This is a genomic window from Amycolatopsis sp. NPDC051071, assembly GCF_040682875.1.
GTDB lineage: Bacteria > Actinomycetota > Actinomycetes > Mycobacteriales > Pseudonocardiaceae > Amycolatopsis.
Genome location: NZ_JBFBBY010000017.1, coordinates 1 through 57,671, shown reverse-complemented (window position 1 = coordinate 57,671; position 57,671 = coordinate 1). Strand labels below are relative to the sequence as shown.

General features: G+C 64.3%; 48 protein-coding genes and 2 pseudogenes (1 of these 50 running past the window's edge). 23 read left to right on the top strand and 27 right to left on the bottom strand.

The annotated features are described in order from the left end of the window. A protein-coding gene (locus AB0M65_RS08825; protein WP_364023782.1) for an inorganic phosphate transporter crosses the window boundary here: on the top strand, nucleotides 1-176 show its 3' portion. 859 nt of this gene lie to the left of the window's left edge; only the last 176 of its 1,035 coding nucleotides appear in the window; the start codon falls outside the window, past its left edge; the stop codon is at nucleotides 174-176. A 27-nt stretch (nucleotides 177-203) separates the two neighbouring features. Here AB0M65_RS08825 and AB0M65_RS08820 read toward each other — a convergent pair whose 3' ends face one another. After that, a complete protein-coding gene (locus tag AB0M65_RS08820) occupies nucleotides 204-548 on the bottom strand; it encodes a metalloregulator ArsR/SmtB family transcription factor (protein WP_364023687.1) in 345 nt (114 codons plus the stop codon). A gap of 263 nt (nucleotides 549-811) precedes the next feature. Here AB0M65_RS08820 and AB0M65_RS08815 point away from each other — a divergent pair, with 263 nt between their 5' ends. Together AB0M65_RS08815 and AB0M65_RS08810 are read left to right on the top strand one after the other, a co-directional pair. Further along, entirely contained in the window at nucleotides 812-1,492 is a 681-nt protein-coding gene (locus AB0M65_RS08815) for a hypothetical protein (RefSeq protein ID WP_364023684.1), read from the top strand. Nucleotides 1,493-1,556: 64 nt separating this feature from the next. After that, entirely contained in the window at nucleotides 1,557-2,312 is a 756-nt protein-coding gene (locus AB0M65_RS08810; protein WP_364023681.1) for a PIG-L deacetylase family protein, read from the top strand. A 67-nt stretch (nucleotides 2,313-2,379) separates the two neighbouring features. On the opposite strand, the gene AB0M65_RS08805 is transcribed toward AB0M65_RS08810, so the two are convergent. The 14 genes from AB0M65_RS08805 to AB0M65_RS08740 all read right to left on the bottom strand — a co-directional run bounded on the left by AB0M65_RS08805 (nucleotide 2,380) and on the right by AB0M65_RS08740 (nucleotide 19,618). Further along, nucleotides 2,380-3,714, bottom strand: a complete 1,335-nt coding sequence (locus tag AB0M65_RS08805; protein ID WP_364023779.1) for an FAD-dependent oxidoreductase — start codon at nucleotides 3,712-3,714, stop codon at nucleotides 2,380-2,382. 138 nt (nucleotides 3,715-3,852) lie between these two features. Then, a complete protein-coding gene (locus AB0M65_RS08800; RefSeq protein ID WP_364023678.1) occupies nucleotides 3,853-4,260 on the bottom strand; it encodes a metalloregulator ArsR/SmtB family transcription factor in 408 nt (135 codons plus the stop codon). A 142-nt stretch (nucleotides 4,261-4,402) separates the two neighbouring features. After that, complete coding sequence (locus tag AB0M65_RS08795) at nucleotides 4,403-5,497, bottom strand: LLM class flavin-dependent oxidoreductase (protein WP_364023675.1); 1,095 nt, start codon at nucleotides 5,495-5,497, stop codon at nucleotides 4,403-4,405. A gap of 78 nt (nucleotides 5,498-5,575) precedes the next feature. Next, nucleotides 5,576-6,847 (bottom strand): cysteine desulfurase, encoded by a 1,272-nt coding sequence (locus AB0M65_RS08790; protein ID WP_364023672.1) that lies wholly within the window; start codon nucleotides 6,845-6,847, stop codon nucleotides 5,576-5,578. Between the two features lie 51 nt (nucleotides 6,848-6,898). Beyond that, nucleotides 6,899-7,927 carry a hypothetical protein gene (locus tag AB0M65_RS08785; protein WP_364023670.1) on the bottom strand — a complete coding sequence of 343 codons (1,029 nt, stop codon included), beginning with the start codon at nucleotides 7,925-7,927 and terminating at the stop codon, nucleotides 6,899-6,901. A gap of 160 nt (nucleotides 7,928-8,087) precedes the next feature. Next, a complete protein-coding gene (gene arsM, locus AB0M65_RS08780) occupies nucleotides 8,088-8,948 on the bottom strand; it encodes an arsenite methyltransferase (protein WP_364023667.1) in 861 nt (286 codons plus the stop codon). A 17-nt stretch (nucleotides 8,949-8,965) separates the two neighbouring features. Further along, entirely contained in the window at nucleotides 8,966-9,757 is a 792-nt protein-coding gene (locus AB0M65_RS08775) for an ArsI/CadI family heavy metal resistance metalloenzyme (protein WP_364023664.1), read from the bottom strand. A 103-nt stretch (nucleotides 9,758-9,860) separates the two neighbouring features. Beyond that, complete coding sequence (locus tag AB0M65_RS08770) at nucleotides 9,861-10,964, bottom strand: methyltransferase domain-containing protein (RefSeq protein ID WP_364023661.1); 1,104 nt, start codon at nucleotides 10,962-10,964, stop codon at nucleotides 9,861-9,863. 61 nt (nucleotides 10,965-11,025) lie between these two features. Further along, the gene (locus AB0M65_RS08765; protein WP_364023658.1) at nucleotides 11,026-12,135 is read right to left on the bottom strand and encodes a GTP-binding protein; all 1,110 of its coding nucleotides are present in this window, start codon (nucleotides 12,133-12,135) and stop codon (nucleotides 11,026-11,028) included. A gap of 76 nt (nucleotides 12,136-12,211) precedes the next feature. After that, the gene (locus AB0M65_RS08760; protein WP_364023655.1) at nucleotides 12,212-12,607 is read right to left on the bottom strand and encodes a metalloregulator ArsR/SmtB family transcription factor; all 396 of its coding nucleotides are present in this window, start codon (nucleotides 12,605-12,607) and stop codon (nucleotides 12,212-12,214) included. Between the two features lie 940 nt (nucleotides 12,608-13,547). Then, nucleotides 13,548-16,652: an AAA family ATPase gene (locus AB0M65_RS08755; protein ID WP_364023652.1), complete on the bottom strand. Its 3,105-nt coding sequence runs from the start codon at nucleotides 16,650-16,652 to the stop codon at nucleotides 13,548-13,550. 6 nt (nucleotides 16,653-16,658) lie between these two features. Beyond that, on the bottom strand, nucleotides 16,659-17,225 hold the full coding sequence (locus AB0M65_RS08750) for a hypothetical protein (RefSeq protein WP_364023649.1): 567 nt from the start codon (nucleotides 17,223-17,225) through the stop codon (nucleotides 16,659-16,661). Nucleotides 17,226-18,047: 822 nt separating this feature from the next. After that, nucleotides 18,048-18,836, bottom strand: coding sequence for a PIG-L family deacetylase (locus AB0M65_RS08745; RefSeq protein WP_364023646.1), 789 nt, complete (start codon nucleotides 18,834-18,836; stop codon nucleotides 18,048-18,050). Between the two features lie 125 nt (nucleotides 18,837-18,961). Then, entirely contained in the window at nucleotides 18,962-19,618 is a 657-nt protein-coding gene (locus AB0M65_RS08740; RefSeq protein ID WP_364023643.1) for a hypothetical protein, read from the bottom strand. Between the two features lie 143 nt (nucleotides 19,619-19,761). Between AB0M65_RS08740 and AB0M65_RS08735 the strand changes: the two genes are divergently transcribed. From AB0M65_RS08735 to AB0M65_RS08700, 8 genes and pseudogenes are all read left to right on the top strand, one after another. Beyond that, nucleotides 19,762-19,965, top strand: coding sequence for a hypothetical protein (locus AB0M65_RS08735; protein WP_364023640.1), 204 nt, complete (start codon nucleotides 19,762-19,764; stop codon nucleotides 19,963-19,965). Then, a complete protein-coding gene (locus tag AB0M65_RS08730) occupies nucleotides 19,962-20,453 on the top strand; it encodes a hypothetical protein (RefSeq protein ID WP_364023638.1) in 492 nt (163 codons plus the stop codon). The genes AB0M65_RS08735 and AB0M65_RS08730 overlap by 4 nt, the downstream gene beginning before the upstream one ends. Next, a complete protein-coding gene (locus AB0M65_RS08725) occupies nucleotides 20,422-21,054 on the top strand; it encodes an MAB_1171c family putative transporter (RefSeq protein WP_364023776.1) in 633 nt (210 codons plus the stop codon). The genes AB0M65_RS08730 and AB0M65_RS08725 overlap by 32 nt, the downstream gene beginning before the upstream one ends. A gap of 296 nt (nucleotides 21,055-21,350) precedes the next feature. Then, nucleotides 21,351-21,791, top strand: coding sequence for a hypothetical protein (locus AB0M65_RS08720; RefSeq protein ID WP_364023635.1), 441 nt, complete (start codon nucleotides 21,351-21,353; stop codon nucleotides 21,789-21,791). Next, nucleotides 21,788-22,774, top strand: coding sequence for an LLM class flavin-dependent oxidoreductase (locus tag AB0M65_RS08715; protein ID WP_364023632.1), 987 nt, complete (start codon nucleotides 21,788-21,790; stop codon nucleotides 22,772-22,774). Before AB0M65_RS08720 ends, AB0M65_RS08715 begins: the two co-directional genes overlap by 4 nt. Before the next feature lie 904 nt (nucleotides 22,775-23,678). Continuing rightward, entirely contained in the window at nucleotides 23,679-24,221 is a 543-nt protein-coding gene (locus tag AB0M65_RS08710) for a YrhB domain-containing protein (RefSeq protein WP_364023629.1), read from the top strand. Nucleotides 24,222-24,517: 296 nt separating this feature from the next. Further along, a pseudogene (locus AB0M65_RS08705) lies at nucleotides 24,518-25,180 on the top strand (ISL3 family transposase); the annotation flags it as partial. Nucleotides 25,181-26,333: 1,153 nt separating this feature from the next. Next, nucleotides 26,334-27,761: a Shedu anti-phage system protein SduA domain-containing protein gene (locus AB0M65_RS08700; protein ID WP_364023626.1), complete on the top strand. Its 1,428-nt coding sequence runs from the start codon at nucleotides 26,334-26,336 to the stop codon at nucleotides 27,759-27,761. A 310-nt stretch (nucleotides 27,762-28,071) separates the two neighbouring features. Here the strand turns inward: AB0M65_RS08700 and AB0M65_RS08695 are convergent, their stop codons facing one another. Genes AB0M65_RS08695 through AB0M65_RS08685 form a run of 3 tightly spaced genes read right to left on the bottom strand, consistent with a single transcriptional unit; the run spans nucleotide 28,072 to nucleotide 29,210 of the window. Next, nucleotides 28,072-28,593 (bottom strand): transposase, encoded by a 522-nt coding sequence (locus AB0M65_RS08695; protein ID WP_364023623.1) that lies wholly within the window; start codon nucleotides 28,591-28,593, stop codon nucleotides 28,072-28,074. Then, nucleotides 28,590-28,901 carry a hypothetical protein gene (locus tag AB0M65_RS08690; RefSeq protein ID WP_364023620.1) on the bottom strand — a complete coding sequence of 104 codons (312 nt, stop codon included), beginning with the start codon at nucleotides 28,899-28,901 and terminating at the stop codon, nucleotides 28,590-28,592. The genes AB0M65_RS08695 and AB0M65_RS08690 overlap by 4 nt, the downstream gene beginning before the upstream one ends. Before the next feature lie 24 nt (nucleotides 28,902-28,925). Next, nucleotides 28,926-29,210, bottom strand: coding sequence for a helix-turn-helix domain-containing protein (locus tag AB0M65_RS08685; RefSeq protein WP_364023617.1), 285 nt, complete (start codon nucleotides 29,208-29,210; stop codon nucleotides 28,926-28,928). Between the two features lie 85 nt (nucleotides 29,211-29,295). Here AB0M65_RS08685 and AB0M65_RS08680 point away from each other — a divergent pair, with 85 nt between their 5' ends. The 4 genes from AB0M65_RS08680 to AB0M65_RS08665 all read left to right on the top strand — a co-directional run bounded on the left by AB0M65_RS08680 (nucleotide 29,296) and on the right by AB0M65_RS08665 (nucleotide 33,507). After that, on the top strand, nucleotides 29,296-29,619 hold the full coding sequence (locus AB0M65_RS08680) for a hypothetical protein (protein WP_364023614.1): 324 nt from the start codon (nucleotides 29,296-29,298) through the stop codon (nucleotides 29,617-29,619). A gap of 92 nt (nucleotides 29,620-29,711) precedes the next feature. After that, on the top strand, nucleotides 29,712-30,167 hold the full coding sequence (locus AB0M65_RS08675) for a hypothetical protein (protein ID WP_364023611.1): 456 nt from the start codon (nucleotides 29,712-29,714) through the stop codon (nucleotides 30,165-30,167). Nucleotides 30,168-30,556: 389 nt separating this feature from the next. Further along, complete coding sequence (locus AB0M65_RS08670) at nucleotides 30,557-31,693, top strand: hypothetical protein (RefSeq protein WP_364023608.1); 1,137 nt, start codon at nucleotides 30,557-30,559, stop codon at nucleotides 31,691-31,693. 428 nt (nucleotides 31,694-32,121) lie between these two features. Then, nucleotides 32,122-33,507 carry an RCC1 domain-containing protein gene (locus AB0M65_RS08665; RefSeq protein ID WP_364023605.1) on the top strand — a complete coding sequence of 462 codons (1,386 nt, stop codon included), beginning with the start codon at nucleotides 32,122-32,124 and terminating at the stop codon, nucleotides 33,505-33,507. Here the strand turns inward: AB0M65_RS08665 and AB0M65_RS08660 are convergent. From AB0M65_RS08660 to AB0M65_RS08650, 3 genes are all read right to left on the bottom strand, one after another. Next, a complete protein-coding gene (locus AB0M65_RS08660) occupies nucleotides 33,478-34,068 on the bottom strand; it encodes an integrase (protein ID WP_364023603.1) in 591 nt (196 codons plus the stop codon). The genes AB0M65_RS08665 and AB0M65_RS08660 overlap by 30 nt on opposite strands. A gap of 843 nt (nucleotides 34,069-34,911) precedes the next feature. Next, a complete protein-coding gene (locus AB0M65_RS08655) occupies nucleotides 34,912-36,360 on the bottom strand; it encodes a hypothetical protein (RefSeq protein ID WP_364023600.1) in 1,449 nt (482 codons plus the stop codon). Next, the gene (locus tag AB0M65_RS08650; RefSeq protein WP_364023597.1) at nucleotides 36,357-40,034 is read right to left on the bottom strand and encodes a hypothetical protein; all 3,678 of its coding nucleotides are present in this window, start codon (nucleotides 40,032-40,034) and stop codon (nucleotides 36,357-36,359) included. Before AB0M65_RS08650 ends, AB0M65_RS08655 begins: the two co-directional genes overlap by 4 nt. Nucleotides 40,035-40,122: 88 nt before the next feature. Here AB0M65_RS08650 and AB0M65_RS08645 point away from each other — a divergent pair, with 88 nt between their 5' ends. Together AB0M65_RS08645 and AB0M65_RS08640 are read left to right on the top strand one after the other, a co-directional pair. Beyond that, nucleotides 40,123-40,248 (top strand): WhiB family transcriptional regulator, encoded by a 126-nt coding sequence (locus AB0M65_RS08645; RefSeq protein ID WP_364023594.1) that lies wholly within the window; start codon nucleotides 40,123-40,125, stop codon nucleotides 40,246-40,248. Between the two features lie 349 nt (nucleotides 40,249-40,597). After that, nucleotides 40,598-40,798, top strand: coding sequence for a prealbumin-like fold domain-containing protein (locus AB0M65_RS08640; protein WP_364023591.1), 201 nt, complete (start codon nucleotides 40,598-40,600; stop codon nucleotides 40,796-40,798). 786 nt (nucleotides 40,799-41,584) lie between these two features. Here the strand turns inward: AB0M65_RS08640 and AB0M65_RS08635 are convergent. Continuing rightward, entirely contained in the window at nucleotides 41,585-42,262 is a 678-nt protein-coding gene (locus tag AB0M65_RS08635; protein WP_364023588.1) for a toll/interleukin-1 receptor domain-containing protein, read from the bottom strand. 180 nt (nucleotides 42,263-42,442) lie between these two features. Between AB0M65_RS08635 and AB0M65_RS08630 the strand changes: the two genes are divergently transcribed. Together AB0M65_RS08630 and AB0M65_RS08625 are read left to right on the top strand one after the other, a co-directional pair. Then, nucleotides 42,443-45,118 carry a tetratricopeptide repeat protein gene (locus AB0M65_RS08630; RefSeq protein ID WP_364023585.1) on the top strand — a complete coding sequence of 892 codons (2,676 nt, stop codon included), beginning with the start codon at nucleotides 42,443-42,445 and terminating at the stop codon, nucleotides 45,116-45,118. Nucleotides 45,119-45,275: 157 nt separating this feature from the next. Beyond that, a protein-coding gene (locus AB0M65_RS08625; RefSeq protein ID WP_364023773.1) for an IS5 family transposase occupies nucleotides 45,276-46,081 on the top strand; the annotation gives its coding sequence in 2 pieces (ribosomal slippage) (nucleotides 45,276-45,612 and nucleotides 45,612-46,081; 807 coding nt in all). A gap of 27 nt (nucleotides 46,082-46,108) precedes the next feature. Here the strand turns inward: AB0M65_RS08625 and AB0M65_RS08620 are convergent. The 3 genes and pseudogenes from AB0M65_RS08620 to AB0M65_RS08610 form a co-directional block, all read right to left on the bottom strand. After that, a pseudogene (locus AB0M65_RS08620) lies at nucleotides 46,109-46,291 on the bottom strand (hypothetical protein); the annotation flags it as partial. A gap of 386 nt (nucleotides 46,292-46,677) precedes the next feature. Continuing rightward, entirely contained in the window at nucleotides 46,678-47,454 is a 777-nt protein-coding gene (locus AB0M65_RS08615; protein WP_364023582.1) for a hypothetical protein, read from the bottom strand. 220 nt (nucleotides 47,455-47,674) lie between these two features. Further along, nucleotides 47,675-48,385, bottom strand: coding sequence for a tyrosine-type recombinase/integrase (locus AB0M65_RS08610; RefSeq protein WP_364023579.1), 711 nt, complete (start codon nucleotides 48,383-48,385; stop codon nucleotides 47,675-47,677). Nucleotides 48,386-48,444: 59 nt separating this feature from the next. Here AB0M65_RS08610 and AB0M65_RS08605 point away from each other — a divergent pair, with 59 nt between their 5' ends. After that, the gene (locus tag AB0M65_RS08605; RefSeq protein ID WP_364023576.1) at nucleotides 48,445-49,419 is read left to right on the top strand and encodes a hypothetical protein; all 975 of its coding nucleotides are present in this window, start codon (nucleotides 48,445-48,447) and stop codon (nucleotides 49,417-49,419) included. 164 nt (nucleotides 49,420-49,583) lie between these two features. Here AB0M65_RS08605 and AB0M65_RS08600 read toward each other — a convergent pair whose 3' ends face one another. Beyond that, nucleotides 49,584-51,380, bottom strand: a complete 1,797-nt coding sequence (locus AB0M65_RS08600; RefSeq protein ID WP_364023573.1) for an RICIN domain-containing protein — start codon at nucleotides 51,378-51,380, stop codon at nucleotides 49,584-49,586. Nucleotides 51,381-51,626: 246 nt separating this feature from the next. Between AB0M65_RS08600 and AB0M65_RS08595 the strand changes: the two genes are divergently transcribed. Genes AB0M65_RS08595 through AB0M65_RS08585 form a run of 3 tightly spaced genes read left to right on the top strand, consistent with a single transcriptional unit; the run spans nucleotide 51,627 to nucleotide 56,021 of the window. Further along, on the top strand, nucleotides 51,627-55,052 hold the full coding sequence (locus tag AB0M65_RS08595; RefSeq protein WP_364023770.1) for a hypothetical protein: 3,426 nt from the start codon (nucleotides 51,627-51,629) through the stop codon (nucleotides 55,050-55,052). Continuing rightward, on the top strand, nucleotides 55,049-55,450 hold the full coding sequence (locus AB0M65_RS08590) for a hypothetical protein (RefSeq protein ID WP_364023570.1): 402 nt from the start codon (nucleotides 55,049-55,051) through the stop codon (nucleotides 55,448-55,450). The genes AB0M65_RS08595 and AB0M65_RS08590 overlap by 4 nt, the downstream gene beginning before the upstream one ends. A 13-nt stretch (nucleotides 55,451-55,463) precedes the next feature. Beyond that, nucleotides 55,464-56,021, top strand: a complete 558-nt coding sequence (locus tag AB0M65_RS08585) for a hypothetical protein (RefSeq protein WP_364023567.1) — start codon at nucleotides 55,464-55,466, stop codon at nucleotides 56,019-56,021. Between the two features lie 541 nt (nucleotides 56,022-56,562). On the opposite strand, the gene AB0M65_RS08580 is transcribed toward AB0M65_RS08585, so the two are convergent. Beyond that, nucleotides 56,563-56,781: a hypothetical protein gene (locus AB0M65_RS08580; protein ID WP_364023564.1), complete on the bottom strand. Its 219-nt coding sequence runs from the start codon at nucleotides 56,779-56,781 to the stop codon at nucleotides 56,563-56,565. Nucleotides 56,782-57,671: the final 890 nt, after the last annotated feature.

Sequence of the window (57,671 nt, the reverse complement as noted above, 5' to 3'; positions counted from 1 at the left end):
GAGCCGGCCTGCCGATGTCCACCACCCATGTGTCCACGGGCGCCATCGCCGGAAGCGCAGGCAAAGACGTGGGCCGCATCAACGCGAAGACCATCCGCGGCTTTGCCATCGCCTGGGTTGTCACACCGCCGTTCGCCGGACTCGTCGCAGCAGGCGCCTATGCCCTGATTCAGTGAACGGCAGACGCCTTGAGAGGGAGCCGGCTACGGCTGCGGGCCGGCCGGGGCCGTGCTGGACACCATCGACTCCAGACACTGCGCAAGGCACGCGAGCGGCGGGGCGCAGACTTCGTAGATGTTGCTGCGGCCGCGCGCCGTGGCGACCACGATGTCCTGCTCACGCAATAACCGCAGATGATGACTGACCAGTGCTTGACTCAGCTTCAGCGCGGTCTGCAGTTGCTTGACGGTGCGTGGCTCGCGCACCAGGAGCAGCACGATCTCCAGCCTGACCGGGTCACCCAGCGCTCGAAACAGCGGAGCCCACTGGCCGGCGATCTCGCGCGGCGCGTCATCAAGTGACAGTAGCGTCAGCTCGGCAGAGGGCATGGAAGTAGTTAAGCACTCTTCGAAGCAAGTAACAACAACGATCGCTGATAATAGCAACGCGCGACCACGCCAACGAGCAACAACGACCACTGCTAACACAAGCATTTACTGTTGAAACTCACGATCGTTCGTGCCACAATCAGGCCGAGTCGGCAGCACTGCGCACCAGCCGCACGGGTCATGCGACGTCCATCGCGCACCGCCGGGCCGCTCTGGTGCGCCGCGTTCTCTTTTCGCTACTTGGCACGAGGGGATGATCGTCCATGTCGATCCTTGATCCTGCTGTCTTCCGCGACACGCTCGACGTTTTCGTCGACCACAAGTTGTTGTCCAGCAACGAAGCTGACCTCGTCGTCGCGTTGCTGGAACCCACATTCCCCTTTGCCGAGGCGTTGTCCATCGCCGACTCCGTGCATGTCCAGGTGAAGATCGATGACCTGGGAGTGCTTCCGCACGGCGATATCGTCCGCTCGGGAGTAACCAGCCAGCGCAAGACCCCAGGATTCCAGAAGTACGGCTACGCCAACGGACTCGCGGTCATCTTCACCAGCGGCCCCATCGCCGAGGACGATCTTGTTCCTGGAGCTGTCACCCGGCCCACGCCGTTCGTCGATCATCTCGGCATCGACCTGCGTGAGGAGTCGCCCCAGTCGGCCGGCATCTACGCCGCGCTGGGCGAGCGAGCCACGGATTCGGGCTGGCGCACCGTTCGCCAGGGTGGTCCCGACAGCCCGGTACGCGGTTGTTACTGCGAGGTCAGCGAGAAGAGGTGGGTATACCCGCCGACAGGTACCGACGAGAAATACCGGCCCATCGAGTTCGCGTTCGGAGAGCTGCAAGTCTTCGGCGAGGACGTGGGTTGCGACTACCGTCCCATCGATCCAGGACATCCTCTGGCCGACCTGGTCCCCGCTATCGCAGGTCGCGCCGATCAGTCCTGTTGACGACGGTGGGTTCTCGCGCGGTTGACGTCAGCATCGAGCCATCGGACAGTCGAGAGGATTTCACGTGCCGGAGCCCACCCCCCAGCTCAAGGTTCTGCCAGAAGACTGGGAAACCGCGATTGCCATCGTCGCCCATCCCGACGACCTCGAGTACGGCGCCGCGTCAGCGGTAGCGCACTGGACAGCCCAGGGCAAGAAGATCGTCTACTGCCTCGTGACCAACGGCGAAGCGGGCATTGACGGCATCGCCCCCGAGAAAGCCCGCGTGATCCGCGAGGACGAACAGCGCGCGTCGGCGGAAAAGGTCGGCGTCGAGGTCGTGGATTTCCTCGGCTTCCCGGACGGGATCCTGGAATACGGACTCCCCTTGCGACGCGCGATCGCTCGCGAGATCCGCGTCCACCGGCCGCAGGTCGTGCTGACCAACAACATCCGGGACAGCTGGGATGCCGCACAGTTCGGCATGGACGGCTCGCCGGTGAACCACGCCGACCACATTGTCACCGGCCGTGCGATCCTCGACGGCGCCCGTGATGCGGGCAACCGCTGGGTCTTCCCGGAGCTGCTCGAAGAAGGCCTCGAACCCTGGGGAGACGCTCGCCGCATCTGGTCAGCCAACTCGCCCCAGCCCACCCACGGCGTCGACGTCACCGACTCTCTGGACCGCGGTGTCGCATCGTTGCGAGCCCATGCGGCGTACATCGAAGGGCTCGGCGACCCGAACTTCGACGCCGCCGAATTCCTCGAAACCATCGGCCGCAATGCCGGATCCAAGTTGGGCTGCGAGTTCGCCGTGTCCTTTGAAGTGCTGCAGTTCTGAGACCGCGGCCTTCGTGGTCGGTTTCGGAAGTTCGCCGATACCCACGAAGAACTTCCGAACCGACCACTTAGCAACGTGCGGAGGTGGGCGCCCGCAGGTCCAGCAGCTGAGGGCCCGCTCCATCGCCGCAAGCACTGTCCCCGGCCTCGCCGCAACCAGCGACGATGCCGGGTTCTCCGCACGCGTTGCCTATCGGCAGTGCCAGCTCTACCCGGGTGGCGGCATCGTGGTCACCTGCCAGCGCCGCGGCGACCGAGCGGACCTGCTCATAGCCGGTCATCGCGAGGAATGTCGGCGCGCGGCCGTAGCTCTTCATCCCGACCATGAAGACGTCGGGCTCGGGCTGGGTCAACTCGCGCACGCCGTGGGGAATCGCGGTCCCGCAGGAGTGCACAGCCGGGTCGATCAGTTCGGCCAGCGCCCGCGGTGCCTGCAGTACCGGGTCCAGATCCAGCCGCACCTCGCCCAAGAACGACAGGTCCGGCCGGAATCCGGTCAACGCCAGTACCTCGTCCACCGGTTCAAGGCGACGGCCGTCGACAGACTCGAGGATCACAAGACCATCAGGACCCTGTTCGACGGCAGCGGTTCGAAATCCTGCCACGACCCGCACATGTTCGGACCGCGCGGCCGCCGTCGCCCGAGATCCCAACGCGCCGCGGGCGGGCAACTGGTCACTGTCAGCCTCGTCAGCCGAGACGGGTGTCTCCCGGCGAAGCAGCCACACGATCTCCGTGCCTGGACATTCCTCGGCCAGAGCTGTCAGCACCACCAGCGCGGTCAGAGCCGAATGTCCGCTTCCGGCGATGGCGATCCGGCGTCCGGCGTACCGCTGACGCTGCGCTGGCTGTGCGAGGTCAGGTACACGGTAAGAGATGCGCTGCTCAGCGGCATGTTCGCCGGGCGCGGCAATGCCGTCGCTACCGAGCGGGCTGGGTGTCGCCCACGTCCCGGAGGCGTCAATGACCGCGCGCGCCAGCGCTACCTCGTCGCCCGTCGGCCCAGCTACGTGCACCGCCAGAGGTTGTTCGCCACGGCCGACGTCGGAGATGCGGTCCTGGCCGCGTCGAGCCACCCCGGTGACGCGGGCTTTGACGCGCACTCGATCGCCCAGCGCCTGCGCCAGGGGGCGCAGGTAGGACTTCAGCCACTCGCCACCGGTGGGATGTACGTCGGCATCGGGATGTGACCAACCAGTCGGCGTCAGCAGCTCCGCCGCGGCAAGGTCGACCAGCTGTGACCAGGGTGAAAACAGGCGTACATGTGCCCATTCCGCAACCGCCGAGCCCGCTTCACTGCCGGCCTCCAGCACCACCGGCTCCACGCCGCGCTTGAGCAGGTGCGCGGCCGTCGCAAGCCCGACGGGTCCAGCGCCGATGACAACGACTGGAAGTTCGGTCACCACGCCACACTCCTGCATAGACAAATCTCTAACCAACACCCACGATCGTATCGACCATTATCGATAGGTGCAAAAGGGCGACGTCACCCTCAAGTGGGACGGGACAGAAGGGCGCCCGTAGAGGCGACTGCCGCGGAATCATCCGGTCTTGCGTGCCGCCTTCGGGACGGTCTCCATACCGTCGCGTGCACAAGCGTGCGCAGCGCTCAGGAGCGCCTGGATGCCGGCAAGGCGTTCGTCAGGAACCTTCCAGAACATCCAGCGTCCGCGCTTCTCCGACGCGAGCAGGCCCGCCGCGGCAAGCACCCGCGTGTGATGGGAGATGGTGGGCTGGGTCCTACCCAGTGGTGCTTCCAGGTCGCAGGAGCACACTTCACCTTGCGCTGCGACCAGCGACAGCAACCTGAGCCTGACCGGATCGGACAGCGCGGTGAAGACCGCCGACATGTCCACGGCTGCTTTCTCCGCCAGGGGCGCCTCCGAGATGGAGATGCACCAGTATTCATCGGTCAGGGGGACCTCGACGTCACGCTGCCGAGCCACCATCGCGGCCTCCTCGCCTTCGCCACCCGCGAGCGATCGTACCTTATGCGACCTTCGTCCCAAGCGCTGTGAAGAGCGGGCCGATCTCAAGGGTTGGGCAGGAGACGGACGTGTCGCGTGCCCGTGGCGCAGCGCGGCAGACGGTTCAGAGGCCGGCAGCGCGTACTACCGGTGCGACCTGTTCACCGAACAGCTGAAGTGACCGGTTGCTCGCCTCGGGATCAAGCCCTCCGAATTGGAACCAGCCCTGGAACATCTGAACGCCTCCCTCGGCCTTGCGCAGCAGTTGAGCCGCGCACTGGTCGGGGGTGCCGAAGATGATCCTGCCACGCTCGACCGCGTCATCGAACGAAAGCCGAGTGATCTTCTCAAAGTACTGCCGATGTTCCTCATAGCCGACATCGACCGCGGTGCTCTGTTTGTTCGCGACGACGGCGTCACGCCCCGCGCCGAGCCAGTCCTGCAAGTGCGGCTGAGCCAGCCGACGCGCCTCGGATTCGGTCTCAGCGACGAAAATATGTTGAAGCGTCCCGTATTTGCCGACCGGTTCGTCCGGGTGGACGGCCTGCCATTCTTCGCGATAGATCTTGCTCGTCCGGGCGGTGTCCTCAACGTCGAGGAAACCGGTGCACAGGTTGAGGCCAAGGCGCGCCGCCTTCCGGACCGACTTCTCGCTGTTCGCGGTCATCCACAGAGGTGGACACGGCGATTGGGTGGCGTCCGGCGTCAAGGAGACGCCGGTGCCCTGCCAGGGTCCGGTGTCGTACTTGTCCACCCCGCCGTCGACGAGCAACTGGCGGATGAGTTCGAAGCTCTGCTCGAACAGCGCCTCGGTCTCTTCACGGGCCACACCGAATCCGGCCTGTTCGTGTGGTGCCGTGCCGCGCCCGATGCCCAGTTCCAGACGCCCCTGCGACAGCAGATCCATCATCCGGATCTCCTCCGCGAGCCGAACCGGGTGGTACAGCGGGAGGTTGGTGCACATCGCGCCGAGCCGGATGCGGGTAGTGGTCTGGCTGAGAGCGGCCACGAGCAGGTGCGGCGAGGGGACGACCTGAAAGCCGCCGTTGAAGTGGTGCTCGGTGACGAAGTAGGTGTCCAGCCCTCCCTCGTCCGCCAAGGCCGCTTGCTCGAACGTGTGGCGGTAGGCGGCCGCGTGAGACGTGGCGTTGTCAGCAGCGCGCCAGGCGGACGCACTGCTCGCGCTCGCCGAAGTCAGGTCGTACACCGTGAATTCCACTGCCCACTCCCGAAAAAGCGTTGATTCGGACGAACTGTCGAGCAGCCCTCGACGCCCGGCGTGGCGGTCTTCGCATCGTCAGCGAGTGAGCGCGGCGATCTCGCCGACGGCCGAGACCAACCGGTCGACTTCTTCGGTCGTGTTGTAAAGATAGAGGCCCGCACGCACGTTGCCGGGGTGCTCGACCTTGTCGTGAAGCTCCTTGAAGAAGTAGTTGACCGCGCAATGCTGCCCGGCCCGTACCGCGATGTTGTAGTTCTCACTGAGAATGCGGCCGACCTCCTCCGGCGGCAGGCCGGCGACGTTGAACGACACGATGCCCGCACGGTTGTCCAGACCCTTGGGCCCGTGGATGTCGACACCTGGAACCGCCGCGAAGCCATCCAGCATCTGCCGCAGCAGGATCTGCTCCTGCTGTGCGATCCACTCGAAACCGACGTTTTGCAGGTAGTCCACGGCCGCGGCCAGGCCGAGCGTTTCGGCGATCGGCGGCGTTCCGGCCTGCCATTTGTGGGGCAAACCGGTGAAACTGCAATCGGCGAGCACACAGCTGTCCAATGAGGACGAATTGCAGGACGTGGTATCGATCGTCCCGCCGCCCAGGATCGCGGGCATGAGCGTCTCACCCCGGTCGCGACGCACGTACAGCACGCCGACCCCCGTGGGGCCGAGCATCTTGTGACCCGAGAAAGCAAGGAAGTCACAGTCGATCGCCCTGACGTCCACCGGCATGTGCGGTACGGACTGGGCTCCGTCGACGACGAAGAAAATGCCCCGCTCCCGGCACATCTTCCCGATCTCCCCGACCGGCGTGGTCGTGCCGATCACGTTGGACACCTGCGCCAAGGCGACGACCTTCGTCTTCGGCGTCAGCAGGTCGGCAAACCTGTCGAGGTCAAAGGTCTCGCTGCGGCCGGACTTGTACCACCGCACGTTGAGGTCGTACAGGCCGGCGGCACGCATCCACGGCGCCATGTTCGAGGTGTGTTCGAGGCTCGACAGCACGATCTCGTCGCCACGTTCGAACGGAATGGTCAGCGCGGCGAGGTTGATGGCGTGGGTGGTGTTCTGCGTCAGGACAATCTCGTCCTCGCCGGCGTTGATCAGTCCGGCGATGGTCCGGATCGCCTGCTCGAATCGCTCCGATGCCTGCAACGACATGTCGTAGGAACCGCGATGGACATTCGCCCGGTAGTTCTCGTAGTAGTCCACGATCGCATCGATCACGGGTCTGGGTGTCAACGAGGAAGCGACGCTGTCGAAATAGGCCAGCGACCCCCTCAGGCTGGGGAAGTCAGCACGGATCCGCTGCAGCTCAGCCGCTGCGGTCGGACTGTCGACAAGGCTCATGCTCTCCATCTCGATTCTCAGCTCTGACGCGGCCTGGGGGCACGGTGAAGATCAGCAGCACGAACCGTCCGTACCACAGCACTCGCCGGCGGCTTGTGCACGGCGAACCGGACCAGCGGGGTCGGGACTCTCGACGAGTTTGACCGCGTCCATGAAGTTCGGTGTCCAGCCCTGTGACCTGATCTGCCCGTCGACCACGATGGCAGGAAGTGCCGCGGCGGCGTTCTCCTGCAATTGCATGAACAACGTGGGCGGCAGTGGGACCAGGCCTTCGGGCTTGGCCAGGTCGAACGCTCGAACGTCGGCAGTCGGGTACCGGCTGGCCAACAAGCCCAGGAGCGACGCAGACGGGCTGGAGTTGCAGGTGCATTCTTCGAAGATGTAGACCTTCTTCGGAGGTGTGGCGCTCGTCGTCGCTGTCGCTGCCGGTGTTGCGACCACTGTCGACGCAGTCGCATTCGGCTCGCAACTGCAGTCGATGTCAGCAGCTCGATCCGCCAGCGGGTGCGCCGGGTCGATGGGCCGATAGTCGCAACCGACGTAGGTGTCCGACTCCGTCAACTGGCCGAACGCGAACTCCACCGGCCGGCCGCCGCTGACGGCTGATCCGGGCGGGTACACCCAGTGCTTCGGCCCCATGACGACGTGGCAGCAATTCACAGGGCCGTCTTGGAACACGTGGCGCCATCCGGCCGTCTCGGCGAGTGCGGGGATGCCGTCGAATACCCGCCGTGTGCTGTCGCTTTCGTCTCGCAGGTCGATACCGAAGTGATCCACGTAGGGTTTGGCCGAAGTGACCGCGCCCTCGATGAGTTCGTCCTGGGCAGTCGCTTCGGTGGCGAAAATGACGTTGACTCCGCTGGCGAACTCGATCTTGTACTCGACCTCGTTCTGCTCGATTTCCTTCGCGGCACGCGCGAGGGTTTCCTCCTGAACGACCTCGCTGAGCGAGTCGACGTTGACGTGCACATGGATGGAGTCGGCCAGCCCCATCGCCTGCGCGAAGGGGAAGCGGTCTGCGGCCACCTCGAGAACCTGTGCAGCCTCGGCTTCGGACAGCAATCGCCGTTCGGTGAACAACCGCAAATCGTCGGACATCGCTTGAAGGTCGAAAGACACCTGGACACCTCCTGAAACGGACGGCCACAGGTGGCCGCGGGTCCTGCAAGAAAGCTAACAGACACATTGACAGTGGTCAATGTGTTAGAGATTGACCACTGTCATAGCCAGCTGACGCTCGTCAGGCCGGCTTGACCGCCCTGACGAAGGAGCTGGTGAACCGGTCCATCGCGCGATCGAATTCGGGCCGCGGCAGATCGGTCGCCCAGTCAGGAATTCCGGCAGCGAACAGTTCTTCGGTGGTGTGCCGACGGTGAATCTCGACACCGATATCGTCGAATCCGGCCTGCCGCAGATGATCACGATATTCGCGGTCGCTGAGCGCTCCGGCGATGCAGCTTCCCCAGGCATGCTGGTCTCGGCGCAACTGGTCCGCGAACCCGACATCGTCGAGGCCGCCGTCGATGACGACATCCGCCACGGCGAGCCTGCCGCCCGGTCGCAGCACACGGTAGATCTCCGCGAAGACAGCCGACTTGTCCACCGCGAGGTTGATCACGCAGTTCGAGATGACGACGTCGAAGCTGGCGTCCGGTGCCGGAACCGATTCCACGTCGCCTTTAAGGAAGGTGACGTTGTCTATCTTGGCTTCCGCGGCGTTGCGCCACGCCAGCTCCAGCATTTCGTCGGTCATGTCCATGCCGTAGGCGTGGCCGGTCGGGCCGACCCGTCGAGCGGAGAGGATCACGTCGAGACCACCACCCGAACCGAGGTCCAGCACGGTCTCCCCGGCATGGAGCTCCGAGAGCGCCGTTGGGTTACCACACCCCAGGGTGGCCAGCTGTGCTTGCAGCGGCACACCATCGAGCTCGCTCAGGTCGTACAAGCCGGAGGAGAAGTTGTTGCTCCCGCCGACGACGTCACCGCAGCAACTCGATGGTCCCTCACAACAGCTCGCCGCGGCAGCCGGCTCCACCATCAGGTTGGCACGGCTGCCGTATCGTGCGCGAATCGCAGTCTTCAGATCCGGGGTGTGGCTCATTCCGTTCCCCCTGTCGCTTAGGCGCTGACGGGCATGGAGGCGGGCGCCGAACCTGCCCGGCTCGGGGCGATCTCGCTGTAGCACGGGCAATCCGCGCCGCAGCCTTCATCGGCGTCCGCCTGGGTCGTGACGAACCATTCCCACCGGTTGCCGTCGGGGTCGCCGACCCAAATCTTGGTTTGCACCGCGTAACAACAAGCTGTCTGGATTTCCTCGTCGACCGCGAAGCCGGCCGTGCGGAACCGGTCGCGTGCGGCGAGGATCTGGTCGCTGCTCTTGACCTGGATGCCCAGGTGGTTGACAGCGCCGACGCCCTTCTCCGGCTGCCGGTCCTGACTGAACGCGATGTTCAGTGGTGGCTCTTCCAGTTCGAACTTCGCGTAGTCGTCGCGTCGCTTCGTCGGCGGCTGACCGAAGAAGACTTCATAGAACGCGACGGATTCCTTCAAGTCGTTGACGAACATGCTCAGGTGAATCCGGCTGGCGGTGGGGAAATTCACTGCGCTGTCAGCCTGCGACACCAGCACGGCGGGCTCGGTCACGCCGTCGCGCAGAACCTGCTCCAGCAAGGCGACGTCGGGTAGCGAGCCGCTGGCGATCGGCTGATCGTCGGCGATGGTCAACGGCATGGCGCCGGTCTTCTTCAGTCGCATCACTTGCAGGACAACGGCAGGGATCCCGTCCAGGTCAGCGCCATACAGGTTCACGGCGGCGAGGTGATCGCCGGCGCCGCAGTTGGTCACGGCGTCGAGAACATCCTGCGCACCGCTCAGCTCATCCTCGCCCGCGACGTACGTAATGATTTCCACTGGGGCTCCTCGTCTTTTGATGGAACGTGGTGCACGCATCGGACGTGTAAGGACCGTCGTGGCCGGAGGGGTAACCCACCCAGCATCGGAGCGACGTTGAAGGTCAACATGAGCAACCCGCCGTACCAGGTCCACCGTCGGGTGATGGGAGGCAACACTCAGTCGTTGACTGGCCGGTTTCCCGCGGCTCCTGCAGGGAACCTGCAAAGTCGTCGATCAAGACATGCTCGGCATAGGGGGTCGTGATCAGCTGGGCGACAGCATCAGCGCGTACCGTCAGCGACACACCGCGCTGGAGGACGGTGCCGTCGTCAGTGGTGACTTTCGCGAAGGGGCCTCGATAAAACACCATGCGTTCGCGCCGAACTTCATCGACCGACGCGGGCAGGTACGCCGCCACCGTCATGCTGCGGAAGGCGACGCCTCCGATCGTCTCCCAAGTCGTGTCCCGCTTCTGCACGGTGAGACCGTGCATGCCGACATCGCGGAAAGCCTGCAGGAAGCGGTCCTCCCGCAGGGCACCGCTGTAGCAGCCTGACCACAGCTGCGTGTCGTCGCGCATGGCCTGTGGAACATCGACGTCGCTGACGATGTCGGAGATGACCGCGCGGCCACCAGGCCGAAGTACCCGGGCGATCTCGGCGAACATCTGCTGCTTGCGCGCCGGCGAGACCAGGTTGAGCACACAATTCGAGATCACCACATCGACGCTGTGATCAGGGATGAGCGGCGAATCACGCCGTAGGCGATCCGCTCGTGCCTCGAACTTTTCCAGGTCACCGTAGCTGGCCACGGGGCTGCCGGACAGTTGCGTGTCGACGAACTCCAGGTCCAAAGCCAGATCCTCGATACGCGCCTTGGCGAACGTGACGTTGGCGAAACCCAACTCCTTGGCCACCACGCTCTGCGCTCCGCGGGCCAAGGCAAGCATGTCGTCGTTGACGTCGACGCCGATGACGCTGCCGGCGCGACCCACGATCTGGGCCGCGATGAAACACACCTTGCCGCCCCCGCTGCCGAGATCAAGAACAGTCTCGCCTGGCCGCACGTGAGAAACCGGGTCTCCGCAGCCGTAGTCGCGTTCGATTACCTCTGCAGGGATGACCCTGAGGTATTTCGGGTCATAATCAACCGGGCAGCAGAGGCCGGGCTCGGCAGTTCTCGACGCAGCACTATATCGATCTTGGATACCTTGGAGAACATTCATCGGCGATCCTCCCCGCAGCATTGTTCTCAGGCAGCAGTATCACACAACATATCGACGGATATCAATGGATCGGCTCCGGCGACCGCAGCCGATGCGTGGGCTTGGGCTGGCCGGGCTTGAACGACAGGGTGTCCTCAGCGACAGTTCGCGAACCGGACTCGGCATCCGCCGCGACCACCGCGCCATCGACTGCCAGGTCCAGGTCCGGGGGCTCACACAAGACGCGCGCGTTCAGCGTGGCCCGCAGTCCGTCCACGCCGACATCAGCGCGCTCGTCGAAAGTCACCTTCTCGGCCTCGTCGACCACACTGGCCTTCACGACCGCACCTGCCGGGTTGGTCACCATGACTTTGACGTGGCCGATCACGTAACCGTTTCGCTGGCAGGTGGCGGCGATGTGCCCGAGTAGCGCATCGACCCACCTCGCGGCGGTGAATCCGCGGTCGCGTCCGGCGAGGTCGTAGGTCCGGTTTAGCCAAGCCAACCTGGCCTCGGCGACGCCGTAGCGGATGTAGTCGATGTCCAGGTCACGGCCATGTTCGGTGTAGTCGCTGTCCCAGGCCCGCCGAAGCTCTTGCAACTCACCGCGAGCCGCGGCACAGGTGACGACGCGCACGTGCGGAAAGCGCCGCTGGATGTCCTCCACCACCCGGTTCCTGGCCGACGGGTCGAGCAGATCAAGTTTGTTGACGGCAATGATGTCGCCATCCTGGAGCTGCTTCCGATAGAGGTAGGCGAGGTCGGTATCCGGTTCCCCACGCACCCACCCGGCCTCAAAGCGCGCATACCGAACCGGGTCGACGAGGGTGGTCAGCGGCGCCAGCTGGAACTCGTCGCCATAGAACTGGCGGAGAGGACGAACGACGGTGGCAGTGAGGTCAGTACAGCTTCCGACCGATTCGGCGATAACAGTGTCGGCCCCCTCCTGATCCACCAAACGCCGGGCAACGGAGACAAGATCGTCAAACCGGCAACAGAAGCATCCTGTCGTCACCTCGCCCGCACCGGAAATGTTACGTCCGGCCATCGCGGTGTCGACCAAGTTCAACCCCTGATCGTTGGCGATGACGACCACCCGACGGCCGGCAGCGCGCAGCTGTTCCGCAGCGGCGATCATGGTAGTCGTTTTTCCCGCACCCAGAAAACCGCTTAGTGCAATAAATTTGACCATGCGTTTTCCCATCTGGATTTGCCGAATTCGGTGACCGTTCCGTGGTCTCCATTGAAGTGGCGCAGAAGCGGGTACATCAGCGACAGGTTTCAGCCGGTCGGACCACTGCCAGTCGCGAGCTATCGCCGCAAACCATCGGAGTACCAATGATCTTCGCCAGATCAGCCAGCACTTGAGGACGGGTACGGTAGTAGACCCAGGTCCCACGGCGCTGACAGTCCAGCACCCCGGCTTCGCGCAGCATCCGCAGATGATGACTGATGGTAGGACCACTGACGTTGAAACCAGACGAGATCGTGCAGACGCACGCCTCACCGTCCGGATGGCTTGCCACCAAAGAGACCAGTCGCAGTCGAATGGGGTGCGCCAACGCCTTCAAGACGGGCACAAGCAGCTCCGCCTGCTCCGTCGGCAGCGGCGTGGCGTCCGGTCGACGAGGCGGCTGCGGCGCTCCTGCAACCTGCTCAGGCACAACTAGATCATCCATTGAGCGGGTCATACGCGTTCCCACGCGACGGCATACCTGGTCGCGAAAAATGCAAGATAAATAGACGAAAACACGCCCCGTCCCCCCAGCCCCCGACGTCGGCTTCTGCCAGTTTTCCTGTGACACCAGCACAAAGCAAGGTAGGCGACATAATGATGACCGTCAATGGGTTGCACCTCGAGGTGCCCTGAACGGAGCACTGGCAGACACGCAATTTCCCTTGGCCGAAATTTCGTTCAACACTCAACCACTACCAAGATCAGGATTCGAGAGGGCAGTCACATGGACCCCGATAGAGCCAACTAGACGGTGCTTCGATGTTCATCGATCGAAGTCGATAAGCAGGCTTTTGTATCGCACCATATGGAAATCGAGTCACGAGTGGCGGCCAGGGTCGGCCTAGTCGCTCGCTCCCCTTGCACCAACGAACTTTCCACCATCTGCCGGACTGTTCGAGGCTGTGACTGAGCAGGCCGGCCTTGCCGCGGCAAGCGAGATCGCCGCCTTCACACGAGGATTTCTCGTCGCGCTCGGCCTATCAAGGCGAAGTCTGCGTCGCATTGCCGGCCGAAGCCGGACCCCATGGACAATTCGTGCGACACCCGCTGTTCGCGCAGACCCGCCGCCGGGATCAGGTCAGACATTTCCGGCTACCAGAACTCGACGCACAGCCGGCCGCTGAGATCGGCCGGGTGCATACCGGTTGCGGTGCGGAAGGCGCGGCTGAAGTCGGCCGGGCTGGTGAACCCCCGCCTGTCCGCGATCGTGTGGATAGCCACATGGAGCAAGGCCGGATCTGCCGGTCGTGCCGGCAGCGGTTCAGGCGGAGCTGCTTGATATAGGCGCTGACTGTGGCTTTGTTCCGCTGGAAGATCCGACGCAGGTGCGCGGTGAGATACAGCGCCATTTGACGACTTAGCTTGCGTCAGGCGTGTCTGGTTGGTCGCCTGTCAATGACCACAAGGTCCCAGCCGGTGCCGATAATGATTTCTTGGCTCGGCCCAACACACACCGATTGCCCAAGACAGTCGAGTAGCGCAATTTCGCCGTAAGTGGTCAGGTCCCAGATCCGCACAGTGTTGTCGTCGCTGGTGGTGACGGCGACGGGTTGGCCGTCGAGGACGGTGCACGCTACCGCTCGCACGCGCTTTTGATGGCCTGTGAGGGTGGACAGAACCTTGCCGGTAGCCATGTCCCACACCGACGCGGTCCCATCGCCTCCGGTGGTGACGACGACGGAACGGCCGTCGACGGTTACGCCTGCGACTGCGCGCACTTCGTTGTGGTGGTTAAGAGTTGCGATGCGGGCGCCGGTGGCCAGATTCCACACGAGCACTGTCCCTTTGCCCGGAGTGTAGTAGGTCGGCGGGTGAGTGATCCCGTGCCACCGTCCTGAATGGCTGGCGGTCATAGCAACGGGTCGACCGTCGAAAGTGGCGCACGCCACCGCGCAGACAGCGTATTGGTGGCCAGCCAGGTCAGCCCTGACTGCCCAGGTGTCCAGGTCCCGTACTCGCACCGTGCCGGCGGAATCGCCGGTGACGACGACGGGTTGACCGTCGATTGTCGTGCACGACAGCGCGTACACGTGGTCGCTGGCGCTGACGGTCTTGACCTCGTTTGTGGCCAAGTTCCACACTCGCACCGTGTCATCGGAGCCGTTGGTGACAGCGACGGGTTGGCCATGGATAGTCGTGCACGCCGCCGCGGTCACGTGCTCGAAGCGGCCGGGAAGGACGGCAGCGATCACACCAGTCGCCACCTCCCAGGCTGTCGCGTTCCCAGCTGCGTCGAAGGTGACAACTACTGGTTCGCCCTCGAGCGTGCCGCAGTCGACCGCAGTGATGTCAGCGGCGTGACCGGTGCCCACGAAGTCGTGCTCGCTTGCGGTGTCCAGACTCCACAGCCGCAGCGTTCCATCGGAGCTACCGGTGACGGCCATGGGTTGTTCTTCGATGGTCGTGCACGCCACCGCCCACACCATGCTGCGATGGCCGGGGAAAATAGCCATGACCATGCCAGTGGTCAGGTCATACATCCTGACCAGTCCGTCGAAATCGCCGATAACGGCCATGGGACGGCTGTCGACCGTCGTGCACGCCACCGCGCACGCAAAGCCATGGTGGTTGAAGTCGGTAGCCCAACCGGTCCCGGTAATCAGATCCGATACCTCCACAAATCCACTTTCACCGGCGCTGATGCTGACGGGCCGACCATCAATAGTCGTGCACACGACACTCGTTTGAGGATCGGTGCCGATAGTGGTGCGCTCTGCGCCAGTAACCAAGTCCCAAACAATCAACCACCCACCTTCGCCCGCGGTGACGGCCACCGGTTCGCCGTCAATCGTTGCGCACGCCACCTCCCGCACCCAGTTGCGCCGGTCCGAGAAGGTGGTCAAGAGGGCACCGTCAGTCAGATCCCACACCCGCACCGATTCCTCGTCGCCGCCAGTGACGGCCACGGGCTTGCCGCCGACGGTCGTACACGCGACCGCGCGCACTCCGCCGGAGTGGCCGGTGAGAGTAAGGTGCAGGGCCGAACTGGTCTGCCGTCCGGTTGCCCAGCGCGGTGGCCACGCCAAGGATGCGGCGAGCGCGCGATGCTGGCGGGTTGCGCCGAATCGCGCGGCGTCGGTAGCCAGGACCTGTCGGCGGCGGCCGGGGCTGAGGTGGCGATGGAGACCAACTGAGGCGCGGTAGATCGAACGAGTGAGCTGGCCGGCAGCGCTGACGGTGCTGCGCATCGCGGCCAGCAATTCGTCGGGTGTGGCGTACACGAGATACTCGGTGTCGGCGATGACCTCGTCTAGCAGGTCGCAGTGGGTGGCGTGTGTGGCCAAGTGGCGCAGGGCGTAGTCGCTTGCACCCTCCCAGCTGCCGCCATGGAGGCGTACAAAGTAGTCGATCACCGCACAGTGCGCCTCAACGGGATTGATCTCCTCGACGGCGAGGAAGTCCCGGAACGAGTCGTGGTAGATCGACCGGCGTTCGCCCTCGGTGTGCAGGAACTGGGACATGCTCTCCAGCACGTCCCGGACGTCAGCCCGGTGCTGGCCCGTGATCCCGGCCAGCTCCGTGATCTCGAACCCACGCCCCTGCGCCACCGCGAGCGCCTGCAGTACCGGGACGAACCGCTGCCGCCACCTCGCGCCGACCTTCTCCCGCTCCGCGACCACCCACCGCTGGTAGATCTCGGACAAGCTCTGCGGAAGCGCCTCGCCACCTCCTGCCCACCCAGCGCGCCCGGACAGTACGTCGTCCACCAAGTGCCTGGCGAATAGGAAGTTGGCCTGCGCGGCCGCCACGATGCGTTCCCTGAGGCGCGGCTCGTCCGCGCTCAGCCTGGCTCGCACGTACTCGTCGAGCCCATCGTGAGCCAGCTCCGTTGTGAGCTCACAGGGCAGCGCCTTCAGGTCGCGCAACGCGACCACGTCGGGTCTGCTCGTAACCAGGAAACGCAGCCAGGTCGGCAGTACGTCGCCACTGGTAACGATCATCCGCAGCAGCGCGACGATGGTCTGGTCGACGCTGCCGTGCGCCAGCGAAGCGCTCAGGTCGTCGACAATGACGAGCACCGGGCGTCCGGGATCGGCGCAAACGGCGAGTGGCCGGCGCACGGCGGCCGCGTAGAGCTCCCGCAACGTGACGTTGTCGACATGGAGCTGCGCACCAATAACCTGCGCGCTTTCGTTCACGGTACCGATCTGCTGGGTGACCGTGGTCGTGACGTGGATGCGAGGATCGGTCAGCGCCCGCTCGCGGGCCTCGGCGAACCCAGGCACCGTCCCCGCGAGCGCATCCGAGAGCGTGGCGAGGAAGTCCGCCGGGTTCAAGCTCCGCTCGTCGGTGACACGGCAGTAGTGCGCCAGGGCGACCTGGCTGCTGCACGCGTCCGCCACCTGCCGAGCCACCACAGTCTTGCCCGCGCCTGGCTCCCCCACCACCAGGAACATCCGCTCCGGGCCTGCCAGCCATGCCGTGACCCGGTCGATAATCGCCCTGCGCGGTACCTCAAGCTCGTCGGCCATCGCGGGTCAGAGGCCGACGCGGCCCGTGAACCCGGTGACCGAGCCGCCCGGCTCCACCACCGTCGCCCGTTGCTGCACATCCACCTCCCCGCCCGCCCCGACCCCAGCGTCCGCTCCGACCACCCTGCCGGAGACGTGATCGAGCACCTGACTCACCCATACCCGCGTACCGGTCGGCTCACGCTGCTCGCCGCGGAACGTGAAGCGCTGCCCATAGGCGGCCTCGAGGATGGCTCTGACCTGCCCGGCCTGCTCGGCCAGCTCCGCGTCGTCCACATCGAGATCCGCCAGGTCCTGAGCGTATGGCCTGAGCTTGCCCGCCAGACTAGCGAGCAAAGGGCCTTCCTGCTCCAGCACGGTGGCGTCGATAGTAGCGCTGTCCGGTTTCCCTTCAAGCACGGCGCTGTCCTTCACTGGGACTTCCAGCGTCTGTCCGGCCGCTTGCTCTTCGGCCTTCGCCGCCCGCCTTTCGCGCCAGGCTTTCAGCACCTCAGCGGCCTGCCCGTAGAGGAACTTGATCCCCTCCAGAGCGGCCCAACTGCCCAGCACTGTGAACGTCACCGGATCTGCCATGTCCGCTCCCCCTCACACCGTAAGTCGTGACCATAAGGGACATCGCCTGGTGGTGTGCTGCGAATCCACCCGCAAGGACCACACGTCGGGCCAGACATCGGAAGCGTGCCGAACGTGACTCGCTGGCCGGAGCCGACACGTTTGCCGACCTCGCCGCCCACGTTATTCTCGCCGACCAACTCGCGGCCTTACTGAAGGACCATCCCAACAGCCTCGACAAAGCTCGTGCTCGCCGCGACCGGGGTTAAGCAACGACGTGGGCTGATCAAGGACCACCGAGATGTTTGACAAGGGAGGCGCATGGATCAAACCTGCTCGGAGACCTCTGCGCCGATTAACGAGGTTGGCTTCCACCACCACTCATCCGTTGTCGACTCACCTGACCAGCTCCCGAAAGCGATCAGAACCGACAGCCAGAGAGGCGCTATGACTATCTCTGCAGCAACCGCGAGCGCTCCACTCCAAGGCCGAAGCGTCGCATCAGCCCTTCCGCTGAGATCGGGCGCTGATGCTCCTCGCGATGACGACGGTCCACCTCGATGGCTCGCTCAACGAGGTCGTCGTCGAGCTTAGATAGGCTTGACCGCTTGGTAGGCGGCGGAGTGGACCCGACCAGATGAGGACACGTACCCGCTGAGACTGGTGCCGCTGGTATGTGTGAACGCGTCGACGCCGACGGGCCAGCAGTTTCCTCGTCACGTGGAGTCACAGAGGCGAGCTCGCGGAGGAGTGCAGGACCGACTACTGGTGGAGGGCACCTATTCCAACTGTGCGGTATTCCTTCGTTCTCTGACGCTCCTGGCGGATGCTCGGTCTGGGCGGTTAGTTGTGGGAGAGGATGCCGGTGGCCGGCTTGGTGACCGGGGTTCTGGCGGGGTCGACGAACCACTCGTGGCCGAGGAGTAGTCCGAATACGGGCACCGGGAGTCGGACGAGCAGTCGCATGACGGGGGCAAGCCTGCCGCGTCCGTTCACTTCGGAGTGGTGGGCGGCGAGGGCCGCCTGCTTCTGCCGGGCGAAGCGCCGCACGTTGACTCGGTGCGTGATTGCCGAGCTTGGGCTGTATGCGGCGCGTAGCGCGTCGGTGTCGTAGCGGAGGGGGATCCGCAGGGCGCGAATCAGCCGCACTAGGCGCTCGACCACGTCGCGGGGCATCGTCGCCTCCAGCACGTGCTCCACCTGGGCCAGTTCGGCGGCGCGCGTGCCGACCTCATGCACCTTGACGTGGTCGCGGTGGCCGTATCCGCCATTGCCGTCGTAGCCGAGCAGTACGTCGGCGTTCTCTTCGCGCAGGAGCGTGGCGAGCCGCCTAGCGGCCTCTTCGGTGTCGGCGCGCACGAAACGCTGCCGGTCCGGCGGGTCGGGGTAGAGGATCGGGCCGTGCCCACTGCCGGCATAACCCAGGTGCTCGACCCGGTGCGCACCGAGGATGGCTGCGCTCGCGCGCAGCTCGTTCATGCGGGTCGGCGGGGCCTCGGAAGCGGCGGTCATAGTGTCGGTGGCGACCACGATCACCACCCGGTGGCCTTCCGCCGCGGCGCGGGCGAGGGTGCCGCCGGTCAGCAGCACTTCGTCGTCGGGGTGAGCGTGGAACGCCACAACGGTTGCCATCGCACCATTATGGGGGCACTGCAGAGCCAACAAGATGACAACTGCGGTGCGGGCCACGCCGGCGCGGCAATCATTCTGTCCGAACGCGAAAGATACTGGTGGAGGGAACCAATTCCAAGTGTGCGCTATTCCGAGGTCGGGCCGGCGGCGTTGCTCTCGGTCGCGCGGGCTTCGAGGTAGGCCATCCAGTCGCGTTTGAGGGTTTTGGTCCAGGCGACAGTTGTGCCGATGTGTAGTCCGAGAAGCTCGGCGAGGACTGGCGCGGGGAGGTCGGCGGCGAACTCGGTGAGCGCGGCGTTGCGCGCGGGTCTGGCCTGAATGCCGTGGCGAGCCAGTCGTTTCCGGAACGGTTCCGTGCTGATCGGATGACTTGCCGGGCGACCGGGAAACAACAGGCAAGTGGCTGCCGGTTTCGCAGAAGGTTGGGCGGCCAGTCGCTGATCACGTAGCTGCACCGCCAGCGCGGCGAGCGGTTCCGGCAGTGAGACCGGAGTCCGGTCCAAGACCAGCGTGACCGCGTGATCGTTGCCGGCGATGCGGTCGGTGGTAAGGCGGACGATTCGGCTGAGATGCTGCCCGAAAAGGAGAACCAGACTGCCGCCGAAGCGAACGTCCAGCGGGATGGTGCTGTCGTGCCACAGCTGGTTCAGTAGCTGCCAGCGTTCGTCGGCTTCGATGGCCCGATGACCCGTGGAGCTCTTCGGGCGGACTGGAATCTCCACATTCGACGCCAGCCTGCGTTCGGTTGCCCAGCGCAGGAAATAGCGGGCTTCGTAACGCATAGACCAGCCAAGCCGATTTCATCGTCTACCAGAGCGCTGGAACCACGCCACTGCACCAAGAACACATTATCGCCCACGAGCTCGGCCACCTGCTGGCCGACCATCCGTCCGGCAAGGACGACGATGCAGTCTGGCAGGCGCTGATGCCCGACATCCCACCCGATTTCATCCGGCGGACGCTGCGCGGACGTACGTCCTACGGAACGGAGTTCGAACGGGAGGCCGAAACCCTCGCCACCGTGCTCCTCGAAACGACCGTGCGAGCCCAGCTGCTGACCCGGCCTGGCCATTCCCCTCGGGCCCGCCGCGCCCAGACCACACTCGGCGACCCGGTGGACCTGCTGTGATCCTTCAGCTGTTCCTTATTGTGGCACTGGCCTGGTTTCTGTTGAGGCTAGTCAAGTCTCCGCGCGATCCCGGCTTGTGGGCGGTTGTGGCCTGCATCGCGGTCAAGCTACTGGCCTTGCCTGAAGTGATCACCTGGGCCTGGCAGCTGGTCGGCGATCTCCCGGTGGCTAGCACGATCAAGCTGCTGGTGAACCTCGGACTGAACGCCTCCCGCTATGCGATGATGCTGTTTTTCTTGGTGTCCACCGGCGGATCCCGCAAGCGAGCCCGGATAGAGAGCCTTGCGCTGATCGTGGTCTGCGCTGGGATGACCATCGCCGTGCTCTGTCTTCCGGCGAGTCTGCGCGCGACCGCCTATCCTCTCAACGGTGACCTGCCCCACGACATGAACCTTCCTGGGCTAGCACCGTTCTACCTGCTCGGCGGCGGCTACGCGGCATACGTCAGCGTGTTGACTGCCCGCTGGGCGCTGCGCCAACGAATCTAATCCTCGCGGATGGCTCGGATTCCGGATCTCAGCCATAGGTCTCGCTGGCACGACCCTCGTCGCTGTGGTCAGGAGCGTGGTTACAATCATCCGCTGGACAGGGCATCCCGGTGCCGGTGGCCGGTTGGTCAAGTTGGTTAATCAGCTCGTCTCTCCTGCGATCTACCTGTTCGTCGCCGGCGTCTGCTATGTCGGACTCGCCGCTCGCTACAGCGCGCTGCGACTCTGGCTCCGCCGCAGACAGGCGTTTATCGCACTCGAACCGCTGTGGCAACGGCTGCACGCTGTCTTTCCCAGCGACGAACTCGATCCCGCCCGATCGTCATTCCCGCTACGGCTCGGCCACCGTTACTGGCGGCGCATCATCGAAATCCGCGACGGGCTGGTCCAACTCGGACCTCACCTCATCGATGCCGGCTACGACCCCACCCGTCCAGCCCACGAACAAAGCACGACGATCACGACTGCGCTACAACGACACGCTGAAGGTCGCAAGCCGCGGAGCCACTCCACGGTGCTAGTCGCAGCGCCCACCAGTGCAAACGTCGATGACGACGTCGACCAACTCGTCCGGCTCTCCCACGCCCTGTCGCCCACTTAGGAGGTTGCCGGTGACCCGACAGCTGCTCACCGCGTCCAAGTCCTGCCCGGCCCGCGCGGACGACAGATCCCCGACGGCGCTGTCCTCATCGACGACGACATCATCACCGCGGTCGGCCCACGCGACGCCGTCGAAAACCTCGCCGGAGCAGACGCCGTCCGCCACGACTTCCCCGGTACCACCATCCTGCCCGGGCTGATCGGCTGCCACGTCCATCTAGTCTTCGACCCCAGCCAGGACTCTGTCACGACCGCATCCTCCGCACCCCCGCGCTCGGCGCCGACCTCATCAAGGTCGTGGCCTCCGGCGGCTCCATCACCCCGACTCACCCGCCATGTGGGCATCCCAGTTCACTCCAACCGAACTCCGGACTATCGGTCGAGGAAGCTGCGGCAGCCGGGCTTCCCGTCGCCGTCCACGCTCACAGCACTGGCGCCGTCGCCGCAGCAGTCGACGCCGGCGTCACCACGATCGAGCACTGCATCTGGCTCCACGAAGGATGCGGAGGCTACGACACCCGCGACGATGTCGCCGAGCGGATGGCCGACCGCGGCATCTACGCCCGCATCGCCTGCCCACCCAACTGGCCCGGCTTCCACAACCGTTTCGGACCCGAACGCGCCGCACTCATCATCGACCGCTTCCTGGTCTTCCTGGAGCCGCGGTCTGCTCGACTCTTTCGGCCGCAGCGGAATTCTTGGTCGGGGAAAGGTTTTTCGCTACTCTCGGCTAAGTGATCAAGCTACCACTGTCCGTGCTGGAGCTGGTTCTGGTCGAGCAGGAACGGAGTGCGGCGGAGGCACTGAATTCGCTGCCCGGACTAGCCCGCCGAGTGGAAGAGCTGGGCTACCGGAGGATCTGGACCACCGAGCATCACGGTACGCCGTTTCTGGCCAGCGCCACACCGCAAGTGCTGACCGCGCACCTGACCGCCGCGACGTCGCGAATCCGGGTCGGCTCCGGCGGGGTGATGGCGCCCAACCACGCGCCGTTTGCGCTGGCCGAGCAATTCGCGACGCTGTCGGCAATCAGCGGCGGCCGGACCGACCTCGGCGTCGGCCGTGGCCCGGGCACGCGCAACGAAGCCATCGTCCGCGCGCTGCGGCGCGGAGCCGAACCGGCCGACGAGCACGCCTACCGGGCCGACGTCGCCGAATTGCTGAGCCATCTCGGTGGTGAAAGCGGGATCACGCTGCTGCCCGGTGAAAACCCGGCTCCAGAACCTTGGCTGCTGGCCGCCAGCCCAGCTGGCGCGGAGCTCGCTGCGGCCCAGGGGCTGCCGCTCGCCTTCGGCCACCACCTCCAACCGGGCAACACGGTTGAAGCGGTCGAGCGTTACCGTGAGCACTTCCGGCCGTCGAAGTGGCGCGCGGAGCCGTATGTGCTGCTGTCGGTCCAGACCATCTGCGCGGCTACTGACGCCGAAGCCGCCTACCTCGCCGGACCGTGGAAGGTTCTGACGGCCCAGCTGCTTGAGGGCACCAGCGTGCGCGCCCGGTTTCTCCCGGCAGTGCAGGCGGCGGCGTACGCTATGACCCCGGAAATCGCCGCACAAGTACAGGAACATTGCGCCCACCAGGCGTTCGGCGACCGGCAGACGGTGACCGAAAGCCTGCCGACCCTGGCCCATACCGCCGGAGCGGACGAGCTGATGCTGGTCACACCGATCTACGAGGCGCAGACCCGGATCAGCACCTACGAGCTGGTCGCCGCGCACTGAACCCCGCCCACTCGGGACGCGTCCACAACGCGGCTGCGCTGGGGTGGCCACCCCAGCACCGCCTTCAGCCAGGTCTGCCTTGATGAAGTCATGCATCCTGAATGCTTATGCCGTGCCAGCGTGGTCATTCGGAAGCTGTGAAGCCTTCGCGGCTAGGATTTCGACCCCAGATGTCCTCCCTAGGACATCAGCCCACACGCCCAAGACCGCCTGTCTAGACTTACTCGCAGTCAACAGAGTTGTGATCAGCTGATGATCGAGCCGTAAGACTCTCAACTCGAGCCAGTGTCTGCATCGGAGTTTCATGCGGTACGTGGCAGCCACTCACGAGGATGTACTCCGACGTAGTCGAACTACACGACAGCATCCGGCACGTGCGAGCCCGAGACGCGCCCGAGAGGTCCGAAACAGTCCGACACCAGGCGACACACCCCGACACAGCGACTGCCCCGCGGCCAGACGAAAAGGTCTTGTCCGGCATCACTCGACACCATCCGACACGCCCAGGTGCCGACTCTTAACCAGCGGGTTGTCGACACGGGAGCTGCCGTGGGGTCGGCATCGCTCCCGTGGCCGCTTCTCTCACTAAACGCTTACGCTCCCGGCACCTCTTTTACCGCTCGTGAGCTATTCGCCGCGCGTGCTCCAGGAGGTCCTCACCGCCTGGCCTGGCCGCGTATCGCGCCGTTGACAGCGAGCCGATCGCGGCGGCCAGTGGGTCCGGATTGGTCGCCTGGTGGAGCGCCTGCCACAACCAGCAGGCCGGACTACACGACATGCACAAACGGTGACACAGCGCCGATAACCTTGTGGACGTGCACCCACCTCGTCGCTCGCCTCCGGAAGCCATCAGCTCGCCACGCTCCTCACGCCGGCCGCGCACCCTCTCCTCTAGCCTGGAGTCGTGGTGTCCAAGGAATGGGCGGTCAAGCTTGTCGAGCGGCATGTAGCCGGGTGGACGGTGCACGGGCCGGAGATGGTGATCACGAAGGTCGGCACGCATCGGCTTGGCTGGGTGATCCACAGCCAGAGCGAACGCTACCTGCGCACGGGTGAGATAACGGACGCCGTGGTGGGCCACGGGCCGTTCCTCGTCGACGGGATGGACGGCAGTCTCCACGGACTGCACGCAACCGCTGATCTCGAGAACGGTGAGTGGATCGAGGAGTACCTCGAGCAGGTCCGCGGGATCGAACGTCATGATCCTCTGCGATCCCGCGTCATCGAGCTGACCGACCGCGGCCGGCGCTTCGACGCACTCCGACTCATGTGGGCAGCCGCACCCGACCTCAACACGCATGAGACCAGCGCTTACGTCGACGCCGTCGCGGCCCGCATACCTATACCCGAACACATACGCGCACGCCTACCTCGACTGAGGACCGGCCGAAGGGTCATTTGGCGTCTGTCCGGGCCGAACCCCGAACCAGGCACGCGAACCCCGTAATCCCGTGTCCGTGGCAGGAGTCCCGTGACAGGGAACGGCGACATCGACTCGATCTCAGAGCGGTTCACGGCCTGGTCACGCATCCACGTGCCGGTCACCGCCGTGACACTCCGGCCACCGGCACCTGAAGCTGACAGAGAACGACGGCGCCACCGACAGCTCAGCAGTGCTGAACAGCGCATCGAGGGGGTAGCGAGGGACTGTAAAACGAGCGGCTCTGGCGCACTTTCGGTGGTGGTGAAGTGGATCCCTGACAGAGGCGGGTTACTGGGCTGTCATGATCATCTGTGTCTGAGATGGCGATGCTGGTCGATGTGGTGTTCTCGGGACTTTCGGCGCTGTCGGTCGAGGGCGTCGAGGAAGTGGGCGATGTAGTCGTGGTGCGGGCATCGACCAAGGGCGATGCGGTGGAGTGCCCGGTCTGCGGGACGCTGACCGGCCGGGTTCATGCCTTTCATGAGCGGGTCCCCGCGGATGTGCCGGTCGATGGACGGCGGGTATTGGTGAGGCTGCGAATACGTCGGATGCGTTGCCCTGTCACCGAATGCGCGCGTCAAACCTTCCGGGAGCAGGTGCCGGGCGTGATCGAACGATACCAGCGACGCACTGTCAGGCTCGGTGAACAGGTCCGCGATGTCGTGCGCGAACTGGCTGGCAGGGCCTCTGCCCGGTTGCTGCCAGCTCTCGGGATCACGGTCGGGCGGGATACCGCCGTGCGAGTCTTGATGGGCATCCCGTTACCGGATCACGCGGTGCCGCGGGTGCTGGGAATCGATGACTTCGCCCTGCGTAGGTGTCACAAGTACGCCACCGTGGTGATCAATGCCGACACCGGCGCCCGGATCGACGTGCTGCCCGGGCGCGGCGCCGAGGTGGTGGCCGGCTGGCTGCGAGCGCATCCAGGAGTCGAGGTCGTGTGCCGGGACGGCTCGACAGCCTATGCTCAGGCAAGCCGGCAGCCTGGGCCCGCAGGAACGTCCGGCACGCGTCACCACGGCCGCAGGGCGGTGGGATCCGCCGGCCGCGCATGATCTTGCGAATGGTCGAGGCGGCGACACGGTGCCCAAGCCGGCGCAACTCGCCCTGGATACGCACCACGCCCCAGGTTCGATTCTCTAGTGCCAGCCGGACGATCAAGGCAGTGATCTCGCCGCTGACCGGCGGTCGCCCCGGCGGCTTCGGCTGACACCACTTCCGGGTCACCAAGCGACGATGCCACCGCAACAAAGTCGCGAGAGTCACGACACGGCAGGCCCGCAGAGACTTCGGCAGGATCCGCGACAAGGCCGCGAGCACCGCCCTGTCGGTCCAGCCCAGCCGCGGGCGAGGGTTGGTCCGGCGCAACACTGCCACCTCGTGACGCAACGCGAGTATCTCCGCGTCCTTGGAGGCCGAGGAGCGCGCCAGCAACGCCAGCCACGTCAAGGTCTGCGCTAAGACCTGGTACATCAGTCGAACAGCCACGAACCACCGATCACCAAAATGAACAAAACATCAGGTCAAGGCTACGGACCAAGTTTTCGACCAACACAGGGCTGTCGACGACCTCTGCCACGCATGAGATCCCCGGGGTCGATCTGACTCCGGGGATGACCGCGCCGGAAACTCCACCGGCTGTCTGGCTACGGCGGCGTCAAGACGTCGCTCGAAGTCGGCCATGCCGGACTGAGCACCGCCGAAACGAAGCCATCTGCATGGCCTGGTCAGACGCGGGGGGTGGCGCGTCCGAGCGAGATCATCGCCTCACACAGCCGGACAATGACCCGCAGCCCGCCGCCTCGCCGAGGTCGGGCTCCCTAACGGGAGCGGGCCTGCCTGACTCGAGCATGCTGGTGTGTTGGGGCCGATGATGCCGGCCGAGTTGACGAGCACGTCGACGGGGCTGATGTTGTCGGCGCTGCGCCGCAGCTCGTTATTGTCGGCGATGTCGGCGGCGGCAGGGTCAAAGGGTGAGGACATTGGAGCCGTCGGCGCGCAGCCTGCTCGGCTACCCGCTCATCCGTTCGCCGACGATGACACGGCCGTCCGGCGGGAAACGCGAAACCTTTCGCAGCGTCGTGGGGATCCGGCAAGATAGCCGACCGTCGGTACGTCGCGAATATCGGAGGACCTGTGTCGTCTCACCCAGCGGAGTCCGCCGTCCAGCGCTTCTGGGACGCCCACTCAGGCTCTGTCGAGCCGGACCGGAACGGCGCGATTCGCCACGGTCAAATAGTCCAAGCCATCATCGACATCGTCGTTGACGAGCTGGTGCGCTGCGGCATCGATCGGGCCTCGATCCACCTCGATCAGCCACTCCCCCTCCCCGGGGCCTACCACGAGAGTTCGACGCCTTGGGATCTCGTTGTCATCGAGGACGGCATGCCCGTGGCGGCGATCGAGGTTACGACCGGAGTTGGCCCTTCGGTGCGGCGCAACATGCAAAACAGGATGAACGAAATCCTGGCCAGCGCCACCAACGTCTCCCGAGGGTACGACCAACCGTCCGTGCGCGCACTCAAACCTGCGCTCGCTCAACTCTTCCTGCTGGAAGACCTGCCCGAACTGACAAAGCCACGGCGTCAGCGGACAACTGCGCTCAGCCTGACCGAATCGCCTGATGTACCGACCTCACGCGAAGATCAGCTCAGGGACTTCCTCAAACGCCTCGTTCACGACGGGTTATACGACGCCATCTGCTTCATCGTCTCTCAAGCCCCACCCACGATGACTATCCGAGAACCGGACCCCGAGATCGGCTTCGCTACGTTCGCGAAAAACATCGTCGAGCGGATCACCGAGATCCGTGAAGCCAGACGCCGCCGCAACATCGACGCCACCGAACTGGGCCGCCTGCTCGCCGCGCGCAACGTCAGCGCGACAGAACTCGGCCGCGCGCTCGGCGGGCTCGTCGAGCTGGACGACGTGGTCTCCGGCCTGAGCTCGACCGAGTCCGGGCGCCTGGCCGTCGACGTCGACGTCATCCGCCGACGACGCAAAGCGGTCGCCGAGCTGCGCGAACTCGTCCTCGACCCGGCCACCACCGAAGCCGCGATCCAGAAGAGGATTGGGCGGAAGTACTGGATCTTCGGCGGACACTACACGGGCGTACTTGAGCGCCGCGACGGCTTCGCGCTGGACCAGCACGACATCCCACTCGTTTGTGCCGATCGCAGCATTCACATCGTCGAGCTCAAACGGCCGGGTGACAAGCTCGTCAAAAAGCATCGGAACCACCTCATCGTCTCCACCGAGGTGCACGAGGCCGTCGCCCAGTGCATGAACTACCTCCGCACGATCGACGAGCTCGGCGCCAGCATGCAGACCTTGCACCACAACGAGCTCAGCCTGAACTACGACTACCGTCGCGCGAAGGGCACCGTGGTCATCGGGCATCCGGACCTCGCGGCGACCGCCGCCGCGACCCGCGAGCAGATCGAGCAGACGATCCGCTCGTACAACGCGCACCTCACCCGCGTGCAGGTCGTCACCTTCGCCGAATTAGTTGACAGCGCCGAACTCGCCTTGAAGTTCGAAGAGGAGGAGCAAGGCGACTCGTGAACCAGGTCCGGCACGTTGCTCCGCAACCTAGTATGCACTCAACGCGTCGCCGAACGCGCAACATAGGAACTTCTCGCCATCACGACTCCGTAAGCAGTAGCACGCGCAGAAGAAAGTGATCAGTCTCGGCCTGCCTCGATTCGCTTGAACAACGTCGTGGCGAGGAGTTGTGTCTGCGTTCCCCACGCCGCGGCAAACGCTCAGACAACCCGTTCGCCGGTGACGTGAATTCCGAAGCGCCGGAGGTCATAGCCACCAGCTTCCTATGCCATGTCGCTAGTGGTCGGTTTCGGAAGTTCGTCTGGGGTGATCATGCTGCGTGTGGAAGCTCGGTCATGGATTCCTGACGTTCGTGCTCGGTGAGCCTTGTTAGCAGGGCGTGTAGATCGTCGCGGGTGAACTTCCACCGGAACGGTGTGGCGGTCGCGTTGTAGCGTTTCTCGAAGTCGGTGAGTCGTTGCTCGACCTCGTTCAGGTCGGTGAAGTCGTTGGGAGACACGACTTTGCGTTGCACTACGGAGAAGAAGATCTCCACCTGGTTCAGCCATGAGGCGTGGATCGGGGTGTGCACCATGACCGCGTTGGGAAACCGTGCGGCCAGCCGATCGATCGCGGCCTGGCCGCGGTGGGAGGAACCGTTGTCCACCACCCAGAACACCCGTTTGGCTGAGGCATACGGCTCACATGTCATGACCTGCTCGACCAGCGCCATGAACGGCGTGATCCCGGTCGAGGGCGTGCACCGGCCGAACACGTGGGCCTGGTGCACGTCGTAGGCGGCCAGATAGGCCAGGGCCCCGCCGCGGGTGTACTCGTGGTTGACCCGCATCATCCGGGACACTCCGGGCGGCAAGCTGGGATGGCAGCGGCACCGAGCCTGATCGAGGTCTTCTCGTCACTGGAGATCACATATTCCTCAGGTCCCAGCCTCTTGCCGTCCCAGTGACGCTCATATAAGTCCAGCACCCGCTCGGCCTTGGCCGGGAAGTCCGGGTCACGCGGGAACAGCCACGACCGGTACTGCCACGGTTTGATCGCCTCGCGAGCCAGCCATCGCCACACCGTCGACGCCGACATCGCCTCCGCGATGCCTTGGGCGACCACCTCCCGGGCCAGTTCCGGACACGACCACCGCGACAACGGTGCCCCCGCACGGGCCGGTAACTAACAGGCCAGCGACTTGACCTGCGCGACCTGCACCGCACTGAACCGAGCCGGCCGCCCTGACCGGGCACGATCGGCCAGCCCTGCCAATCCCTGCGAAACGAACCGGCTCCGCCAGGTCCGGACGGTGTCCACACAGACCCCCACCTCCACCGCGATCGCCGCGTTAGACCACCGGCGGGCGGCCAGCAGCACGATCCGGGCACGAACCTTGTCCCGATACGGCGTCTTCTGACCTCGGGAACGCCGGGTCAGCACCCGCCGTATCGCGCTGGTCACCCTCACCGGGCAGGCCTCCACCACACAGGCTCATTTCATGATCGACAGTTCGGGGCGGCGCCCAGGATGCCGGTCAGGCACGATGTCGGTCATGGCCACCCCACCGGAGTCCACCAAGATCTCTGTCGGGCAGCGGTTGCGCGCCCATGCCGCCGGGCGCTGGCCCCAGGCGGGCGAGTTGGAGCTCCGCTACCGGGGTGCGTTCGTCTATGTCGAGGCACACCTGCCCGACGGGACCGTGCAGCCCTTGATCCGGCTGCGTTATGGCGGATCGGCCCGGCACTGGGGCTTTGGGCTGTATCTGGCCAGCAGCGACAGCTACGAGAACCAGATCCTGCCGTCCGGATTCCCCAGCGGCAGCCCCGAAGAAGCACTGGACTGCGCCTGCCGCCTCTACCTAGACAACCCCGCATAGCCGCCCGAACCACCCCGAAGAACTTCCGAAACTGACCACTAAGTACGGGTCTGCACGCGTTGGACACCTCGGGGAGCTGGCCGTCGAAGGCCATGATGACGGGCATCGGCCACGACATAGTCAAGCTGCACGACCACGTGCGACTTCTCATCGTCCAGGACGCGCCCACCAGCAGCACCGTTCCCGGCTACATCGCCGAGCTGCTCGACAAGGTGGACAACGACCCGCACATCGGCAAGGTGCTGGAGACGCTTGGCACCTACGCGATCAAGGGTCGGTTCTACAACCTCGACCACCTAGCCGACGCTCCGCAGCCGGATGACTCCCCAAAGCAGCTGTGGGAGGTCCTACACCAAGGACTGCTCAAACTTAATCCCAACTTGCTGATGCAACTGGCATCGGTCGACCAATCGCAAGCTGCGCGTGTAGAGCTCAACAAGCTCATCATCAGCTCGATCACGGGTTGGCGGGAGCTGATCACACGTGCTTGGCGCACGGGTGTGTTTGGCAGCCTTGCGAAGCAATGGGCACCGCAGCTATCTACCTAGCATCCCATCGACGCAGTATGCGCACGAAAGCTAGGCGTCCACCGATCAGAACCCCGTTCGCCGCAGTCCAGGCATTGACCGAGAACGAGGCGCACGTCCAAATCGGCAACGTTCTCGTCAGACTCGCCCTCACTGTAACCCTGCCGCTCGCTCTGACGACCTATTGACGCACCAGCTTGCCGGGCCAGTCCGCAAGACGGCTGGGATCGATGTGGATCAAGGGAGCAGAGATGCGACAACAGATCGACCCAATCGGCCGCAGGACTGGCCCGGGCAGGGCTTCAGCGTTGCTCGTCCTGTGCGCCGTTACTGCCGCTTGCGCGCCTCCCACTACCGCGTTGCCTGTTCAGTCCGCACCGACGGTAACCGAGAGCGCGTCATCCACACCAGTGGCCAGCCCGGTCAAAACCGAAGTCGGAGCCGGCTACGCGCCATTCGGCCATTTCCTCTACAAACGCCCGTTCAACGCTCCAGAGGATCCGCGCGTCGACGGACCGATCGACCTGTACGTGATCGGGCACGGACAGGTCCTCCTGCGAGCTGCTTCTCTGTTCCCCGAGCGGGAGATCGTGACCGAGTCGTACACCAGCATCGGCACCGCCGACAGACCACTCATCGCGGCCGCCGTGCAGATCCGGGACGAGGCCAGGGGCCTGGAGCCGCAGAGATTTATCACCCTGATTGCCGCAGTCGATCCTGCCGCCCAGACCGTCCTGCACGCGGCCGAGGTCTTGCGGAGTGACACCGCGGCCGAAACGGCGCCGAAGAAGCTCACTGGTTCACCAGCGGCCACGGCTGCGGCGTTCTCCACGGAGACATCCACCGCCCTCCCAAGCCGAACGTTCTCCTTCGACGCGATGAACGGTGCCAAACTTTGGGAAAGCCAGGGTTGGATCGAAGGACCGGTTCTGGGAGCCGTCACCGTGCTCAAGGCCGGCTCCGGCACCCAGTCCGACGGAAAGGAACCGTGCGAGGTGGCTATCGACATCGAAGTTGCCACCGGAAAGGCCCTGCATACGCTCGAGTCCGCTTCGCTGGGCACACCCTGCCCGCACATCGAGGTGATATCCATCGACAACAACGGAGGATCGGCTCAACAAGCCGAGAAACAAAAATATGTTCGTATCACCGCGAGCACCTCGGAAAAACAATCGACTTACGAGGCCCTGACTGGCCAGGAGCGGACTCTGCCCGCGACCGTAGTAGCCGTCGACCCGCACTCCGACCTGGTATTCCCGCTCGGGAGGGTGTCAGACCGCAACAGTCAGCGCGTGGAACCTTTCGGCGTGCTCGACACAGCAACCGGAAAACCCGCATGGACGCTCGACGCCCAGAAGGCCTACCAGCTCGGCGCTACGGTACGTGCGCTCTACGACGGGAAGGTGTACCTCAAGACGACCGACCAAGAACCTGTCGTCGACCTCGCCACGGGCAAGACCATCTCGGACAATGACCCGCGATACCCCATCGGTGCTGTGGACACGTGGACTTACTGGAGCGACGGCACGCTAGAAAAAAAGTTTTAAATTAACCGGCGACTGGGTGGGACCATCGCCACTCAGCGTGACACCACCCTGGAGACGATCAGCTCCGTCCACGACACAGGAACCTTAGGCCGTGGATGCGTGACATTTCCCGGCGAACTCGGCGTTCAGGGTGTCCTGAGGTTCGCGGTGACCGTGGAGGCTGTCCCAGGAGTCCTTCCCGGGTTTCACGCCAGCGGTCACTGTTGCCCCAGGACCACACGGCTGCCCACAACACACTGTCGTGGGCAGCCGCTTTCTCGAAGCTCAGCAAACGTTTCGCTAGCCCTGTCCAGCTCCAGAATTTTGACTTGAAACTTTCTTGACCCTACGAGCGACATAGCCCTCGCGACGCGACGAAAGGGACGCCGCGGCTGGCGCTCAGCGCGACATCACCGGTCACCCTGACACGATTGGGGCAAGTAGTGGGCATGGAGACGGTAGTTGCATTCCTGATCGGCTGGGCGGTGAACCGGGCTCAACGAGCTGGCCAAAGGCTCGACGGCCGCGTCGACCAAGCGGTCGACGCGGCCGTCGACAAAATATGGGCGATCATTGCGGCCAAGATTGGACCCGCCCCAGCCATCACACGCCTACAGGCCGAGGCTGCACAGCGTGCGGCGGTCTCGGACGAAGCACGTGTTGAGTCCGTGCGTGTTCTGCAAAGCGCAGCCGATCAAGACTCTCATTTCGAAAATGCCTTACGTACAGCCGCATTAGAGGCAATGAACCTCTCCACCCGCACTCAAACAACTCCCCCGCCCGCGGCGCACATCATCAGAGGGAACTACGTCGGCAGCGTCGTCGCAGGCGGTTCCGTCAAGATCAATCAAAGAATCGCTAACTACGCCAGACGGAATCCGTCCCTCTTCGCATTGATCACAGCTGGCTTGATCATCGTTCTCCTCCTAGCCGGGTACGGTGTAGTGAAGATCGTGTCAGCACTCGGGTCAGAAAGTTCGACCGCTACACCTGCAAGCAGCGCCAGCGAAACCAGTCGCGGGCACAGCATTCTCGCCACCGGACCGAATGCCGCGTGCGGCGTGATGTCAGACGCCTCCATTACGTGCTGGGGAGAAGGTGGCGAGTACCTTCGACCATCGGGAACGTTTACTGATATCGCAGTAAAGGAGAACGTAGGATGCGGAATCAGTGTGGATAAGACTGTCACCTGCTGGGATACGTCTCCCGCGCACACAAACACCGGGCCAAGTCCAGTTCCACGCCCGACAAGGCACGTCGAATCACCTAGCGGACAGTTTAAGGCGATCACGACAGACTGCGGAATCCGGAACACCGGTGCAATCGCTTGTTGGGCCAACCGTGCTCTGACACCGCCAAATGGGCAGTTCGTCGCCATCGCAGCCGGCCAGTACGGCGCCCTATGCGCGATACATGCCGATAAGGCCGTCAGTTGCTGGGGGCGCACCGATAACGAAGTAGTAAAAGCCGGCAGCCCTGCAGGCTTGTTTACTTCGGTCTCAGTGGGTGGTTACCACGCCTGCGGTGTCCGTGAAGATCGGACGGCAGTGTGCTGGGGTAAGAATGACGAGGGCCAGTCAACTGCCCCTACTGGCAAGTTTATTGAAATAACAACCGGCGAGGAACACTCCTGCGGACTCCGGGAAGACCAGACCGTGGCGTGTTGGGGACGCGCGAAGGGAGGCCAGACGGCTCCACCCAGCGGGGCATTCACTACTCTCGGCGCAGGAGCAGGCGGCGAGTACTCATGTGGAGTCCGACCAGATGGCAAAGTCGACTGTTGGGGGCGTGACGGCAAGATCCAATCACCAGCGGGAAGTCTGATCCCGAACTGAGCCTGTGGGTGCCGATAACTGTGTCAAGTCATGCTGATATTCGTGGACTAGTCCGCCGAGCCGATCATGCGGCGGACCCGTCCGGCGCCAGTCATCCGGCCGGGGACCTGCCCTCGGTCGGGCGGGTGTTGGTCCAATGAGCGATGGGGTCATTGCTGGCTTGAAGTGATCGACATATTCGGCCAGCACTTGCTCCAGATGACGCCGGTTGACGATGAGGATCCGATCCAGACACTCGCGACGCACACTGCCTACCCATCGCTCCGCAATCGCGTTCGCCCGAGGAGCTCGGACAGGGCTCCGCAGGACGTCGATGCCGCCCGACGCGAACACCGCATCGAACGCGGCCGTGAACTCCGCGTCACGGTCACGGATCAGAAACCGCAAACTGTCCACTCGGTCGCCGAGTTCCACCAGCAGGTTCCGGGCCTGCTGCACCAGCCACTCCGCAGTCGGATGAGCCGTCGCCCCAACAATGTGCACCCGGCGACGATCATGCTCGACGACAAACAACACGTACAGCCGGCGCAGCAACACCGTGTCTACGTGAAAGAAGTCCATCGCCAGAATGCCTCTGGCCTGGGCGGTGAGAAACTGCTTTCACGTCGGCCCCAATCGGCGCGGTGTCGGGGCCGCTCCCCCATCCTTGAGGACCTTCCACACTGTCGACGGCGCAATCGTGTATCCCAACCCGACGAGTTCGCCGTGGGTACGGCGGTAACCCCAACCTGGATTGTCCCTCGCCACCACCACCAACCGGCGGATCACCACGGCAACAGCCGGCCGACCCAGTCGACGCCCGTAGGTCCACCGATGTCGCACCAGCGCCGCATGCCACCGCAGAATCGTGCGCGTCGACACGATCAACCGCAACCGACGCCAGCCCGGCACGAGCCGCACCAACGCCGTCAACACCGCACGATCAGCCCAGGTCAAACGCGGCCGCGCCTGGTGACGTCGAGGTCCTTCTGCTTGGACAGCTCGGATGCGGACGGGTCGAACAGCGCACACCGGAACAAGAGACTCCTGCAGACGTCCGCAAGGATGCCGCCTGCCAGTACTGCGCCAGGACACCCCATCACGCCGCTCTGCCGTCCGACGGCGCCAAGCAGGTGCGGACGATCGGTGATCGCTATCGTTCACTCGGACACTGCTCAACGACTCGTCGCTGAGCGATCGGAGAACTGGTCGTTGCTTCTCTCCGCCGAGCATCTGTCGAACCCTCGGCACGCTCCAGGCGAAGTCACGAGCTGGCCAAAAATCACAGAACGCCAATGCGCCAAACCCGCGCAGGAACTCCTGAAAGAATTGTCACGGCAGAGGCCGAGCGGTGCGGCACAGAAATCAAGCTCGACTGATTTAACCCACAATTTCATTGTAGGAGACGACGTGCATGCCGCAAGCTCAAGAGTCCAATGGATGAACTGCGGAAGTAGCGGGAGGAACTGTCGAGACGATGGATGGCTCGCACGCGTCGGACGGCCGGTTCTGGAGGCGGGAGAGCCAGCGCTTGTCAAGCATCTCCGCAGAGGACGGCAAGCCCAGTTCTTTGCGCAGCTCGACCAGGAGATAAACACACCGCTCAAGGTCGTCGTAACTAGCGACAGAGCAGACCCACCCAGCGAGTTCGCCCTTATCCTTGCCGAGAGGCACGATCCGCCATCGCCCTAGGCGCCAATGCCGCTCCTCGGATGACACGTCGGGGTGCTCGTGGTAGTAGCGGTCCAACAGTTCGATGGGAAGCAGGTCCTCGATTTCCACAACCGCGCTCTGGTCGTCGCGGGCGAGCGGGTCGAACTTGGCGGGCAGTTGGAGCCGCTTGAGACCGAGCTTGCGGGCCATGTCGTACGCGGCCAAGCCAGCTGAGTCGCGATCGAAAAGGCCGATCTGGGCAACGTCTTTGCGCCGGAGTTCGAGTAAGCGGTCCACGACGGCGCTACCGCCTCCTGTGCGGCCGGTCGGTGCCTCGATCTGGAGCCCGTCGAGCAGATGCCATCCTCGTTGTTCCAACGCGAGCTCAGCAGCTCTTCTTAGGTAGACCTCGTCGGTCTCGCCCTCGACCACAAGGACGGCATCGGTAGGCGCGACCACCGTCTGCGGCATTTGCTCTTTCATCAGACGGTACAGATGCGGAATCACGTCGCTTGAGGTGATCTTCCGGCGGAGACGGCCGTCGACCAAGTCTCCACTGGCCTCCAGCAACTCCACGATGCTCGTCAAAATGACTTCGAGCGACCACGCGCCTTTGGGGTACACGCCCTCCCGCAGGGCCGTCAAGGCTGAGTGGTCACAGGCTTCCGCGAGTGGTGGCATCGGCAGCCGAGTCCACATCATGCCCGCGACCCGAAGCAGGTCGTCCGCTCGCTCCTCGAGTCGGGGCACCCGAAGGTATCGGTCGTGTTCCTCGCTGAGTACCGAAGAAATATCACTACCGACCTTGGTCGCGGTGAGCAAAAGACCCTGACAATTCCGCCTCTTCGCGACGAGTCTGCGCAATATCGACGCATTGAGCCTGTCGCAATCGTCCACCACCACGATCGCGTCAAGTTTGTTCTGGACAAGCCGTTCCAAAACCGAGCCAGGGTCGTGGCCGAGGCGGATCTGCTCGCACGGACGTCCGAGTTCGGTGAAGGCGGTCAAGGCCGCCGCGACGAGCGTCGACTTCCCACCACCAGGCGGCGCCTGGAGGAGTACGAAACGGGAGTCGCCGCGACCGAGATCGTCGATCAGCTCGCAGGCTTGCACCAGCTGAGGGCTGACTGCCACGACTTGGACGGGTACGCCACCCATGCCGAAATCACGGCGCCAGTCAGGAGTTTCCTGATTTCGCTGTATCCTCTCCTCCTGGCTCATCGGCCCCGGAGCCGCTTCGACGGCATCATTCCCGGTGATGGCCGGTTCGACGGCCCAGGGCGAGCGGGGGCGTCCGAGGGGCGCGGTTCCTTGCCTGAGCGAGCCGCAGCTGGCTGACGCTGCGTGTTAGTTCGCCGGTCCCAGGGGAGCAGACCGCGGTAGTTCAGGCCTACGAAGATCGGAATCTCGGTGCCCACCTGAAGATCGGCCTCCGCACCCAGGACAGAGGGTGACACCCGGATCTCGGTTAGCAGCTGCGGCATATAGCAGATCCACACCTCGCCCTGACGGCGACGGGCCACCGCGCGGTATTCCTTCGGGCTGCCATCGTCACCGGCGAGCACCGCCAGGCAGCCAACCCGCCGACGACTGCCGACCGAGTTGACCTCCAACACCGCGATCTGGCTAAGAGCCGCGTGCGGCTCGGAGAGCTGGAGGAGTGCCCAGGCGAGGCAGAAGGTGACGAACGCGCTGTCCTCATCCTCAGAGGAGCCCAGACGGGCGCGGAGAATCCGACTCCACTGCTCCCACTCCTCGCGGGTACAGGAGGCGTACACCGGGTCGGCGCCGCCGACCTGGCCGCCGGGCAGGTGGACCTCCATCCAGAGGTGATGGGCAAGCGCCATGGCGACTCGGCTACGCCACACGGACTCGCCCAGCGCCAGGAGCTGGTCCAACCCCTGCTTGGCGGCAGCGGGCGACTGGGCGCGACGGGTATTCGGGTCGTAGACCTGGCTCCTGATGATCTGGCAGTGGCCGGAAAAGTCACCTCCACGGCGCATCTCTTCGGCCAGTTCAGCACTGACCGCGTGGTGGCCCTCCAGTTCGGCCAGCTCAATGCGGCGGTTCCGGAACCGCCGAACCTGCTGTGGTTCCAGCGGTTCCTCCACCGCGATGTCCAGGATGGAGGCCATCTGCGCGATGAAGCGAATCCGTTCGATCTCGGAAAGCGATGGAATCTGGTTGACGACATCCCGCAACGTCCAGAAGTTGACGTCCAACGGGAAGAAGCTGGTGCGGCCGAGCGCGCGGGTGCGCGCCACGTAGCGGCTGACCAGCTCCAAGTCGTCCTCGATCGCCTGGCGGAGTGCCCGTTCCTCGGTCGCCCCCGGCACGGTCTCGTGCACCTGTCCCAAGCGACGTAGATGAGCGCCGATCTTGTACCCGTGCACGGCGGCCCGTGTCGTCAGGAGGTTGTGCATCTCGAGGTTCCGGGTGTCCGTCGCACGACGACCTTGGAGTACTTCTTCAGCCTGTTCCAGGACATCGATAGCACTCGCGGCATGTCCCAGCGAGGCGCTGTAGTCGGCATCGCGGTTGGCCAGCAGGCGCAGAGCCTGTGCTTCGAGGAGTAGCAGTTTCGGGATGCGCACTTGGGATACGCGCCGAATGCGCTCTAGCACCTGTGCGAGCAACTCGAGACTGGCGGGACTCGAATAGTCATCGGCGAACGTGCCGCGGGGACCGACGAGGCGGAGGACCTCAGTGCAGTAGTCCTGATTGGGGTCGTCACCGGGGTAGTTGCTTTCGCGCCATTGCACCGCGCCGACAAGAAGATCGAGGAGGCGCATCTGATCCGGCAACGACGGCCGCACGACCCCAAGCGCGAGGCGGGCAAGCTCGTCGTGGTCGGTGCCGAGCACAAGGGTCCCGTACTCGTCCACGGTCTCGTACATGAGTTCGGAGTCACCGAGACGGCGGCTAAACGCAGCGTACTGCCGGATGAAGTCGGCGCCGAAGACCCTCATCAGGAGGTCGACGGGAATGGGCCGCTTCAACCGTGCACAGAGCAGGGCTAGATCCAACGCATTGCGGCTTGCTTCGCTGTAGGAGAAGGGAGAGGTCCCTTTAGCCTCAGTCTCACGGTCGAAGTCGATACCGGGAAAGAGCTGGCTGGCTGCGGCCTTCAGCTGTTCACGCAGGACACTGTTGTCCTTAGAATCACCCTGTTCCGCCTGTCCCGTCTCGTCGAGAGCGCGAGCCAACCGGTCGTACGCTTCCCCAAGCCGCAGTCGAACGTTCCCTTGGGCGTCAGGAAGCAGGTAGTAGATGAGCAAAAGGAAATAGGGGTCGCCGATGAGGGTGGTGGTGAGACCGTCCGTTCGCTCGCCGTGGTCTTCGAGGTATTTCCTGAACTCCGAGATCTCACCGCTCGACAACCGGCGTCCTACCGGAATCGACTTGTAATCCGGCTCTCGGCTGGACATGGATCTAGGATCGTCGTCGGGGTTGTTCTTCCTCGGACCGTGCCGGGCGGAACCCACGACCACCGCGTTGCGGCCCGCCGCAGCGAGCGCTTCGGCGAGCTGCGCGTACTCGGAGTTATCGAGCTCGTCGCCAAGAACAGCTACGCCCTGGGCTCCGCGGGACTGCAAAAGGCGGCACACTCGTTCGATCGCCTCGATCTTCAGCCGGCCGGCCACAGGAGTGACGTAGAGGACGACGTGACCGCGCTGGCGCAGGTGCACAGCCAGCCAGTGGATAATACGACTCTTGCCGGAAGCTGGCGGACCGGTGAGCAGGATCGGTCGACGCGAGTAGTTGACGACATATTGCTCCGTCGACCCGCTGGGATTTACCGAGCCGATCTCGGCGAGTGCGGCTTCGACCTCTGCCGCCAGCTGTTCTCCGACGTCGCGCGGGTAAAGAAAACCTCGAACGATCGCCGACCAGTCGGGTGGGCGCTGTGCACCTCGGAGAAAGCGGCGGAACTCCGTCCGCATCTCATCCGGAGAGAGGGGTGGAGGAGCAGCGGTCGCGGCGTCGTCAATGATGACCGCAGACTGCGTCATGCTGCGCCACTCCTGTGCCGACAACACGATGCGCTTGGTGTCGCTGAGCGGGCCGTACGAGATGATGTGGTCGTCAGGTGAGAGCGCGACCCGCTGAGCGTCCGTGAGCTTTTGGCCGGCGTTTGTCGCCGCGTTGTTCCGGAGAAAGTCGGATAGTGAGCCCTCGTGAACCACCAGGGCGTCGCCGAAATCGTCGAAGTCGGCGGGTGCCGCAGGCTTTTCGTGCCCGAGGAACCAGTGAACCGATCCTGCGGGCAGAGCGCTGCATGCGAGTGCCAACACATCGAGCGGGAGCCAGTCGTCCTCACCGACGCCCGCGATTACCAACATTCCAGAGGCCGCGAGGAACGGGATCTGCTGGAGCACCGGCGCCACGTCGAACGCACGTCGCTGCCGGAGCGCCGTAGCGGTCAGCGGCGGCAAATTCCCAGACGCCTGTTCGTCGGTCGAGCCGAAAAGCCGGACGACCGTGAGCACAGCCGGGTTGACCGAGGCGGTGAGCGCCCTCGTTTGCGCGGGGAACAGCACCCGCAGTCGCCTGCCCGAATCGCTGCCGACCTGGCTGAATGCCTCAAGAGGCAACGGATCGACGGCGGAGACGGCCACCAAGCTCCATGGACACCGTGCGATCTCGAACAACTCGTCATCGGGCCGGTGGTGACCGAACGCCCGACGGACCTCCTCGAACCGGCTCACCGTGTCCAACGTCTGCAGTTGCAGCTGCAACGTCGGCTGCTTCACCGCGCCGGACAGGGCCGCGACGTCGCGAATCAGTTTGTCGACGAGACCGCCGCTGTGCCGCTGACCAAGAAGAAGGACAGCCCGACCTGTTGCGATCGTGGCAAGAAGAGCATCGGCAGCCCCTCGGCTGCCATCCGACACTCCACCTGCGTCACTCGAATAGCTCGTCACTGGGTCCATCCGGTAGGTGTCTGACGCCAGGCATCTTAGCGAAGCCGAGTCAGGAAGCATGGCTGCGGCTGGGTGTAAGGAGACATGTCGCCTGTGCCCGGTCCGCCTCACCTGCGCCATCACGGCACGCACCAGTGACGAGAGCTACGGCGTGTGGGGCACGCATGGGCCAAGCCGACCGTGAACCACTTGAGACACGCTGATGCTCAGGAGGCAGCACGAACACAACGCCCGACTCCACTCAGCGGACCCGCCGTCAGCAGCACGTAAAGCCACGGACGTCGTCTTCGAGATCGACCTCCTTGACGGCGCCGAAGCTGAGCACCTTGGCCTGCCACAGGCGGCGATCGTCTGCGACGTATCGCTGTGGCACCACCGAAACGGCAGCAGCGCGCCACCGGTCGCTAGCGTCACCTGACCACTACAAGACGAAACTGGCCTGTATAACCAGGCACCCGTTCTGAAACTGCTGGTCAGCCGCGTTCCCATCCTTTGGTGCTCCCGCCGAGGGCACGAACCTGCGACGGCGCCATGTGGCTCGTTTGAAGCGTGCTTGTTCTTGTCGGGCGACCGGGGGCTGGCAAACTGAACCGTGGCCCCTTGAGAGCGGCGCGACCGCCACCACCTCCGTCGACGGAACATTCGGGTTCGCCGGTCTGCGGCCGGGCACCTACACTGTGCAGGAACAGCCGCAGAACGGCGGCGCCAGACCGCCCGCGCGTTGGGCTCCATGAGCGAATCCGCACTACGGGACTGTCATACCCAGGCCTCGTTCATGTCCAGCTGGCAGCGGACACGAACGGAGTCGTGATGGCGACGACAGCCCGGCCAACAGCCAGGACTTTCTCGCGCAGTGGCTCGAGAGCAGGCATCCACCTGCTTACGACGCTGAACCAGCGTCAGCACCGTCGGGTTTGTGGTTCGCCTACTACGGAGGGACATCCATCACCCGGCACCAGGATCGTGCGACATCGCAAAGCTGGCAGCGTTCCCCCGCTGCTAAGAGCTGCTGTGATCTGCACTTCGATCATCGATGCCGCACGATCCGGACGCCACCGTGTCTGCGTCGTCGCACAGCAGAAGCACCTCGGCGACGCGCAGGGCGTGGATCGCGCCGGACTCCCGCGTGGGAGCGGGTTCCACGCCGCGGCCGATAAGCTCGCGGCCAGCCCGACACAGGCGAACACGAAGGCTAAGGCGGCACTCGCGGCGGCGGGGCGAGCACCAGCTGGATCCCACCGCCTCCATAGCGAAGTCAAAGTCTGCCGATCAGCCCGGCGACGAACTGGTCCCGGCCGAAAAACCACTTGGCCTGGTCCGGCCGGAACGAAGACCGACCCAGGTAGGGCAATCGCACTCTGGCGCGCCGGCGTGCGTACGCAGAGTTCGGCGAGTGTCGTCCTGGTAGTAGATGTGCTGATCATAGCCAGCCTGGTTCATTGTTCTCGACCCGAGGCGGTACGCATCGAGATGCTGTTCCGTGCCGGGTTCTCGATCGACTTCCTCGCGGTCGTGATCGATCACGCTCCGGTGATGTGTTGATCGTTTCCGGTCTGGAAAGTCCGTCCGCTACCCGAGTCGGTCGCTGTCATGGTCGTCGTCGTATCAGGTACACCCGAGATGCCACCTGCGTGCGGCGCCAGACACCTCTCCGTATCGGCTTCAAAGCTGCGTTTACCCAGGCCCGATCCGGCGTTCAACGCGGCCATCAGGCTCGAGATCCCGCGCGCGTCGAAGGAGTCGACGTGGTATCGGTCAGCTGAATGAGGCTGCATGAAGTAGGGAATTTCGGCCTTCGTGTAGCCGGGCAACACCACCGGCAGCAACCTGCGCTTCCACTGCGGCCGGTCGCCGTGCAATTCGTCGCGGATCACTGCCGCTTCTGACTGGGCCCCCAGGTTGAGGCGAGAATCGTCGAGATCGTCGGCTGCCCGCTTATAGCCCGGTGACGCGATAATGATTGTGAAGTCACAACGCACGATGGCTCGCACCGCCCATGTTCCCCAGTCTTGTCGACCTGGGGGAACCCACTGGTCGAGCACGACTTCGACACCGCCATCGCGGAGGAGCTCAGCGAACCGGCGGACTTGGTCCTTGTGCGCCGGCGAGTCGTGTGCGTAGGAGATGAACACGGTCGGCTGGCGGCCATCACCCTCACGACGCCGCTCCGCTACATCGTGGCCGTTGGCGTAGGTCATCACTTGCTCTCCCTGCACTCGGCGATGTTGCCGTTGATCACCGTGCCCGGATGAGCCGTTCGGGTGGTCGATTCTCGGCCGTATCCGGCCGCTTGAACCATTTAGGCTGGTGAGGATTAGATTGCGATGAGCGGATTTCGGTGTTTCCCGGTCGCCGGGTAGGCCTGCGGAGGGGGCGAGTTGGCGGAGTTGCAACAGGCGTTTGCCGCCGACCTTGATCACTTGCGGCAGCTCGCGGGAATGTCGGTCGCCGAACTGGCCAGACGGTCCGGACAGGCGTCGTCATCGGTGGGAGACCTGCTACGCGGCGGTTGGGTGAGAGCGCCATCGTGGGACCAGGTGTCCAGCCTGGTCGCGGCGTGCGTCACGACCCTCCCGTCACATGCGCAGACGACGGAAGCCCGCAGGCTGGGCGATCTCGCGTGGTGGCGAGGGCAACATGCCGACCTGGTACGGCGGTTGAGCGCGGCACCCCCCAAACGTGCCAAGAGCTCCCCGACGGCGGACACGAAGACATACCCGACGCAACACTCGCTTCGCCGGCCAAAGGCCTTCATGGGCCGCTCGAACGAACTGAGACAACTGGAAACAGCCCTGGCCAACTCCCAGCAGGCCGCCAGGGCCGTCATACACGGCCTGGGCGGAACCGGCAAGAGCACCTTGGCCGCGCGCTTCGCCGAGCTGCACGAGGACCGGTTCGACCTCGTGTGGTGGGTGAGCGCAGACTCGGAGGCTGCGCTCACGACTGGGCTGGCCGACCTGGCAGTCTCTCTCGAACCCGCCGCAGCCAGTGCCCCGCTCGAGCAACGAGTCGACATGGCGTTGCGATGGCTCGCGACTCACCCGAGCTGGCTGCTGGTCCTGGACAACCTCACCGCGCCTAGTGACGCCGACGTGGTGCTCTCGCGAGTACGCACCGGCACCGTCGTGATCACCAGCAGGCGTGGCACAGGCTGGGAAGGCATCCCGGCCATCCCCATAAACATGCTGAAACCGGACGAAGCACGACAACTACTTGCCTGGACTGTGAATGCTGACTGGCCGGACGCCGACCTCGACGGCGCTGCTCAGCTATGCGAGGAACTGGGGTGGCTCCCGCTGGCCATCCACCAAGCCGGCGCCTACATCGCCCAAACCCGCATCACGCCGACTGCTTACCTAACCCTGCTCACGCACTACCCCGCACGAATGTTCACCGCGACGGGTGAGAGCGGGGATGCGCAGCGGACGATGGCGCGGATCTGGCACGTCACACTCGACAAGCTTGCCGACACGCCGCGAGCCGAAGAACTCCTGCGCAGACTCGCCTGGTGTGCCCCTACATCAATCCCCCGAAATCTGCTCACCGCGGCCACCAGCGCCGACGATCACCTCGACCTGATACACGCGACCGGCAGACTCGCCGCCTACAGCATGATCACCCTCGACCCAGACACCATCAGCGTGCACCGCCTAGTCCAGGCCGTCACCCGCACACCCGACCCCGCCGACCAACACCGTCAACCCGACAACATCGCCCAAGCCCGCGACACCACCGCTGCGGCCCTCGTCGCTCCGCTCATCGACACCGATCCACACATGCCTGCAAGCTGGTCCACATTCCGGCTGGTCCTCCCCCACGCTCGCGCTTTACTCGGCTACGCGTTCTCCGGCCTCGACACTGTGTCTGTCTGCGAACTTGCCAGCCGGATCGGCTCCTACCAGCTCGACCAGGGCGACACAACAACAGCCGTTGCGTACCACACTCGCGCAGCCCAAGGCTTTTACCGTCTACTCGGCGCCGACCACCCCAACACCCTGAACTCTCGAAGCAACCTGGCCAGCGCCTATCAGGATAATGGTGATCTCGCACGCGCGATTCCGCTGTTCGAAGCTGCACTTGCGGACGCCGAGCGCGTCTTCGGGCCCGACGCTCAGGAAACATTGGACTTCCTCCACAACCTCGCCGGCGCCTACCGCACCGATGGAGATCTGGATCGAGCGATTCCACTATTCGAAACTGTTCTCACTAGCCGGGAGCAGGTTCTCGGGAAATCCCATCCGGCCACGTTCGTCTGCCGCAGCAATCTGGCCGCCGCGTCCGAGGCATCAGGCGACCTTTCCAGAGCAATCTCGTTGAACGAGTCCCTCGTCGCCGACCGGACGCAAACCCTAGGCCCCCACCACCCGCACACACTGATCTCTCGCAACAACCTTGCCGGCTCCTACCAGGCTGCCGGCGATCTGGAACACGCGATCCCGCTGCTGCAGTCGGTGCTCGCAGATCTCGAACACGTACTCGGCGTTGATCACCCCACCACCATGACCACCCGCCACAATCTCGCTGAGGTCTATCACCGGTCGGGCAACCCGGACCCGGCAATCCCCCTGTTGGAGTCCACGGTAGCCGGCTACGAACGCGCACTTGGTGCCGATCACCCCAAGTCGCTGGCTTGCCGACTGTGCCTTGCCGCCGCCTGCCGGGACGCAGGCGACCTGGATCGGGCGATCTCACTGTACGAGGCGGCGCTTCTCTCCTGCGAAGATGCGCTTGGCTCCTCTGACCTTCAGACACTGACGTGCCGAAACGAACTTGCGACCACATACCACATCAACGGCCAGCTGAATCAGGCAATACCACTCCGTGAAGCTGTTCTTGCTAACGGTGAGCGCATCTTCGGAGAGAACACCCAGACAATGGTGTTTCGCAACAATCTTGCCGCAGCCTACCAGGCAGCGGGTAAAAACGAACAATCAATTCCTCTGTTTGAGTCTGCACTTACCGGATTCGAACGAATCCTCGGCTCACAGCACCAGACAACCGAACTAATTCGATCGAATCTCAAAGCTGCACGTGAAAACGTAGATCGAGCCTGAGCGTGCTCGGCGACTACGTCCTCATCGACTGCCGCACAACACCCACCGCAAGGCCAACCCCGGCAATCGGCCCTACGCCGAAACCGGCGCCAGTAAGAGCGTATCTTACGTGGTGATCGGTCGTTGGTGAGCGATAATCTTGGCTGTGGCTGATCGGTTGTCGTTGCGGTTGGTGCCGGACGAGCTGTGGGAGTTGACGGAGCCGCTGATCCCGGTGTTCGCGCCGCGTCCGCAGGGTGGCGGTACGGCGCCGGTGGACGCTCGTGCGGTGTTTACCGCGATCGTGTATGTGCTGACCAGCGGGTGTGCGTGGCGGGATCTGCCGCCGTCGTTCGGGGTGCCGTTCCAGACCGCGCACCGCCGCTTCGGTCAGTGGACCGAAGCCGGTCTGTGGCGGCGCTTGCACCATGCACTCTTGGACGAACTCGGCAGCGAGGGCCTCATCGACTGGAGCCGCGCGATCGTGGACGGAGCCTGTGTACGGGCCAAAAAAGGGGATCCATGACCGGTCCCAGCCCGGTCGACCGCGGCAAGCCCGGCTCGAAGATCCACGCCCTGTCCGACTGCGCCGGGCTGCCGCTCGCGCTCGCGATCTCCGCCGCCAACACGCACGACTCTTACGCGCTCAAGCCGCTGATGATGGCGATCCCGGCGATCAGGTCCCGTCGTGGTCCGCGGCGTCGCAAACCGGCCAAGCTGCATGCCGACAAGGCCTACGACCAGCCCGATTTGCGACGCTGGGTCCGGGACCGGGGCATCAAGGTCCGCATTGCCCGCAAAGGCATCGAATCCAAAGACAAACTCGGCAAACACCGCTGGGTGATCGAACGAACCATGGCCTGGCTCACCGGATACCACCGCCTCACCCTGCGCTACGAACGCAAAGCCGAACACTTCCTCGCCTTCCTCACCCTCGGAGCCACCCTCACCTGCTACAAGAAACTCCACAAACACACCACATGAGACAAGCTCTAAGTACGTCCGATTCGACAGTAGTTCAGCGATCTCGGAGGCGTTCATCCCGGCTGCGGACAGCAGGATCATCACGGCGAGGGCGGCGACCCGCCACTGCCGGCGCAAGGCAGTGATCAGGTCCTGGTGCCGCGCAGGGGTCAGAGTGGCATAGATGTGCGCCGGGCGCGTACTTGTTGAGGCCTCGTCGGGTCGGTCCAGGTGTGGTAACCGGATCCAACCCGACGAGGTTCTTCACATTCACAAGCGACACGCACAAGTTACAGACACAACATCTGACAACTCGCTTAGACACCAGTTCGCGGGTCAGCCGGAAGAACTCGGACTTGGCATCGAAGAGGCTCAGCGCGAGCGTGGAACCGGTCGCGGACAGTGCGAGCAGCGCACCGCCAGCGAGATGATCGAGAGCGGTCACCACCTTGCTCGGCGCTCCGCCGCCCAACACCCGCATAGCTCAAAGCTTTCGACATAGCCCACCTCCACCGCGCGTTCTATCGACAGGGGGAGAGGCAACGTTGCGCACTCGCACTCGAGATCGTTAGTCCGCCACAATATTCGCCAGACATCGTTGCGTCACCCGCATTTGGTCATGCCAGTCGAGCGCGAGCGGCATTGTCGCCCTCACCGTCATGGACAGCGTGCTCGGGCTTCCACCGCGCGCGAACCGTGCGCATCAGCAAGCGTGAGCGCTCCGCGCCCAGGCCGAAGAGCCGCATCAGGCTCTCGGCTGAGATCGGGCGTTGGTGCTCCTCCCGATGACGGCGATCTACCTCGATCGCCTTCGCCACCAGGTCGTCGTCGATCTTCGACAAACTCGACCGCTTCGCAGGCAGCGAAGACGAGTCAGCCAGCCGACTTGCCTGAGTGACCTTCTCAGGAACCACCGACGCGCGCGGACTCGGCGATGAGTCCGGAACGGCAGGTTCATTGCCGGGCTGGGCCGCGGATGCCAACTCACGGAGCAGCGCGGGCCCGACGTCGGCCCACCCAATAAGCAGAAGAGGGCCAACAGCATCGAACAACGCTCGGCCGATCTCGCCTACGACGAGTGGCTCAGCCACGTTCAGCGCCAAGGTCGCAATGCTCGAGGCCAGCAGCAGGCGGCGCGCCGGCCGGATCACCTCAGCCGAGACACCGCGCAACGACAGCTGCCGGATCGTGATCAACAACGCCAGTACCGACAGATCCACGGCTGGCGCAACCAGTGGCGCCACCCAACCCGGAACCCCAAGCCGAAGACCTAAAGTCAGAATGTTGCCAAAGCCGAACATGAATGTCAGCCCCACGATGATGCCAACCATGACCGTAATCAGCTGCAGAACCGAATCACGCTCAACCGGAAAACCCACAGAATTGACAGACACGAAATAACTCCTCGTAGCCAGCGATCAAAGATCAACTGGCGATATTCAGGCGACAGGAACGCGCCGCAACGCGTTCGAAGCCGCCCCAACAAGGAGGAACGAGAGACCGGCGACCTGCAAAAACAGAGGAAACGCCTGGTCAAGAGCGCATTCGATCTTCCCTGACACGGAAGAGGTCACTGGTTCAATCCCAGTATCGCGCACCATCTGTTTTCGCAGGTCAGAAGCCCTGCTCCTCCTCGGAGGGGCAGGGCTTCAGTCGTAAAAAGGCGATGGCCCTCGGAGCCGTCTCCAGCTGCCCGTCATGGAAAGTGGCGTGCAGGTGCGTGAACCACTCCCCCAGCTTCGTCCGCTCGCTCGGGGTGAGTGCGACCAGCGAGCCGATCCACCGAGTCTCGAGCGCCTGCACAACTTGACGGCGCATCAGCGGGGTCACATGGTCATAGACCCTCGCGATCCCCTTCATCTTCTGCCCCAGACGCGCCCGCCGGGCAACTTCGGGAATTCCGTCCTCGGCCAACCAGGTGCTGTGGCTGTGCCGCCCTTCGTGGAACGTGAAGGTCGGCAGGATCGGCTGAACCACTTCCGCCGACCGCGCGTGTTCAGCGTCACTTCCATCCCAGACCGGACGCCAGTACCGATTGTGGAAGTTCGACCGCCGCAACGGCGCACCCTCAGCGCTGCAGAGCACGAACGGGAAGCTGTGGCTGTCCATCAGCTCTTCGTAGAAGATCGCGATGCTCGGCGGCAGCTCCACGCTTCGCGTACCCGCCGGGGTCTTGGTCCGACCGCCCTTGAAGAGGCGTCCACCGATCTCCTTCAAGGGCTCGCGGATCTGAATCGAGCGTGCCTCGCTGTCGTACTCGTGCCGCTGCTGTCCGACCAGCTCGCCCCACCGGGCACCGGTGTAGAAGTCGAGCAGCCCAAGCACGAAACCGGCGAGCCCGAGCCCGCCGCTCGACCCCAGCGACCGATGGAGGTGAAGCAGACATGAGCAAGATCGTCGCGACCGGCGTGGCGCTGGTCCTGGTGCTCATACTCCTCATTGGCGGCGGAGCAATCGCCGTCGTGCAGGCAGTGTTCGGCTCCACTGGCAGTGGCCTGAACTGTGCTCCCGGAGGCGTCACCAGCACGGCTGCGGGATACGGACCACAGGAGATGACGCATGCGGCAACGATCGTAGCCGTCGGCAAACGCATGCACGTCCCCGAACACGGCTGGGTCGTCGCGATCACCACCGCGCTCACCCAGTCACGCCTGCAAAACCTCGACCACGGCGACCGCGACAGCCTCGGCCTGTTCCAGCAACGCCCCTCCATGGGCTGGGGAACCCCAGACCAGATCATGGATCCCAGCTACAGCAGCGAACACTTCTACCGCCATCTCCTGGAGATACCGAACTGGCAAAACATTCCCGTCACCGAAGCCGCCCAACTAGTTCAGCGCTCAGGATTTCCAGACCGATACACCCAGTTCGAAGATGCGGCCCGCCAGATCGTGGCCGTCGCGCAGGGTTCCACCTGTGCACCCAGAACAACTGGCCAGCTACGTACCAACTGGCCACCCGAACAAGCCACCATGCCCGACCCCACCAGCGGCGGGCAAATCACTCCACGCACCCTGACCCTCGTGCAAACACTGCGCGCCAACGGAATGACCGGGAACGGTCTCGGCTGCTTCGCACACCGACCAGCCAACCCGAACTCCGACCATCCACAAGGGCGGGCCTGCGACATCATGTTCAATTCCCACAGCCAGCCATCGGTGACCGAAGGATCGCAAATCGCGAATTGGCTCATCGCCCACCAGGCGGATCTCGGCATCCGCTACCTCATCTGGCAGAGCCAGTACTGGTCAGCCGACAACCCAACGTGGAGCGCCTATCAATCCAGGAGTTATGGCTGCCCCAATCCAAACAACCTCACCGGCTGCCACTACGACCACATCCACGTCTCGATGTATTGAAACCGTTACGAGGTTCATCTGGTGGCGTTCTCGCAGCTAAGATATCTGGACGATCGGCGTTCCAGCGTGGCGCAGGTCACTATTCGACCGTGGATACACGGCCCAGCAAACGAACTGTGCGCCCCGGACCGCCGTCGGGGCGCGCAGTTCGTTTGCTGAGGCGACTAAGCGGTGGTCATTTGGATGATGGTCCATCGCTGGTTGGCGCCGCCGGTGCCGTCGTACTGGGAAATGCCCGCACCGTTTCCGGTCTGCCAGCCCGCGACGTCGGCGAACTTGCCGGTCAGGGCGCTGGCGAGACCGACGGTGTTGTTGTCACCCTGGACGAAGACCCACTGCTGGGCGCCACCGTAGTGACAGCCGAACTGGATCAGCGGTGTGCCGTTGGCGACCTCGCCGTAGCGCACGTCGAGGCACTTTCCGGAGTTCTTGTTCTTCAAGCCGTACTTCTTGTCGCCCAGGGGTACCAGTTCCCAGACCTGTTTGACTCCGCCGGCGCAGTCCCAGAGTTCCGTGCCCGCGAGGTCGGCGTTGGCGCCCTGGTTCGGTGTGCCCCAGAGGCCTGCGACCTGGATGCAACGGCCGGAGTGGACACCCTTGATCTGGATGGTGCCGAGTGTCATCTGGACGGTCCACGAGACGTGGGTCGGGTCGATGAGGCGCCACCGCTGGTCGATCGAGTTGGTGTTGGTGTACTGCACGATCAGGGTCGCGTTGCCGGTGCCCGAGTCGGCCGCAGTGGCGAATCGGCCGGAGCCGACGTTCTTCAGCTGGAACGTGCCGTCGGCGTTCTCCAGGAACTCCCACCGCTGGTTCGGGTGGTCGTTACATGGGTTCTGGATCACGTTATTGCCGCTGATGTCCAAGCACATCTTGGACGCGAGGTTCTGCAGACGGTACTGGCTGCCGCCGGCGGCCTGCAGCTCCCAGACCTGCTTCGGGCTGCGGGCACAGTCCCACAGTTCGCCGCCGGCGCCGGCGGCGAGAGCGCCCTGGCCCGGCGTGTCCCACAGGCCGGCGACCGAAAGACAGCGGCCGGACTGGATGCCCTGCAGTTCGATGACCCGCTTGTCGGCAGGCTTGATCAGGTCGAGCTTCGCTGCGGCGTGCTGGCCGGCGAGGAGGAACTCGTTGCGCTGGGCGGTGGTGCCTGCGAGGGCGGCACGGGCCGCGGCGGCCAGGTTCGGCTGGTAGCCGTCGCGTTCGGCCTTGTCGAGGAAGACCCGGATCTGACGTTCGGCTTCGATCGCGTCGAGCCGTTCCTGCTCGTCGATGTCCGCCTGGTGTGCCTGGTGCACGCCGGTGAAGATGAACGCCTTCCACACCGCCACGTCACGACTGTCGTAGGCGACCTGTGCGGCCGCCTTCACCTTGGCGCCGATGGCGCGTTTGATCACCTCGTAGATGAACTCGTGATCGGGCAGGTTTTTGAGTTCTTCGGTGGCCGTCGACTTTGTCGCGGCCGCCCAGGCGTTCGCCTTCGCCGTGCGGTTCGCCTCGCGCTCGAGTTTTTCGCGCTCGAGGCGCTCGGCTTCCTCGATCTTGCGCTTCTTGTCGGTTGCGGACGCGGTGTAGATGCCGGTGACCACGAACTCCTGACGCTGGTCGTCCGTGGAACCCGTCTTCAGTACGGTCGCCGCGCCCTTCTTGACATCACTGCCCTCTTCGGCCCTCTCCCACAGCTTGAAGACGAAGTTCTCCAGCGAGCCGTCGAGCTGCGCCTGCGGAACGTTCGTCCAGCCGATCTCGGCCGCGGCGGCGAGTCGTTGGCGGTCGCGCTCCGCCTTCTTCTCCAGTTCGATCCGGTCGAGCGCCGCAGCGGCGAAGATACCGGTCTTGATGAAGTTGTAGCTGGCGTTCTCGTCGGTCGTGTCGGTGAACGCCTTGAGCGCGGCGGACTTGATCTGACTGCCCTCTCGGGCCTTCTGCCACAACGTGATCACGAAGTTCTTGTCACTCATCACCGCCATCTCCGGCGTTTGGCGGAGGATCCCCCTCCCCTTGACGACGAGGACCAGTTCAACCGCGAGCTGGTCGAGGACATCGCCAAGCACGCGCCCGACATCGAGGTCCGGGAAGCCGCGCAGGCGGCGCTGGACACGAACGACCCGGCGCGGATCCTCTGGTTCCTCGACTACGGCGAAGCAGAGGCCAAGGCCAAAGCCGCGGAACGCAAACGTGTCACCGCGGCCAAGAACCGCGAATTGGTGCAGGGCTGGGCGCAGACCGGCGGCCCGCAGGTACGGGCCGGTGCACAGGCGGCACTCGATTCCGGCGACGACAAGGTGATCGCCGACTTCGTCGCCTACGGCAAGGAAATCGCCGAGAAACAGGACCAGAAGGACGCCGAAGACTCGAAAGCCGAACAGGACCGCATCACCGGGCGCGTGCGGGACATGGTCGCGCACGGTGGATCACAGGTGCAGGTCGAAGGCGAAGCGATCCTGCTCAGCGGCGACTACGCCCGCATCCGTGAGTTCTACCTGACCGGCTACGCCGAGGCGCACCAGCGCGACCACGATCTGCAGGCGTTGATCGTGAAGGCGCTGGAGGACCGCAACAAGGCGGTCACTGAGATCAACGATCTTGCCCGACGCTCGGAGCAGGCCGCGAACGCGCGCGCGGAGATCCTGCGGGCGAACATCCAGGCGATCAAGTCGCTCGACGACTCCACGATGGCCATGCAGATGAACGCCAAGGCAGCACACCGAGCCGACCAGATCCTGCGCGAGGACAAACCGGGCCGGGCTCATGGCCAGCGCGGCCGTGACCAGGACCTCGTCGCGCTGGTAGCCGAGACCACCCGCTATACCGAGCAGGGCGCCCGCGCCGCACAGACCGCCCAAGGCACTACGGCCCAGGTGCAGAACGCCGCAGTCCGCCTGATCGACACCGGCATGACCAATGGACTGGATTGGGCGAAGGTCACCATCGCCGTCGGTGCGGCCACCGGGGCCGCGGCAAAGGCCGCAGAGACCGCGCAGCACGCGACCGAGGCCACTCTGGCCGACAGCCGCGCTCTCGATGCCAACGCAAACGCCCAAGAACACGCGAACAACGCGCGCAAGTACCGGGAGGAAGCCGAGCGGCAGGCGGAGACCGCGGCGGATCTCGCCGCCGCCGCGAAGAAGCAGCAGGAGATCGCGATCGGCGCGCGGGACCGCGCCGAGCAGCAGAAGCGAATCGCGGAGACCGCCGCGGCCAACGCGCGTACCCACGCGACCAACGCCCGCAACGCGCGTCTGACGGCCCAATCGGCAGCGACCAACGCGATCGCGCGCAGGGACTCCGCGGTGCGGGCGCACGGCGATGCGGTGCGCGCGAAGACCCGTGAGCTGGACGCGGCCAACGCAGTGCAGACCACCGCTGCCCAGCTCAGGACCGCAACCACTGTCTGTTTCGGCAAGATGGCCTTCGCTGACCAGGTCGAGACCAGCTTGAAGGCAGCACGGGACGAGGCCGTCAAACAGGGCAAGAACGCCGACGAAGCCACCAAGGACATCGCCGAAGCGGCCGGTCGCGCACGTACCGACGCGAACGCGGCCGCGGCCTGGGCGGAACGTGCTCGCACGGCGGCCGCCTACGCTCAATCTGAGGCGAGCAAGGCCGCCGCCGAGGCGAAGCGGGCACGGGAAGCCGCGGCCAGGGCAGAGCAAGAGGCCGTGACCGCGCGTCGGGCCGCTGACGAAGCGCACCGTCTGGCCGTCGAAGCGGCGAACGTCGCAGTTGCTGCCAGAGCGTCCGCCGACCGGACCCGCTTCGAGGCCGAGGCCGCGGTCTCGGAGTCCAACCAGGCGGTGTTCCAGTCCGTCATCGCCGACCGTGCCGCTTCCGCGGCGAGCGCTTCCGCCGCGATGATCATCGACCCGGCCAAGGCGGCTGAGGTGATCGCACGGCCCTACGCCGGCATCGACGCCGACGCGCGCAAGGCGTTGGCAGTGGCCGCCGAGGCATTGATGGTCGGCGAAGAGCAGGCCCGCTCGGCACGGGACAAGGCGACAGAAGCCGGCAACGCCGCCACGAAGGCCCGGCAGGCAGCCGATGCGGCGATCGCGGACGTCAAACCCGCCTACGAGGCCGCCGCCCGCGCCGCGGACTCAGCCAACCAAGCCGCCCAGTACGCGGTCGGGGCGAACGAGGCGGCCAACGCGGCGGCCACGCACGCACGAGGCGCGCACAACGCGGCATCCAACGCCACGCGTTCAGCGGCGTCGGCCCGTGCTGACGCGTCACAAGCCCGCAACGCGGCATCGGCGGCCAGCAGCGCCGCTTTCACCGCCAACCAGGCGGCCGGCGGGGCCGAAGCCATCCACGCCTGGGCCAAACGAACGACCGACGCGATCCACAAGTTCACCGACGAGGTGAGCGCGGGCCTGGACCAGTTCCAGGACCTCCGACGGCGCCAAGCCGAGGCCCAGCGGATGATGCGCGAGGAAGCCCAGCGGAAGCAGGCCGAGCTCAATCGCGAATTCTTCGAGGGCGCAGCAGCCGTCTACGCGTGCAGCCAGCGGCTGACGTCTGTGGACTGCCTCCGGTTCTTGGGCGATATGCACAAGAAGGCCTACGAAGAAGGCCTGCCGCTGATCAAGCAGTACGTCGAGAACATGATCAACTGCACGGCCGGCGACGAGGCCGCGTGTGCTTCATGGCACGAAGCCAACATGAAGATCGCGGACTTCGGCAAGGACGTGGTCAAGGGCTTCATCGAGGGCTTCGACGGTTTCTGGACCGGCATGAAGACGCTCGGAGCCTGCGCGGTGGAGGGCATCTCAGCGCCGGCCACCCCGTCGTGTGACCAGGTCGTAGCCGGAATGAAAGACCTCGCACTGCACCCGTACAAGCTGGTCCACCTTGACGTCTGGCACGACAACCCAGGCAAAGCGCTGGGCCTGAGCTTGTTCGATCTGACCGCGGCCGCGGTCGGGGCAGCCCTCACCTATCCGCTCGGCGGTAGCGGCGGCGCGCTTACCAAAGCACTCACCACTGTGGCATCCACCATCGCGAAAGTCAGCACCAAACTGACGGGCGGGGTCGGCCGGATCGGCCGCTTCACCGTCAGGCTGGCTGACTCCATCCCAGGAAAGCTGCCGGGCAACACCGGCGAAGTCCTCGGGCTCACGGTGAAAGTCGAGAACGGCCTGGCCAAACTCGACGGTGCAATCGCTGTCGCCGACGGTCAGTTCTACCGGCTGGAAGCCATCACCCTGAAGATCGACGGCGACCTCGCCAAGCTCGAAGGCGCGATCGCCCGGGTCGACGGCGGCGTCCTGAAGCTGGAGAACGGCGGTGCCCGACTCGATAACGCGAAGTTCAAATTCGAGCCAGTCGATCGCGTCGACCCACCCACGGCACCCGACCGGACGCCGGGCCGCAACCTGGACGACGGGTCGTGGGTCGCTCGCGAGTTTGGCCAGGAGATCAAGCTCGATCCTGCTGCGAACGTCAAGGCGAACGACCTGATCAAGAAGGCCGCCGACGCGGAGAAGAACGACATCTCGCCGAAGGTCGAGCAGGTGATGAAAGAAGTACCCAGTGCCAAGCCGGAAGGCTGGGACCACCGCCTCAAAGGTGAGGACTCACTCAAACGCAAGATCGCGACCGAGCTCGCGAAGGGGCAGCCCCTGGGCAGGTGATCGCGGACATCAACGACAGCGTCCGCTATACCGTGACCCTGCCGGAAAGCAGCTATGTGACCGGTGTCGAGCGAGGGATCGCGGCGTTGAAGGCTCGGGGCTTCGAGGCCGTGGAGCTGAAGAACTTCTGGCTCCGCAACCACGACAACACTCGCTACCGGGGTATCAACATGACATGGCGCGATCCAGCCACCGGCCAACTCTTCGAGTTCCAGTTCCACACTGGGAAGAGCTTCGACGCCAAACAACTTACACACTTCTGGTACGAGGTGGACCGCACGCCCGGCGTAACCCAGCTCGAGTCCGACTTCGCCGCAGCCCAAATGGGGCTGATCTTCGGTGAGGTACCGTATCCGAATGGTGCGATACGGATCCCAGAATTCGGGCCTGGCAGGTAGAGCGGGAGCTGCAATGAGTTCGAACTACTACTACTGGGCCATTGTGGGCCGCGACGATTCTCTGGAAGACCCGAACGTTGTGGTGCGCACCCGGAGCGATGGCCGCGACGAAGAAGTGTTCACCATCGATCTGGAGTGGCGGCGCTCCGATTCCCTGCGCAGGATTCAATACGGACGTGACTATAATGAGGCTTTGCCTATCTCCGAGGAAGATTTTAGGCGATTCGAGAAACGTAGGATCAAACGCGTCAAGGAAGGGTGGTTCAATTCTGATCACTCGACATCCTCGACTGAGGGCGATGCGTCGAAGGGCTCCCAGTATTTCTATTGGGCGATTGTGACTGACGGCCACTCGACTGAGGAACCGGTAACCGTTGTTCGCGCCCGAGGCAATGGCAACGAGATGCAGGAATTCACCACCGAACTCACCTGGGAACCGACTCGCTGGCTCTATCGGATGCTTGACGAGAGGGGACCCGACAAAGATGCCGTGCCAATAACGGAAGAGGAAGCCTTGCGCTTCGCGCAGATCCAGGCCAGCAGCACCGAGACCAGGAAACGACAAGACTGACGCAGATCGCTGAACCCCCGTGTCGCTCTTGGCGATGCGGGGGTTCACCTTTTCAGAACACGCGGCCTGCATGTCCTACGCGTCGGCCGACGAACCTTGCCAAGCCGGAAGGCTGGGACTACCGCCTTTAAAGGCGAGGAATCACTCAAGCGCAAGATCGCGGCTGAACTGGCGAAGCCAGACAACCCGGCGGCCCGCACAGCGGCAGCCAGCCAGCCAGCCAGCCCCCGCGACCGAGACTCGCGAACTTGGAATCTGCAAGATTTCCCAATTTGGATACCTCGCAGTTTTCGACTCGCACCAATTGTGGCCACACCGCATATATGGTTGTCAATATCTTAGACTTGCGATTTCACATTGTTAGGATTTATCTTGCATGCAAGAATTAGATAGAAGGCAGCGTGCGACCACGGTCGTGACACGCTTGTTCGCGTGGCGATCTGCTCTTGTGTCTCTTATGGACGCCAAATCATGACGGCGAGAATACCCTGCACCTGACCAGCAGACCCACCAAAGTGTCGGCTGGCGTACGAGTGGAAGGTCAGTCCATCCGTCGCATGACCAATGCACCCTCCGGGTAGCTACGATCACCGCCGGTGTCATCAGCCTGCGGTGCCGGACATTGGAAGTCGAGCGAGTAGAGCTCCTGGTCGCTGTCGATCAGCTTGTGTTGGCGCAGCCTGACTTCTTCGCCAAGCAAACCAACGTCAGGGTCGATCAGGCGGCGGCTACCTCGCGAAGCTGCGGCCCCCCAGACCATTCGATCTTGACTGTCGAGTCAGCCGTCCACGCGTCAATCCAGTGGGCAGTGCTAAGCAGATGAAGGCGCCGCAGCACGCGGCTGGCCAGCATCGGGTGCGCTCGGATACGCCTATATTGACGCAGGAACCGACTCTCTGCTGCCGTAAGCACAGGCTCATGCACGAAGAAGCCTTGCGCGGCTTCAAGGTACTCGTCATTCGCCCATGACATTGCCTTTGACCATTGCCTTGGCGTGACGCCCTTAATGAGGACGTTGGCTTCAGTTGGGTGTCCGTCGTCACCGAGCAGGCGGAGAATGACTCCTCGACGGCTAGAAGTGACTCGGAGCCCCGGAACACCTGCGATCTCGTAGTCTTCACTGCGCGACGCCAGGCCGAATATGAATGATCCTGGAGTATGTGGCAGGAGTGACAGTTCTAGTGATTGGGGCTTCGAGGTGGCGTAGCGGAATGGGTAGAAGGGCAGATCGTGGTTGCGCAACTGGCGGATGTCACGGAGTGCCAGGAGAATATGTGCTTCTAGCTCCTGCTGAGCGGCCGTGGCAGCCGCTGGTATCGCCTGTCGTGGACAGCTCGGGCCGGTTTTGACGAGCTGATGGGGCTCGCCGGTGCAGTCCATGCGTGCCCGCAACGCACGTGTCTTAGCAGATGATGTGTGCGGCATCAGGATCCATTTCCATCGCGCTGTCGACGGCAGTACGCCCTGCCCGTCAGCACTGTGGTCAGGGCTGTGAACAAACCGCCACCGACCGCGCCCGTAGCCCCGAAGACGATCACCAGCGGCAGAATGATTACTAAGCAGGTTGCCGGAAGTTGTGTCTGTAACCCACGTGAACCCCCTGTGAGCGTGAAGAAACCTCGTCGGGTTGGATCGAGTTACCACACCAGA

Excerpts from the sequence above, each read along its gene's own strand:
- AB0M65_RS08820 (WP_364023687.1), bottom strand. The coding sequence starts at position 548 with ATGCCCTCTGCCGAGCTGACGCTACTGTCACTTGATGACGCGCCGCGC.
- AB0M65_RS08815 (WP_364023684.1), top strand. The coding sequence starts at position 812 with ATGTCGATCCTTGATCCTGCTGTCTTCCGCGACACGCTCGACGTTTTC.
- AB0M65_RS08800 (WP_364023678.1), bottom strand. The coding sequence starts at position 4,260 with ATGGTGGCTCGGCAGCGTGACGTCGAGGTCCCCCTGACCGATGAATAC.
- AB0M65_RS08790 (WP_364023672.1), bottom strand. The coding sequence starts at position 6,847 with ATGAGCCTTGTCGACAGTCCGACCGCAGCGGCTGAGCTGCAGCGGATC.
- arsM (WP_364023667.1), bottom strand. The coding sequence starts at position 8,948 with ATGAGCCACACCCCGGATCTGAAGACTGCGATTCGCGCACGATACGGC.
- AB0M65_RS08770 (WP_364023661.1), bottom strand. The coding sequence starts at position 10,964 with ATGAATGTTCTCCAAGGTATCCAAGATCGATATAGTGCTGCGTCGAGA.
- AB0M65_RS08765 (WP_364023658.1), bottom strand. The coding sequence starts at position 12,135 with ATGGTCAAATTTATTGCACTAAGCGGTTTTCTGGGTGCGGGAAAAACG.
- AB0M65_RS08755 (WP_364023652.1), bottom strand. The coding sequence starts at position 16,652 with ATGGCCGACGAGCTTGAGGTACCGCGCAGGGCGATTATCGACCGGGTC.
- AB0M65_RS08750 (WP_364023649.1), bottom strand. The coding sequence starts at position 17,225 with ATGGCAGATCCGGTGACGTTCACAGTGCTGGGCAGTTGGGCCGCTCTG.
- AB0M65_RS08745 (WP_364023646.1), bottom strand. The coding sequence starts at position 18,836 with ATGGCAACCGTTGTGGCGTTCCACGCTCACCCCGACGACGAAGTGCTG.
- AB0M65_RS08740 (WP_364023643.1), bottom strand. The coding sequence starts at position 19,618 with ATGCGTTACGAAGCCCGCTATTTCCTGCGCTGGGCAACCGAACGCAGG.
- AB0M65_RS08735 (WP_364023640.1), top strand. The coding sequence starts at position 19,762 with ATGCCCGACATCCCACCCGATTTCATCCGGCGGACGCTGCGCGGACGT.
- AB0M65_RS08695 (WP_364023623.1), bottom strand. The coding sequence starts at position 28,593 with ATGATGCGGGTCAACCACGAGTACACCCGCGGCGGGGCCCTGGCCTAT.
- AB0M65_RS08680 (WP_364023614.1), top strand. The coding sequence starts at position 29,296 with ATGGCCACCCCACCGGAGTCCACCAAGATCTCTGTCGGGCAGCGGTTG.
- AB0M65_RS08675 (WP_364023611.1), top strand. The coding sequence starts at position 29,712 with ATGATGACGGGCATCGGCCACGACATAGTCAAGCTGCACGACCACGTG.
- AB0M65_RS08665 (WP_364023605.1), top strand. The coding sequence starts at position 32,122 with ATGGAGACGGTAGTTGCATTCCTGATCGGCTGGGCGGTGAACCGGGCT.
- AB0M65_RS08660 (WP_364023603.1), bottom strand. The coding sequence starts at position 34,068 with ATGGACTTCTTTCACGTAGACACGGTGTTGCTGCGCCGGCTGTACGTG.
- AB0M65_RS08655 (WP_364023600.1), bottom strand. The coding sequence starts at position 36,360 with ATGAGCCAGGAGGAGAGGATACAGCGAAATCAGGAAACTCCTGACTGG.
- AB0M65_RS08645 (WP_364023594.1), top strand. The coding sequence starts at position 40,123 with ATGGCTGCGGCTGGGTGTAAGGAGACATGTCGCCTGTGCCCGGTCCGC.
- AB0M65_RS08635 (WP_364023588.1), bottom strand. The coding sequence starts at position 42,262 with ATGACCTACGCCAACGGCCACGATGTAGCGGAGCGGCGTCGTGAGGGT.
- AB0M65_RS08605 (WP_364023576.1), top strand. The coding sequence starts at position 48,445 with ATGAGCAAGATCGTCGCGACCGGCGTGGCGCTGGTCCTGGTGCTCATA.
- AB0M65_RS08600 (WP_364023573.1), bottom strand. The coding sequence starts at position 51,380 with ATGAGTGACAAGAACTTCGTGATCACGTTGTGGCAGAAGGCCCGAGAG.
- AB0M65_RS08585 (WP_364023567.1), top strand. The coding sequence starts at position 55,464 with ATGAGTTCGAACTACTACTACTGGGCCATTGTGGGCCGCGACGATTCT.
- AB0M65_RS08580 (WP_364023564.1), bottom strand. The coding sequence starts at position 56,781 with ATGGTCTGGGGGGCCGCAGCTTCGCGAGGTAGCCGCCGCCTGATCGAC.